Annotated in this window: 53 protein-coding genes, 1 tRNA gene, 3 pseudogenes and 2 other annotated features (1 of these 59 running past the window's edge); of the genes and pseudogenes, 7 read left to right on the forward strand and 50 right to left on the reverse strand. The window is 37.3% G+C overall.

Annotation, left to right across the window (positions count from 1 at the left end; all coding sequences use genetic code 11):
- From safA to nadB, 4 genes are all read right to left on the reverse strand, one after another.
- Window positions 1–374, reverse strand: a 374-nt coding sequence (safA, locus tag J4P91_RS06445; protein WP_207993296.1) for a SafA/ExsA family spore coat assembly protein, incomplete at its 3' end; no start/stop codon positions are given.
- Between the two features lie 204 nt (window positions 375–578).
- Complete coding sequence (nadA, locus tag J4P91_RS06450) at window positions 579–1,685, reverse strand: quinolinate synthase NadA (protein WP_207993297.1); 1,107 nt, start codon at window positions 1,683–1,685, stop codon at window positions 579–581.
- 29 nt (window positions 1,686–1,714) lie between these two features.
- Entirely contained in the window at window positions 1,715–2,548 is an 834-nt protein-coding gene (gene nadC, locus J4P91_RS06455; protein ID WP_207993298.1) for a carboxylating nicotinate-nucleotide diphosphorylase, read from the reverse strand.
- 19 nt (window positions 2,549–2,567) lie between these two features.
- The gene (gene nadB, locus J4P91_RS06460; RefSeq protein ID WP_207993299.1) at window positions 2,568–4,094 is read right to left on the reverse strand and encodes an L-aspartate oxidase; all 1,527 of its coding nucleotides are present in this window, start codon (window positions 4,092–4,094) and stop codon (window positions 2,568–2,570) included.
- 162 nt (window positions 4,095–4,256) lie between these two features.
- Between nadB and J4P91_RS06465 the strand changes: the two genes are divergently transcribed.
- The 3 genes from J4P91_RS06465 to J4P91_RS06475 all read left to right on the forward strand — a co-directional run bounded on the left by J4P91_RS06465 (window position 4,257) and on the right by J4P91_RS06475 (window position 6,675).
- Window positions 4,257–5,399, forward strand: a complete 1,143-nt coding sequence (locus tag J4P91_RS06465; protein WP_207993300.1) for an IscS subfamily cysteine desulfurase — start codon at window positions 4,257–4,259, stop codon at window positions 5,397–5,399.
- Complete coding sequence (locus tag J4P91_RS06470; protein WP_207993301.1) at window positions 5,399–5,941, forward strand: transcription repressor NadR; 543 nt, start codon at window positions 5,399–5,401, stop codon at window positions 5,939–5,941. Before J4P91_RS06465 ends, J4P91_RS06470 begins: the two co-directional genes overlap by 1 nt.
- An 86-nt stretch (window positions 5,942–6,027) precedes the next feature.
- A complete protein-coding gene (locus tag J4P91_RS06475; RefSeq protein WP_207993302.1) occupies window positions 6,028–6,675 on the forward strand; it encodes an MOSC domain-containing protein in 648 nt (215 codons plus the stop codon).
- A 41-nt stretch (window positions 6,676–6,716) separates the two neighbouring features.
- On the opposite strand, the gene pheA is transcribed toward J4P91_RS06475, so the two are convergent.
- From pheA to J4P91_RS06605, 26 genes and pseudogenes are all read right to left on the reverse strand, one after another.
- Window positions 6,717–7,568, reverse strand: a complete 852-nt coding sequence (gene pheA / locus J4P91_RS06480; protein ID WP_207993303.1) for a prephenate dehydratase — start codon at window positions 7,566–7,568, stop codon at window positions 6,717–6,719.
- Between the two features lie 99 nt (window positions 7,569–7,667).
- Window positions 7,668–9,581 (reverse strand): ABC transporter permease, encoded by a 1,914-nt coding sequence (locus J4P91_RS06485; protein WP_207993304.1) that lies wholly within the window; start codon window positions 9,579–9,581, stop codon window positions 7,668–7,670.
- Window positions 9,582–9,630: 49 nt separating this feature from the next.
- Window positions 9,631–11,544 (reverse strand): ABC transporter permease, encoded by a 1,914-nt coding sequence (locus J4P91_RS06490; RefSeq protein WP_207993305.1) that lies wholly within the window; start codon window positions 11,542–11,544, stop codon window positions 9,631–9,633.
- Window positions 11,519–12,295, reverse strand: coding sequence for an ABC transporter ATP-binding protein (locus tag J4P91_RS06495; RefSeq protein WP_207993306.1), 777 nt, complete (start codon window positions 12,293–12,295; stop codon window positions 11,519–11,521). The genes J4P91_RS06490 and J4P91_RS06495 overlap by 26 nt, the downstream gene beginning before the upstream one ends.
- 93 nt (window positions 12,296–12,388) lie before the next feature.
- Window positions 12,389–13,471, reverse strand: coding sequence for a HAMP domain-containing histidine kinase (locus tag J4P91_RS06500; RefSeq protein WP_207993307.1), 1,083 nt, complete (start codon window positions 13,469–13,471; stop codon window positions 12,389–12,391).
- The gene (locus J4P91_RS06505) at window positions 13,461–14,168 is read right to left on the reverse strand and encodes a response regulator transcription factor (RefSeq protein ID WP_207993308.1); all 708 of its coding nucleotides are present in this window, start codon (window positions 14,166–14,168) and stop codon (window positions 13,461–13,463) included. The genes J4P91_RS06500 and J4P91_RS06505 overlap by 11 nt, the downstream gene beginning before the upstream one ends.
- A 74-nt stretch (window positions 14,169–14,242) precedes the next feature.
- Entirely contained in the window at window positions 14,243–15,529 is a 1,287-nt protein-coding gene (gene obgE / locus J4P91_RS06510; RefSeq protein ID WP_017150652.1) for a GTPase ObgE, read from the reverse strand.
- Window positions 15,529–16,077 carry a sporulation initiation phosphotransferase B gene (locus J4P91_RS06515; protein ID WP_017150651.1) on the reverse strand — a complete coding sequence of 183 codons (549 nt, stop codon included), beginning with the start codon at window positions 16,075–16,077 and terminating at the stop codon, window positions 15,529–15,531. The genes obgE and J4P91_RS06515 overlap by 1 nt, the downstream gene beginning before the upstream one ends.
- 64 nt (window positions 16,078–16,141) lie before the next feature.
- Window positions 16,142–16,432 carry a 50S ribosomal protein L27 gene (rpmA, locus tag J4P91_RS06520; protein ID WP_017150650.1) on the reverse strand — a complete coding sequence of 97 codons (291 nt, stop codon included), beginning with the start codon at window positions 16,430–16,432 and terminating at the stop codon, window positions 16,142–16,144.
- A 3-nt stretch (window positions 16,433–16,435) separates the two neighbouring features.
- A complete protein-coding gene (locus tag J4P91_RS06525) occupies window positions 16,436–16,780 on the reverse strand; it encodes a ribosomal-processing cysteine protease Prp (RefSeq protein WP_207993309.1) in 345 nt (114 codons plus the stop codon).
- 11 nt (window positions 16,781–16,791) lie between these two features.
- Window positions 16,792–17,100 carry a 50S ribosomal protein L21 gene (rplU, locus tag J4P91_RS06530; RefSeq protein WP_003200848.1) on the reverse strand — a complete coding sequence of 103 codons (309 nt, stop codon included), beginning with the start codon at window positions 17,098–17,100 and terminating at the stop codon, window positions 16,792–16,794.
- A 14-nt stretch (window positions 17,101–17,114) separates the two neighbouring features.
- Window positions 17,115–17,192 (reverse strand) — a sequence feature (ribosomal protein L21 leader region).
- Between the two features lie 73 nt (window positions 17,193–17,265).
- Window positions 17,266–18,657: an Rne/Rng family ribonuclease gene (locus J4P91_RS06535; protein ID WP_207993310.1), complete on the reverse strand. Its 1,392-nt coding sequence runs from the start codon at window positions 18,655–18,657 to the stop codon at window positions 17,266–17,268.
- Between the two features lie 67 nt (window positions 18,658–18,724).
- Window positions 18,725–19,585, reverse strand: a complete 861-nt coding sequence (locus J4P91_RS06540) for a M50 family metallopeptidase (protein WP_207993311.1) — start codon at window positions 19,583–19,585, stop codon at window positions 18,725–18,727.
- Window positions 19,578–20,321, reverse strand: a complete 744-nt coding sequence (locus J4P91_RS06545) for a M23 family metallopeptidase (protein WP_207993312.1) — start codon at window positions 20,319–20,321, stop codon at window positions 19,578–19,580. Before J4P91_RS06545 ends, J4P91_RS06540 begins: the two co-directional genes overlap by 8 nt.
- 177 nt (window positions 20,322–20,498) lie before the next feature.
- A complete protein-coding gene (gene minD, locus J4P91_RS06550) occupies window positions 20,499–21,296 on the reverse strand; it encodes a septum site-determining protein MinD (protein ID WP_017150645.1) in 798 nt (265 codons plus the stop codon).
- Window positions 21,297–21,298: 2 nt separating this feature from the next.
- Window positions 21,299–21,985: a septum site-determining protein MinC gene (minC, locus tag J4P91_RS06555; protein WP_017150644.1), complete on the reverse strand. Its 687-nt coding sequence runs from the start codon at window positions 21,983–21,985 to the stop codon at window positions 21,299–21,301.
- Window positions 21,986–22,020: 35 nt separating this feature from the next.
- Window positions 22,021–22,563 carry a rod shape-determining protein MreD gene (gene mreD / locus J4P91_RS06560; RefSeq protein ID WP_017150643.1) on the reverse strand — a complete coding sequence of 181 codons (543 nt, stop codon included), beginning with the start codon at window positions 22,561–22,563 and terminating at the stop codon, window positions 22,021–22,023.
- A 12-nt stretch (window positions 22,564–22,575) separates the two neighbouring features.
- Window positions 22,576–23,430, reverse strand: coding sequence for a rod shape-determining protein MreC (gene mreC / locus J4P91_RS06565; protein WP_017150642.1), 855 nt, complete (start codon window positions 23,428–23,430; stop codon window positions 22,576–22,578).
- Window positions 23,431–23,471: 41 nt separating this feature from the next.
- Window positions 23,472–24,488 (reverse strand): cell shape-determining protein MreB, encoded by a 1,017-nt coding sequence (mreB, locus tag J4P91_RS06570; protein WP_017150641.1) that lies wholly within the window; start codon window positions 24,486–24,488, stop codon window positions 23,472–23,474.
- 159 nt (window positions 24,489–24,647) lie between these two features.
- Window positions 24,648–24,851 (reverse strand): annotated as a pseudogene (gene radC, locus J4P91_RS06575) (DNA repair protein RadC); the annotation flags it as partial.
- A gap of 103 nt (window positions 24,852–24,954) precedes the next feature.
- Window positions 24,955–26,765 (reverse strand): annotated as a pseudogene (locus tag J4P91_RS06580) (reverse transcriptase/maturase family protein).
- A 564-nt stretch (window positions 26,766–27,329) separates the two neighbouring features.
- A pseudogene (radC, locus tag J4P91_RS06585) lies at window positions 27,330–27,809 on the reverse strand (RadC family protein); the annotation flags it as partial.
- A 47-nt stretch (window positions 27,810–27,856) separates the two neighbouring features.
- Window positions 27,857–28,432, reverse strand: a complete 576-nt coding sequence (locus tag J4P91_RS06590) for a Maf family protein (protein ID WP_017150639.1) — start codon at window positions 28,430–28,432, stop codon at window positions 27,857–27,859.
- Between the two features lie 215 nt (window positions 28,433–28,647).
- Entirely contained in the window at window positions 28,648–29,607 is a 960-nt protein-coding gene (locus J4P91_RS06595) for a stage II sporulation protein B (RefSeq protein ID WP_207993313.1), read from the reverse strand.
- A 166-nt stretch (window positions 29,608–29,773) separates the two neighbouring features.
- The gene (locus J4P91_RS06600; protein WP_207993314.1) at window positions 29,774–31,075 is read right to left on the reverse strand and encodes a bifunctional folylpolyglutamate synthase/dihydrofolate synthase; all 1,302 of its coding nucleotides are present in this window, start codon (window positions 31,073–31,075) and stop codon (window positions 29,774–29,776) included.
- Between the two features lie 95 nt (window positions 31,076–31,170).
- Window positions 31,171–33,816: a valine--tRNA ligase gene (locus J4P91_RS06605; protein ID WP_207993315.1), complete on the reverse strand. Its 2,646-nt coding sequence runs from the start codon at window positions 33,814–33,816 to the stop codon at window positions 31,171–31,173.
- A gap of 37 nt (window positions 33,817–33,853) precedes the next feature.
- Window positions 33,854–34,085: a binding site (T-box leader), on the reverse strand.
- A 290-nt stretch (window positions 34,086–34,375) separates the two neighbouring features.
- Between J4P91_RS06605 and J4P91_RS06610 the strand changes: the two genes are divergently transcribed.
- Window positions 34,376–34,570 (forward strand): hypothetical protein, encoded by a 195-nt coding sequence (locus J4P91_RS06610; protein WP_079999563.1) that lies wholly within the window; start codon window positions 34,376–34,378, stop codon window positions 34,568–34,570.
- Between the two features lie 27 nt (window positions 34,571–34,597).
- On the opposite strand, the gene ysxE is transcribed toward J4P91_RS06610, so the two are convergent.
- From ysxE to hemA, 8 genes are all read right to left on the reverse strand, one after another.
- Window positions 34,598–35,623 carry a spore coat protein YsxE gene (gene ysxE / locus J4P91_RS06615; RefSeq protein WP_207993316.1) on the reverse strand — a complete coding sequence of 342 codons (1,026 nt, stop codon included), beginning with the start codon at window positions 35,621–35,623 and terminating at the stop codon, window positions 34,598–34,600.
- A 221-nt stretch (window positions 35,624–35,844) separates the two neighbouring features.
- Window positions 35,845–36,942, reverse strand: coding sequence for a stage VI sporulation protein D (gene spoVID, locus J4P91_RS06620; protein ID WP_207993317.1), 1,098 nt, complete (start codon window positions 36,940–36,942; stop codon window positions 35,845–35,847).
- 164 nt (window positions 36,943–37,106) lie between these two features.
- Window positions 37,107–38,396 carry a glutamate-1-semialdehyde 2,1-aminomutase gene (gene hemL, locus J4P91_RS06625; protein WP_207993318.1) on the reverse strand — a complete coding sequence of 430 codons (1,290 nt, stop codon included), beginning with the start codon at window positions 38,394–38,396 and terminating at the stop codon, window positions 37,107–37,109.
- On the reverse strand, window positions 38,396–39,385 hold the full coding sequence (hemB, locus tag J4P91_RS06630; RefSeq protein WP_207993319.1) for a porphobilinogen synthase: 990 nt from the start codon (window positions 39,383–39,385) through the stop codon (window positions 38,396–38,398). The genes hemL and hemB overlap by 1 nt, the downstream gene beginning before the upstream one ends.
- A gap of 32 nt (window positions 39,386–39,417) precedes the next feature.
- Entirely contained in the window at window positions 39,418–40,176 is a 759-nt protein-coding gene (gene hemD / locus J4P91_RS06635) for a uroporphyrinogen-III synthase (RefSeq protein ID WP_207993320.1), read from the reverse strand.
- A 2-nt stretch (window positions 40,177–40,178) separates the two neighbouring features.
- On the reverse strand, window positions 40,179–41,108 hold the full coding sequence (gene hemC / locus J4P91_RS06640) for a hydroxymethylbilane synthase (RefSeq protein WP_207993321.1): 930 nt from the start codon (window positions 41,106–41,108) through the stop codon (window positions 40,179–40,181).
- A gap of 15 nt (window positions 41,109–41,123) precedes the next feature.
- Window positions 41,124–41,957, reverse strand: coding sequence for a cytochrome c biogenesis protein (locus tag J4P91_RS06645; RefSeq protein WP_017150628.1), 834 nt, complete (start codon window positions 41,955–41,957; stop codon window positions 41,124–41,126).
- A gap of 17 nt (window positions 41,958–41,974) precedes the next feature.
- The gene (hemA, locus tag J4P91_RS06650; RefSeq protein ID WP_207993322.1) at window positions 41,975–43,312 is read right to left on the reverse strand and encodes a glutamyl-tRNA reductase; all 1,338 of its coding nucleotides are present in this window, start codon (window positions 43,310–43,312) and stop codon (window positions 41,975–41,977) included.
- A 441-nt stretch (window positions 43,313–43,753) separates the two neighbouring features.
- Here hemA and J4P91_RS06655 point away from each other — a divergent pair, with 441 nt between their 5' ends.
- Complete coding sequence (locus J4P91_RS06655; protein WP_017150626.1) at window positions 43,754–44,206, forward strand: MarR family winged helix-turn-helix transcriptional regulator; 453 nt, start codon at window positions 43,754–43,756, stop codon at window positions 44,204–44,206.
- A 2-nt stretch (window positions 44,207–44,208) separates the two neighbouring features.
- Window positions 44,209–44,625 carry an organic hydroperoxide resistance protein gene (locus J4P91_RS06660; protein WP_207993323.1) on the forward strand — a complete coding sequence of 139 codons (417 nt, stop codon included), beginning with the start codon at window positions 44,209–44,211 and terminating at the stop codon, window positions 44,623–44,625.
- A gap of 97 nt (window positions 44,626–44,722) precedes the next feature.
- Here J4P91_RS06660 and ysxC read toward each other — a convergent pair whose 3' ends face one another.
- The 8 genes from ysxC to J4P91_RS06700 form a co-directional block, all read right to left on the reverse strand.
- Complete coding sequence (ysxC, locus tag J4P91_RS06665) at window positions 44,723–45,319, reverse strand: ribosome biogenesis GTP-binding protein YsxC (protein ID WP_017150624.1); 597 nt, start codon at window positions 45,317–45,319, stop codon at window positions 44,723–44,725.
- On the reverse strand, window positions 45,316–47,646 hold the full coding sequence (lon, locus tag J4P91_RS06670) for an endopeptidase La (protein ID WP_207993324.1): 2,331 nt from the start codon (window positions 47,644–47,646) through the stop codon (window positions 45,316–45,318). Before lon ends, ysxC begins: the two co-directional genes overlap by 4 nt.
- Window positions 47,647–48,023: 377 nt before the next feature.
- Window positions 48,024–49,688, reverse strand: coding sequence for an ATP-dependent protease LonB (gene lonB / locus J4P91_RS06675; protein WP_207993331.1), 1,665 nt, complete (start codon window positions 49,686–49,688; stop codon window positions 48,024–48,026).
- Between the two features lie 106 nt (window positions 49,689–49,794).
- Window positions 49,795–51,054: an ATP-dependent protease ATP-binding subunit ClpX gene (clpX, locus tag J4P91_RS06680; RefSeq protein WP_016116501.1), complete on the reverse strand. Its 1,260-nt coding sequence runs from the start codon at window positions 51,052–51,054 to the stop codon at window positions 49,795–49,797.
- Window positions 51,055–51,319: 265 nt separating this feature from the next.
- Window positions 51,320–52,603 (reverse strand): trigger factor, encoded by a 1,284-nt coding sequence (gene tig, locus J4P91_RS06685; protein WP_207993325.1) that lies wholly within the window; start codon window positions 52,601–52,603, stop codon window positions 51,320–51,322.
- 334 nt (window positions 52,604–52,937) lie between these two features.
- On the reverse strand, window positions 52,938–53,936 hold the full coding sequence (locus tag J4P91_RS06690; RefSeq protein ID WP_207993326.1) for a hypothetical protein: 999 nt from the start codon (window positions 53,934–53,936) through the stop codon (window positions 52,938–52,940).
- A 267-nt stretch (window positions 53,937–54,203) separates the two neighbouring features.
- A complete protein-coding gene (locus J4P91_RS06695) occupies window positions 54,204–54,452 on the reverse strand; it encodes a hypothetical protein (protein ID WP_017150619.1) in 249 nt (82 codons plus the stop codon).
- 285 nt (window positions 54,453–54,737) lie between these two features.
- Window positions 54,738–55,151 (reverse strand): group I intron-associated PD-(D/E)XK endonuclease, encoded by a 414-nt coding sequence (locus tag J4P91_RS06700; RefSeq protein WP_017150617.1) that lies wholly within the window; start codon window positions 55,149–55,151, stop codon window positions 54,738–54,740.
- A 158-nt stretch (window positions 55,152–55,309) separates the two neighbouring features.
- Here J4P91_RS06700 and J4P91_RS06705 point away from each other — a divergent pair, with 158 nt between their 5' ends.
- Window positions 55,310–55,924, forward strand: coding sequence for a PH domain-containing protein (locus tag J4P91_RS06705; protein WP_207993327.1), 615 nt, complete (start codon window positions 55,310–55,312; stop codon window positions 55,922–55,924).
- Window positions 55,925–56,338: 414 nt separating this feature from the next.
- Here the strand turns inward: J4P91_RS06705 and J4P91_RS06710 are convergent.
- The 4 genes from J4P91_RS06710 to rph form a co-directional block, all read right to left on the reverse strand.
- Window positions 56,339–56,412: transfer RNA gene (locus J4P91_RS06710), tRNA-Gly, on the reverse strand.
- Between the two features lie 101 nt (window positions 56,413–56,513).
- The gene (locus J4P91_RS06715) at window positions 56,514–57,020 is read right to left on the reverse strand and encodes a metallophosphoesterase (protein ID WP_207993328.1); all 507 of its coding nucleotides are present in this window, start codon (window positions 57,018–57,020) and stop codon (window positions 56,514–56,516) included.
- A 13-nt stretch (window positions 57,021–57,033) separates the two neighbouring features.
- Window positions 57,034–57,645, reverse strand: a complete 612-nt coding sequence (locus J4P91_RS06720; protein WP_017150614.1) for an XTP/dITP diphosphatase — start codon at window positions 57,643–57,645, stop codon at window positions 57,034–57,036.
- 11 nt (window positions 57,646–57,656) lie between these two features.
- A protein-coding gene (gene rph, locus J4P91_RS06725) for a ribonuclease PH (RefSeq protein ID WP_207993329.1) crosses the window boundary here: on the reverse strand, window positions 57,657–57,671 show its 3' portion. Its footprint extends 723 nt past the window's final position; only the last 15 of its 738 coding nucleotides appear in the window; its start codon lies off the right edge, out of view; the stop codon is at window positions 57,657–57,659.

A 57,671-nucleotide genomic window follows, 5' to 3' on the forward strand; every position in this document is an offset into this window, starting at 1 on the left:
TCTTTTTGGACAGGCATTTCTTTTTGCGGCTTTATTTGCACTTCTTTTTGTGTTTGCTGCATAGCCGGTTGCTGCGTAATTGGTGCAGATGGATATAGAGTTTCTTCTTCCTCTTCTATTCCAAGCGGCGTAGGCGTCGCTGCAAATTCTTTTTGTTGTACCTCTTTTACATATTCTTTTGGAGGAGCTGAGCCAGCATCCATATTTTTTTTCACATGCACACTGCTAGATGGCACTTTTATTTTCATACCTGGCATAATCAAATCGGGATTACTGAGCTGCGTATTCGCCTTTTTTAACGCTTCAAAATCTGCCCCGTACTTTTTCGCAATTTTCCAAAGGGTATCCCCTTTTTGCACGATATGAATTTTCAAATTTTCCCCCTCCTGTATTACTTATCTATAAACAAAAATAACGTAAAGTGAAACTCTCCTCTATGGTTAACCACTCTAACTCTTACCGTTTAGTCATGCACAATGTTGTACGAATATGAAAAAATACAATGATTCCCTCAACACAATGTATGACTATAATTAGCTAATTATGTTTAATAAAAAAGCGACGGAAACCCGTCGCTTTTACACACGCTCTAACATACGATTTAAGGCAAGGACTGCTTCTTTTGTCACCTGCTTATCTACTTGAATGACATTGATTTCCTCTCCACGCTCTATCGTTTCTAACGCCCATAACAAATGTGGTAAATCAATGCGATTCATCGTTAAACAAGGACACATAAAAGGATTTAATGAAATAATTTCTTTATCAGGATGCCTATGAATAATCCGATTGACTAAGTTCATCTCTGTACCAATTGCCCACTTGCTCCCAGATGGTGCTTGTTCAATCATATCGATAATATATTTTGTTGATCCTGCATAGTCAGAAGCTGCTACCACTTCATAACAACATTCTGGATGAACAATAATATTCATATCAGGATGATTTTTCCGCACACTTTCAATATTTTTGACAGTGAAATTTTGATGAACAGAACAATGTCCTTTCCATAAAATCACCTTTACCTCTTCTATATCCCCATCATACTCTAATGAATCTGTATGCGGATCCCAAACCGCCATTTTATCTAATGGAATACCTAAGTCATACGCTGTATTTCTTCCTAAGTGCTGATCTGGTAAAAAGACAAGTCGCTCTTTTTGAGTAAATGCCCAAGACACCATTTTTTTAGCATTGGAAGACGTTACTGTTGCACCGCCATTACGACCGCAAAATGCCTTAATAGCTGCCGTAGAATTAACATATGTCAATGGAATCATCGTATCTCCAAATAACTGCGTAAGTTCTTTCCAAGCTCGTTCTGTTTGTTCAATATCTGCCATATCCGCCATGGAACAGCCAGCACGCATATCTGGTAAAATAACAACCTGTTCATCTGTCGTTAGCATATCTGCTGTTTCAGCCATAAAATGCACACCACAAAATACGATATATTTTGCCGCTTTATTGCTAGCTGCTACTTGGGCAAGTTGCAATGAATCGCCTGCAGCATCTGAAAATTGAACGACCTCATCCTTTTGATAATGATGCCCAGGAATAAATAGCGCTTCCCCCAGTTTTTCTTTAATTTCACGAACACGCTCTTCCATTTCTCGCACAGACATCATTTGATAGCGCTCTGGTAACATTGTTTCGATTGGCTGAACCTTCTCTAAAATACTCATCGATAATCTCCCCCTCTAACCCTCTCGCCTTAAACTTCAATATTAAAGCTAATATCTAACGCCTTTACAGAATGTGTTAATAACCCAAGTGAAATGTAATCTACCCCTGTTTTGCCGTATTTTGATAATTTTTCAATTGTAATGCCCCCCGATGCTTCTGTCACAATTGCACTTGGAACAATTTTAGAAAACTCTCGAACTTCTTCCGGTGTACGATTGTCGAACATAATAATGTCTGCCCCTGCAGCAACCGCTTCGCGCACTTGTTCTTCGGTCTCCGTTTCCACTTCAACTTTCACCATATGTCCAAGCTTTTCTTTTACAGATGTGACTGCCTTTGTAATAGACCCTGCAAAAGCAATATGGTTATCTTTAATCATGACACCATCGTATAATCCGAAGCGATGATTAAATCCACCTCCGCATACAACCGCATATTTATCAAACATGCGTAGTCCTGGTATTGTTTTTCTCGTATCACAAATGCGGGTATGGTCACTTTCTAACGCACGAACCGCTCTTTGTGTCATCGTTGCCACGCCACTCATACGCTGAATCACATTTAATATAACGCGCTCTGCTGTTAATAACGAGACAATCGGGCCTTGTATAGTCGCTAAAGTGTCGCCCTTTTCTACGAAATCCCCATCTTTTTTATGAAGCGCGATTTGGATTCTGTCATCTATTAATCGAAACCCTTGTTCAATTACCGCTGTCCCGGCAAATACTCCTGTATCTTTCGCAAGGAATGTCCCTTTTGCCTTTAAGTTATCAGGAAAGATAAGCTGCGATGTTACATCCCTTTCTCCAATGTCTTCTAGAAAAAAACTTTCTAATGCTTTTCTTACCTTTAACGTGTTCATAAAACCCCTCTTCCTCTCGTTACACAAATTGTAATTTTTTATTTGCAAGAATAATTTCTTGCGTTATTTTATTTCGGCTTGGGTAATCTTCACGATAGTGACCACCTATGCTCTCTTTTCTTTGCAGTGCAGCCTCTACAATGAGCCCACAAACTGTTAACATGTTTATAATTGTTATCTCTTCATTTGTAAGAGCATCGTATTGTAATTGCATACTTTGAACACGATACTGATCAAACCATGTCTGCGCATACAATAAATTCTTTTCTGTTCGCACAATTCCGACATACTTTATCATGTACTCTTGTATTTCTCTTTTTGTTGGTAACTGAGGAATTACGGGATTTTCATGTATCCCTTCGTTACTATTTATCTTTCCTTGTACTAGATGATCTAAAATATGTGTTCCAATTCGTCTCCCGAACACAAGCCCTTCTAACAACGAATTGCTCGCTAATCGGTTTGCACCATGAACACCGTTACAGGCTACTTCACCGACAGCATATAATTGTGCAATAGATGTTTCTCCGTCACAATTCGTTTTCACACCGCCCATATGAAAATGAGCACCAGGTACAACCGGTATTCTATTTTGGTTTACATCTATACCATTCTTTTTGCATAATGCTGATACAGTAGGAAAACGCTCTTCAAAGTTTTGAATAGAAGAAATATCCAAGTATACACTTTCACCCGCAAGAAGTTGTTCGTGAATCGCCCGCGCCACTATGTCACGTGGTGCAAGATCGTGCTGCGGATGTACATCCAGCATAAAATGCTGTCCTTTTTCATTTAACAGGACAGCCCCTTCACCTCGCACCGCTTCTGAAACAAGTCCACAGCACTTTCCGCCTACATATAACATCGTTGGGTGAAATTGGACAAATTCTAAATCAACAAGCTCTCCACCAGCTCGGTACACGATTGCTAGTCCGTCACCTGTAATCGTCTCATCGTTAGACGTAAATGCATACACACCTCCAATACCACCTGTAGCTAATACAGTATGTTCAGCATAGTAACGTTGTATATTACCTTCACTATCACGGGTCACAACACCGTAACATGTTTCATTTTCTATAATTAAATCGAGCACCATTTCCTGCTCCACTACCGTAACGTAAGGAGTTACTTCCTTAATCAAATGCTCTAATAAGTTTTTTCCTGTTGCATCTCCCCCAGCGTGTAAAATACGTCGTTTTCGATGCGCACCTTCTTTTCCAAGATGAGGTCCTTTTTCACTCCCATCAAATTTCATCCCATTTGTAATGAGCTTACGAATCTCTTTCGGCCCTTCTTCAACTAAATATTGAACTGCTTCTTCGTTGTTATAGCCACAACCAGCCGCTATCGTATCTTCGTAATGATTATTCGCATTGTCATAGGTAGCTACAGCTGCTGCAATTCCACCCTGCGCTAAATGCGTGTTGTTATTTCGCTTTGATTTTTTTGTGATAATCATCACATTCTTTTCGTGACAAATCTCTTTCGCAACACTAAGTGCTGCAACACCACTTCCGATAATTAAGACATCTGCACTTGGCATGATCATTGCCCCCTAGTTTACACTTTTCAACTGTCTTGACACCTATATTTACATAGTTTTAAAATAATGACAAGAGTTTTTTTACAATTCATATTTTCATTGCATTATTAACAAATGTAAAAAAAGAAAATGAATGTAACTCTACTATGGAGAGGAATATACATGATGATATATCTTGATTATGCAGCGACAACACCTATGAGTGAAGAAGCGATAAAAACCTATACAGAGGCAGCAAAACAATATTTCGGTAACGAACAAAGTTTACATGATATTGGCGGGTCAGCCTCTTCTTTATTACAAATTTGTAGAGAGACGTTTGCAGAGATGATTGGTGGAAAGGAACAAGGTGTCTTCTTTACAAGCGGCGGATCAGAATCTAACTATCTGGCGATTCAATCACTTTTACACGCTAGAAATGGTAAACATATTATTACAACACCTATAGAGCACGCATCCATTCGAAGTTATTTTCAATATTTAAAAAAGCACGGATATATAATTACTGAAATTCCTGTTGATACAAGCGGGCTTATTCATTTAGCTGATTTAGAAGTAGCCATTACAGAGGATACTGTTCTAGCAAGTATACAGCATGGCAATTCCGAGATCGGGACAGTTCAACAAATCGCAGAAATTGGAGCACTCTTAAACAAATATAATATTTTATTTCATACAGATTGCGTTCAAACATTTGGTAAACTTCCAATCGATGTGACAGAAATGCAAATTGATAGTCTCTCTGTTTCTGCACATAAAATTTACGGGCCGAAAGGTGTCGGAGCTTGCTATATAAATCCACAAGTTCGTTGGGGACAGATTTTCCCTGGAACTTCTCATGAAAGAGGATTTCGCCCCGGTACAGTAAATGTTCCTGGCATTGCAGCTTTTTTAACAGCGGCAGAGCATATATTAAAAAAACAAAAAGAAGACAACTTTCGTTTTAAGCAATTACGATCTTATTTTTTAGAACAATTCCAAGCTCTTCCTCTTGAAATTATAGTAGAGGGACATTCTACTGCTTGTTTACCACATATTATTGGGGTTACAATAAAAGGAATAGAAGGTCAGTATACAATGTTAGAATGCAACCGTCGTGGAATTGCTATTTCAACTGGGAGCGCTTGTCAAGTTGGCAAGCAAGAACCTTCAAAAACAATGCTTGCAATTGGAAAAACGTATGAAGAGGCAAAACAATATGTCCGTTTTTCTTTTGGACAGCAAACAACGAAAGAACAAATCGATACAACTATTCGTGCACTACACACAATTGGAAATCAATTTTATAGAGGTGTTAAGTTATAATGAAGCAAAATGAACAAAAAAAGATTTTAGGCGAAGAAAGAAGACAACTCATCCTACAATGGCTTCTTGCAGCAAATGAACCGTTATCAGGAAGCGAACTATCTAAAAAGACAAACGTTAGTAGACAAGTTATCGTACAAGATATTTCCTTATTAAAAGCGCGAAATGAACCAATTATTGCAACTGCACAAGGGTATTTATATTTAAAACCACAAGCAAAGCAGCAAGCTTTTGAACGCGTCATCGTCTGCCAACATAAACCAGCAGAAGTGCGCCAAGAGCTAACAATGCTCGTTGATCATGGCGTTACGATTAAAGATGTGAAAGTGGAACATCCTGTATACGGTGACTTAACAGCCTCAATTATGGTAAGTAACCGCTTCGATGTAGAACAATATTTACAAAAGATCGAAAATACAAATGCTTCCTACCTATCTCAACTAACAGATGGTATTCACCTACATACAATCGAAGCAGATTCAAAAGAGAAATTAGATGCAGCTTGCGATGCGCTAGACCGCGCTGGATTTCTCGTTTATTAATGTAAAGCACAGAGTCTTTCACTATTCTCTGTGCTTTTATTTTTAAAATGATATAATATTGAAATCAATTGTAAAGGAGATCAAATATGGGAATTGAACTCGTTCACTTTAGCATCGGCAAACCGAAACAAATGAAATATAACGAAGATAAAGAAATGATAACTGGCATCTGTAAAGAGCCTACAGAAGAAGCTTTTCTTTCAAAAGATGGATTTCGTGGTGATGATGTAGCAGACTTACGATATCACGGCGGACCTGACCGTGCTGTTTGTGTTTATCCATATGAACATTACGCCCTGTGGGAACAAGAATTCCACCGGACGCTTCCATCTTCTACATTTGGTGAAAACATTACTGTAACAAATATGTTAGAACGCGATGTTTGTATCGGGGATACATATCAATTAGGTGAGGCAATCATTCAAGTTACACAAGCGCGAATACCTTGTAGTACAATTTCCAAACGACTTGGTATTCCTGGCATATTACCACGTATTGTAGCAACTGGATATACTGGGTATTTATGTCGTGTTCTGCAAGAAGGTATCGTACGAAGAGACTCACAAATCACATTGCTAGAGCGTCATCCAAGCAATGTTTCCGTTCTGCTCTCTAACGAAATATATTTTCATAGTCGAAAAGATAAAGAAGGTATTGAAAAGATCCTTGCTGTTCCAGAACTAGCAGATGTTTGGCGTGAACAGTTATCAGATCGTCTGAAAAAGTTAAAATAATGTAAAAGATCCCACCGTATGAAGTGGGATTTTATTTATCATTACAACCAATAAGAAGAATAACTACCAAGCACCGTTACAGAAAACCCTAGTGCTTCAAGCTCCATCGTCACGCCTGGCAATAATACGTCATCATATGCTTTGTCTACATCAATTAAGAAAAAGTAATTACCAAGACCCGTTTTCATCGGACGGGATTCGATTTTCGATAAATTTAATTTTCGCCATGCGAAAGCCGATAATACTTGATAAAGTGCCCCTGCATAATCAGCAGGTAACGTTACCATCAAAGTCGTTTTCTCACCGCGGTTCTCACCATTTTTCGGCAATAATGCACGCTGTTTTTTATGTAACACGAGGAAACGCGTATGATTATTTTTATGCGTGTGAATATTGCGCTGCACAATTGTTAAATCATACTTCTCTGCTGCTGCTTCGTTTGCAATTGCTGCAATCCTCTCTTCCGGGTGTTCTTTCACATACTGCGCTGCTGCACTTGTCGATGTCATATCACGGACTGTTACACCCTTTAATTCCTCATTTAAAAACTTATGGCACTGCGCAATCGCATGTGGATGAGAATGCACTGCATATACTTCATTCCATATTTTTTCATAATTTGGGTGGACGAGCAAATGCTGCTGAATGGGCACTGTAATTTCCCCTACAATAAAAAGCGGTTGTTCATGCACAAGATAATCAATCGTAATATTGACCGATCCTTCAATTGCATTTTCAAGTGGTACAACAGCGAAATCAACATTTCCATTTGCCGCAGCATCTATACAATCAGGAATCGTTCGATACGGTACATGCTCTGCTTCCGGAAAAAAACGACTCACCGCCATATTTGTAAATGTTGCTTCTGGTCCTAAATAGCCAACTCGAATCATCGTCTTTTCCCCTCTTTTTCGTTTTCTTACTGTTATACCATAAATATTTATATTCTTCTATGCAAATTTCGAATATTTTAAAAAGACTAGCACTTTCTGCTAGTCTATATGTTTCATATATTCTTTTTGGGCGAAGAAGAAATAAATGACTGTTGCTATGCAATAAATACCTATAACTTTTATACTTGTATTTAACACATTCATCCCCATTAAATTACCTAATGCAATAAAAGCAAATATACTATGTATGATTCCAACCACAATAGGAATAAAAAATAAACTTCCCATTTGCCATCTGACAATTCGCTTTATTTCCCCTTTCTCCATTCCTATTTTCATTAAAGAGCGATACTCTTTACGATCCTGTCCAATATCAGAAAACCATTTAAAATATGTCATGCTGCAAGTTGCTAAAAAGAAGAGAATACTAATAAATGAACCAATAAATAATAATACTGCCCCTCCTTCTCTAAACACGGTGTATATACTAATCTTATTTCTCATCGAAGAAGAATAATCTGGAGACACCTTCTCTTGGAGTTCTAACGCGAACTCTTTTTGCTCCTGCCAATTTGGAAGATTATAACCATAATATACATACTTTTCTCGGTCAAGAATAACAGACTCCCATTGTTTAAACTGTTCATCTTGTACAACTAATAATTGGTTATGGTGCCCAGCGCCATCTCCATTAAAAACCATGTCTGATTTAGATTCCTGTAATTTAATTTCATATGGTACTCCTAACATTTGAAAATAAAATATTTCCTTATCATACACATTTTGACCATCAAAGGCCATTGGGTTTATAAATGTGCCATAGCCTTTCTGATTGTTCAACATACTTTTCCCTTGCTTCTTTGCTTCTTTGTTATAGTCTGTTTGTGACATAACAGTAACGGGAAATAAGCGCCCATCATGTGTTGTGATAAACTTCCCTGGTAACCCGATAAACTGTACTTTCTCTACATTTTCATAACCATGTTTTTTGAATAGTGTTGAAAGTTCATTAGGAGAAATTACCTCATGAGATTCGATTCCTTTTTCTGTATAGGAAATTTCATGAGGTAATGAAAACATAGCGCTCTTTGGAAGATCAGAAAAATATGCATATGCAGTTCCTGTTGCTGTAATAACTGTTGCTGTCAAAATAGAAATAGAAAATAAAAACTTTGCATGATCTTTCAATTTGTATTCAAGGCTGCGAAGCACAAATAAATTTGGATATTTATAATAGAGATTCTTTTGTTTTTGAAGCCCTTTCAAAACAATCAAACTTCCTTGCGTAAATAAAAAATAAGTTCCTATAATTACAGTACTAAGAATGGGATAGAAGTAGAGGAATAACTTCCCTAGCGTTACTTTTACCGCAAGGGTATATCCACATAAAAGAAAAATAATTCCTAAACCAAATCGCCATTTCCCTACTTTAAAAGCTCTACGTCCTTTTCTCTTATCTAATAATAAATCAATAATTTCTAATTTCCGCACATTCCATAAACTAAATAATGCTAAAGAAAAAAAGATACATGAATATACAACAGCTGTCATCAAAATCGGTTTTATTTGAAAGATAAAATGAATTGCATTCTGTAAATCTAAGAGTATACTCAATGTCATTAAAAACAAGTTTGAAAATAACATTCCAACTCCAATCCCAATACAAGTTGATACAAAACCAACTACCACCTGTTCTAGAAATAATAAAATTGAAATTCTAGAATTTGTAGATCCCATTAATTTAAGTAATCCTAATTCTTTTTTTCTCGCATCAAGGAAAGTAGTATTAGAGCTTAACATAAAAAGTGCCGAGAACATGAGAATAAGATAACTACACCCTTGTAAACCCGACCTGATTCCAATGTGTACATTACTATTCGCAACTTCCGGATGATACACAAACACTGTATACATATAAAAAACTGCTACAGAAAAAGAGCTACTTAATAGAAACGCTTTATAACTCCGCCAATTCCCCCTTACATTTTGTATCGCTAGCTGCCTGATATTCATCTGCATCCTCCCTGTAACTTGTTACATAGGTAAAAAGCTAGAGGTTTCCCTAGCCCTTTACGTGTTTTAAATATCCTCTTTGTGCAATCATAAAGTAAATTGCCGAAGCCACAATATATGCTCCAATTACAATCACACCTGATTTCCATAAATCTAAATAAAGCATTTTCCCTAATGTATGAAGAGCAAATCCGCTATGAATAGCACCAATGAGAATTGGGATAAAGAATATAACTCCCATTTGACGAATTGCAATTTTACGAATTTCTTTATCTGTCATACCAATTCGCTTTAATGATTTAAATTGAATACGATCTTGTTCTTTATCGTTAAACCATTTAAAGTATGTCATGCTACAGGCAAAGAAGAAGAAGAGTACTGCTACAAAGAAACCGATGAACATTGTAATTGCCCCTTGTTCCTTTATCGCTTTATACGTAAGAACGGAATTATGGAAATTCTGTTGTTGTTCTTGAGCAATTTCTTTTTTCAATTCTACTACAAGATTCTCTGTTCCTTTCCAGTCTTCAATATAATATCCGTAATATTTTGTCTTTTCTTCATCTGATATAGCCTCTGCATATTTCACAAAGTCTTGATCATTTGCAATGAGATAGCCTTCATCATTAAAAACAGATTGCGAAATTGGATCATTTAACTTAATAGACTGTTTTTGTCCGTTCAGCGTAAACTCAAATGGCTTTGTACGATCTATCTTCACAAAGTCATTCATCATATCAAGTAAAACCATCGTTGCGCTTCCTGGTGCATTATGAACTTCCTCTTTCTTTTGCTTACGCGCTTCTGCATTATATTCCTTTTCTGAAATAATAGCTAACGGCATCTCATGCTCACCATTTAACAACGCTAGTTTTTGTTTTGCAGGAAGTTTTACATATGTTACTTTTCGTGCATCTTCAAACCCGTGGTTTTTCAATAGCTCTTGCATTTTCTCGTCACTAATAACATTATGTGTATTTACTCCCTTTTCCTCATATGAAATTGCATGAGGAGTACTAACTACTGTTTTATAACTCATATCTTCAAAGAATACGTAAAGCGTACCAATCGCTGAAGAGACAACAGCTGTAATAATGGAAATAACGAATAGAAAACGAGCATTATCTTTCATTTTATAAATAAGATTGCTAAGTACAAACATATTTGGATATGTATAAAAAGATTTTTTTCGTTTTTGTAACGCCTTTAATACGACGGTGCTACCTTGTGTGAATAGTAAGTACGTTCCTCCAATTGTCAATCCTACAATCGGTAAAAAGTATATCAAAAAATTCATAAGCGTTACTTGGAAACAAAGTACATATGCGGCAATAATACATAATATCCCGACTACACATAACCATGTAAATGCAAAAGGCTCTACTTTTTGTTTTCTTGCTTCTCTTAATAAATCAATAATTTGCAAGCGTCCCACTGTCCAAACACCAAACAATGATAAGAAGAAGAAAAGAATGAAGTATACACTAGCAGTAATGAAAACTGCTTTTCCATTCCATACAAGTGGAAGCGTTTTATCTATTCCAAGCAATACACTTAACGCTTGAAAGAAAAGTTTTGAACCAAGCATGCCAAGAGCAATCCCTATTACAATTGCGATTCCACCTAAAATCGTTTGCTCTAGTATGATCATACGGCCGAGTTGTGCTTTTGTTCCGCCTATTAATGTTAATAAACCGAACTCCTTTTTTCTTGCTCGTAAAAACGTTGAATTCGCATATAAAATAAAGAGTGCCGAAAAGATGACAACGATATAGTTCATGGATTCTAACCCTTTTGTAATCATCGTCTTCATGCTAATATTTCCGCTCACTACATCTGGATGATAAATGAAGGAAGCATACATAAAAAATACTAAAATCGATAAACAACTACTAATAAGAAAGGCTTTATAATTACGCCAATTTCCTTTTACATTATTAAGCGCGAGCTGGCGAAAGTTCATGATATTCTCCTCCTAGCATCGCAAGTACGTCTAAAATTTCTTGGAAAAAGGCTTGTTTTGTTTTTCCTTTATGAATTTCCGAGAAGATTTCTCCATCGCGGATAAAGAGAATACGCTCGCAATAGCTAGCGGCTACTGGATCATGCGTTACCATCGCAATCGTTACTTTCTTTTTCTCATGTAAATCTTGCAGTGCGCCCATTAATGATTTTGCTGATTTAGAGTCTAAGTTTCCTGTTGGTTCATCTGCTAAGATTAATGTCGGTTCATGAATAATGGCACGCGCAGCTGCGGCACGTTGTTGCTGTCCACCTGAAACTTCATATACTTTTTTATTTAAAATTCCTTCGATATTTAAAAACTTCGCAATTTCAAGTACTTTCGTATCAATTTCCTTCACAGGACGTTTCGCCATAACAAGTGGCAAAATAATATTTTCTTTAATCGATAACGTATCAAGCAAATTAAAATCTTGGAAGATAAAGCCTAAGTGCGTACGACGAAATTCTGCTAGTTTTGCTGCACGCATTTGGCTAATTTCTTCACCATTCACATAAACATGACCTGATGTTTGTTTATCAATTGTTGCTAATAAATTAAGAAGCGTTGTTTTCCCGCTTCCTGAAGGCCCCATAATCCCTACAAATTCGCCGTCTTCAATTTTAAAATTTATATCATGTAAAGCGGTCGTTGCCACTGAACCTTTTGATTGGTACACCTTCGTTAACCCTTTTACTTCAAGAACACTCATTTCTAATCCCCCTATGTGTTTTCTTCTTACATTTACTATAAGAAAAATGAGAAAAAGAAACGAGTGATTTCCCTTACAAAACCATTTGTTATCTTACAATTTTGTCATTTTTCTCATCAATGCATGATATTCTTCGTCTTTTGCAAATTTGAATGTAAATGTTGTACCTTCGCCTTCTGTTGATTGCACGTAAATTCCGTGATGAAGATTATCACAAATTTCTTTCGTAATATATAAGCCCATCCCCGTTGCTTCCCTCGTTTTTCGACCATTTATCCCAGTAAAGAACGGATCAAATATTCGCTTTACATCTTGCTTCGGAATACCAATTCCATTATCACGAATATGTAATAAAATCTTCTGATCCTTCTCCTCTATTCGAAACTGAATTTCTTTTTTATCCGCTTGTGAGATTTTTGTGTACTTAATTGCATTCACTACAATTTGACTAATTGCGATACTAATCCACTTTCTATCAGATGCAACCATACAAGTATCTTCTTCAAACATTAATTTTGGATATACAGAAGATTGAATGAAAGACTTTCGATTTTGATTAATAATATCTCGAACGACATCTATGACATTTACTACTTCTACTTTATAATCTTTCGCAAACTGCTCTAGCCTTGCCATATGTAATGCTAAATCTAAACCATTTAAAATACGGTTATTTTCTTCCCGAATACTTTCAACTGTTTCCCTTGCTTCACGGTGCGCTTTGCCAAATTTCTGCAACAATAATTCAATAACTGATACCGGTGTTTTCATTTGATGAATCCATTGGTTCATGAAAATCATTTGCTGCTGTTCTTTCGTATGCTGCTTATGAATCTCATTCATATATTGCTGTCTCAGCAAAGTGAATGCTTCTACAATCATTTCTTGTTCCGATGTATAAGAAGCGTCAACGAGTAAAGAGTCATGTAACGTATGCCCACCAGCAATATATTGTTCTATTCTTTTTAAAAACACGCTACGTTTTCGATAATCATACATGAGGTATACGAGAAACAAGACTACCCCTAATAAAAGTCCATATAACCACGTACTCCAGTCAAGTGACTTCTTTTCTAAAAGACTTTGTAACTGTAATACGAGCCCAAATAAGCAAAGACTTACAATATAAGAAAGGATTAAAGGAAAACGATCCATGAGGTAACTTCTAAGCTTCATATCCATCTCCCCAGTCTGTAATAAGCGCATAACCATACCCACGTTTTGTCACAATTGCATTTTTGATTCCAAGCTCCTCTAATTTCTTCCTCACGCGTTTTACGTTCACAGTTAATGTATTATCATCAACAAAAGCTACTTCATCCCATAGCGCCTCTAATAACTCTTCACGCGTTACATATTGATTGGCCTGTTTCATTAAACATTCGAGTAAATAAAACTCATTTTTTGTAAGTTCAGTTTGTTGTCCTTTCCACTCTACTATATGTTGCGACGGAAAAAGTAATAGCCCATTAACACCTAAACAATCGCTTTCTGTTGATGAAGCATACTCACCGTATCCGCGGCGCAGTGCACTCTTTACCTTTGCCATTACGACGTCTAAATGGAACGGTTTTGTAATATAATCATCCCCACCATTTTCAATGGCCATCACTTGATCCATTTCTCCTGTTCTTGCAGAAACGAAAATAATCGGCGCATTTGATACTGTACGAATTTGGCGGCACCAATAGAAGCCATCAAAGTACGGTAAATTAATATCAAGTAACACTAAATGAGGATTTACTTTTACGAACTCGTCTTTTATTTGACGTAAATCGGTCGCCCTGAATGATTGATATCCATATCTTTCTAAATGTTCCTCTAATATTTCTGCAATCTTTTCGTCATCTTCTACAATAAATACTTTATACATTTTTCCCCATCCTTTTATTTCAATAAATTCACTCCTTTTTCCATTATAAAAAAGACTGCCGTATTTTGGCAGTCTTAATCGATAAATTCAAATTCATATTCAAGAATTTTTACAATGTCGCCGTCTTTTGCACCGCGTGCACGAAGAGCTTCATCGATACCCATACCACGCATTTGACGAGCGAAACGACGTACAGATTCATCACGCGAGAAGTCTGTCATCTTGAATGTTTTCTCAATGTCATAACCAGAAATAACAAACGTACCGTCGCTTTCACGTGTAATTTCAAATTTAACACCTTCAGTTTCAAACTTGTACATTACACTTGCTTCAGATTCGTCTACAACCTCGTGTACTGGGAATTCTGGTGTCGTTTCTAATAAGTTTGCTACTTCAAATAATAGATCACGAACACCTTGCTTTGTTACTGCAGAGATTGGGAAGATTTTCACTTCGTCTCCCACTTTTTCTTTAAATGCTTGTAAGTTCTCTTCTGCATCTGGCATATCCATTTTGTTTGCAACAACAACTTGTGGACGCTCTGTTAAACGCAGATTATATTCTTTTAATTCATTATTAATTGTTACATAATCCTCATATGGCTCACGGCCTTCTAAACCAGACATATCAATCACATGCACGATAACACGTGTACGCTCAATATGACGTAAGAATTGGTGTCCAAGTCCAACGCCGGCATGTGCTCCTTCAATTAATCCAGGAAGGTCAGCCATAACGAAGCTACGGTTATCGCCTGTCTCAACAACACCTAGGTTTGGAACGATTGTTGTAAAGTGATATTCTGCAATTTTCGGACGCGCTGATGATACAACGGATAATAATGTTGATTTACCTACGCTTGGGAATCCAACAAGTCCAACATCCGCTAATACTTTTAATTCTAAGATTACATCACGTTCTTGACCTGGTTCCCCGTTCTCAGCGATTTCTGGTGCTGGGTTCGTCGGTGTTGCAAAACGTGAGTTACCACGGCCACCACGACCACCTCTTGCGATAACTGCTGATTGCTCATGCGTTACTAAATCCGCAAGAATTTGACCAGTTGCCTCATCTTTTACAACTGTTCCTGGTGGAACTTTTACGATTAAATCGTCAGCTTTACGACCATGTTGCCCTTTGCTCATCCCGTGTTGACCACGATCAGCTTTGAAATGACGTTGGTAGCGGAAGTCCATTAATGTACGTAAGCCTTCGTCCACAACGAAAACAACATCTGCACCTTTACCACCATCGCCACCTGCTGGGCCACCTTTTGGAACATACTTCTCACGACGATACGCAACCATTCCGTTACCACCGTCGCCGCCTTTTACATATATCTTGACCTGATCTACAAACATTATTTCACCACACTTTTTTCAATTGGTTGTAATATAACCGAGACTTCATCGTCTCGCACTGTATAAGAAATGGAATACCATTCATTGTTTTGGTTTGTAAGCCACGTTTGTAGTTCTTCTACATCCGTTAGCTTGCCACGAAAATCAAAAAAGAAACGAGCATTCTCCGCGTCACATTCAATTGTGATACAAACATAATTTTCAACATAAACGTCTAAACTATGCTGAAGCATTGAGAAAAACTGATTCGTCCATGTACAAACCGCCTCATCGAAATGAGATAAGTTATGTAATTCCCCTAATACTTCGTACTCCAATAAGCACGGTTGCTGTTTCCAATTATATGTTAAAATCCATTCTGAAAATAAAGGCATCGATAGCCCCATCAGATTGGATTCTTGTCTCGCTTCTTGGACAAAACGATCGATGAGCCCATGAATCTCTTCCACTCTTCCAAGGGAAAGGTTTCCTTTAATCATCTGCATACGATTGAGCCAATCATGTCTCGAATGGCGCAGCGCATCTATAATTGTCCATTTTTCTTTCATTCAGATACCCCTTAATATAGAAAAACTCTAACCTGCACCCAGGTTAGAGTTTTCCGTGAGTTTCTTATGCTTCTTGAGCAACAGGATATACGCTCACTTGTTTGCGGTCACGGCCAAGACGCTCGAAGCGTACTACGCCGTCAACTTTCGCGTATAAAGTGTCATCGCCACCACGACCAACGTTAACACCTGGATAAATTTTTGTACCGCGTTGACGGTAAAGAATTGAACCACCTGAAACCATTTGACCATCTGCGCGTTTAGCACCAAGACGTTTTGACTGAGAGTCACGACCGTTCTTTGTACTACCTACACCTTTCTTAGATGCGAAAAACTGAAGATCTAATCTTAACATACGTTACACCTCCTGCACTTTTTCTATTAAACGGATATACTTTCCGTAATCAAGTTCAATCGTCTTAAGCGAAACAACTAATCCTTCTAAAAGTGTTTGTGCTTTTTCCATCGCATGAACGTCTAAATCATTAGGCAATTCATACGTTAAGAATCCGCCATCACTTCCGAGTTCAATAGTTGCCTGCACATTACAAAGTACTTCCACTGCATTTATAGATCCAAACACAACCGCAGTTGTTGCAGCACAGACAAGATCTTGTCCATGCGGCGCATAATCGGCATGTCCGGTCATTTTAAATGATTGGATACTTCCTAATTTCGTGCGACATATCGTAACTTTAATCATCTTAACCAGAATTAAGCGTTGATTGCTTCAATCACTAGCTTAGTGTAAGGTTGACGATGACCTTGTTTTTTACGATTGTTCTTTTTCGCTTTGTATTTGAAAACGATGATTTTCTTAGCGCGACCTTGTTTTTCAACTTTCGCAGTAACTGTTGCACCTTCTACAACTGGGCTACCAACTTTCACGTTTTCGCCACCAACGAAAAGAACTTTGTCAAAAGTAACAGTTTCACCAGCTTCAGCATCTAATTTCTCAATGTAGATTTCTTGACCAGCTTCAACTTTGATTTGTTTTCCACCTGTTTCGATAATTGCGTACATACTTGCACCTCCTCATAATTACTAAGACTCGCCAAAACGAGGTAGACATAGAATGTCTTTTGAGAACCTGTCTTGTGCGGTTGTAGTATATAGCAGTTTAGGTGCTATAAACTATAACATAGAGATGTTATCATGAAACATGGACTATTGTCAATAAATGTTCTGCTAACTATTTTTCCGATTCATGATTTCTTTCTTCGTTCCAAATCGAACAATCCTATACTTCTCAGTTTCTTCATCTGTGAAATAAATTTGAAATGGTATATTTTTTTGCAATTCTTTTTGTAAAAATATTTTTTGTACTTCTTTTGACGCTGCAATTAACACCGCTTCGTCTTCTACATGGTTATATGTAATAAGCTCTCTTTCTAGCTCATATGCAATTGTTTCATTTGAAATGACGTACCCTGTCGTTTTGCACCGCGAACAGTCTTCTAGTAATACGTCACGCAGCGAGTGTTTCTTACGCTTACGTGTCATTTCTAAAATACCTAGCTCTGTAAACCCAAGAACACGTGTATATGTACGATCCCTTTGTAAAGAAGAAATGAGTCTTTCTCTTACCTTCTCTTTATCTTCTTGTTTTTTCATATTAATGAAGTCAATTAAAATCATACCACCAATATCACGAAGCCTTAATTGACGAGCAATTTCTTCCGCAGCTATTTCATTCGTCCGTAATACCGTATCTTGCAAATTCTGCTTTCCAGTAAATTTACCAGTGTTCACATCAATAACTGTCATTGTTTCCATTTGCTCTATGATTAAATAAGAACCATTTGGTAACCACACTATTTTTTGCAGTGCTTTTTCAATTTCGCGATCTACACCATAGTGACTAAACATAGAAGTTTTTTCATTGTAAAACGAAACTTTTTCTTTTCCTACTTTTTCTTGCAATTCTGGTACTATACTGTGTGTATCTACAATTACTTTTTCAATTGTTTCAATCGGATTTTCTTTAAATACGCGATCTAAAAAAGTAGCTGGACGATGGAGTAATAATGGTGCCTTGCCCCAGTCTTCTTTTCTTTTTAATTCTTTAAACAAATCTTGAAAATGTTGCATTTCAAGTTGCACTTCATCGATTGCACCTTTGTCACAAGCTGAACGGAAAATATATCCTCCCGTTCCCCCTACTTGAATTTCAAGCAATTGTTGTCGTTTCTTATAATTTTTTATTTTCCGGGAAACAGCACGCATCTCGTCATAAGGCATATACACGACATATTTCCCGGTAAATTCTACATTCGCTGTTAATTTTGGACCTTTTGTATCAATTGCTTCTTTTACCACTTGCACGAGCAATGCCTGTCCTTCATGCACTCGATATACTGATGGAACATCATCATATGAAAGATAGGCATGTTTTTCTAAACCGATATTGACAAATGCTGCATTCATCCCCGCAATCGTCCGTACGACGCGTCCCACATAAATATGCCCAACAATCTCTTGCTCTTGATTTCGTTGCCATAAAAGTTCGACAATCTCTTGTTTTTCCTCTACAGCAACCCGTTTTTCCGAACCAGTATAGTTGATGTATAACGTCTTCAAAATACTTTCCTCACTTTTTTATTTTCTTTTCCTCTTACAATATAAAAGGTTAGTGTCATCGTCAACACTAACCGATTAATTCTGCTACAGATGAAGTTGTTCGTTTTTCAGTAAAATACGCATAAAGCAATTCATTTTCATCCAATGTATAATGTTCTTTATATTTACCATGAACGATAATCGAGTGCTTATATCCTCTCCGAAACTTTGTAAAAATCGTATATAATCGATCTTCTGTTTTCACCTCAATGGGAGCAATTTTTTCAATATCTCGCTTGTTCCCATAATAACGTTCTAGTAAAAAACGTATAAACGCATAGCGCCGTTGCTTCCATTCTTGATATAAAGAAATAGCTAAAAACAGAAGAAGCACCCACATCATAATATTATTACTATTCCAAAGGAGTTGCCATCCTAATATTACACTAAAAAAAACACATGATATTTTCATCATCTTCTCATGCGCCTGTAAATAAGGAAATTGATGCGATAAAATATTAAACAATACTTTCCCACCATCTAGTGGCCAAATTGGTAATAAATTAAACCCTAGAATAATTAAATTGTTCCATACAAAAAAATGATACAGGTCCCCACTAACCCATCCTGTCCTAGCCAAGACATAAGCTAGCCCAATCATCCACACATGTTGAATAGGTCCCGCTATTACAACGACTAATTCTTCCTTTAACGACTTATTCCCATGTTCCTCAAGCTCCGCCACGCCACCAAACGGCAAAAGTTTTATTTGCTTAATTCTCCATTTATAATGCGCGGCTGCGAAGGCGTGCCCAAGTTCGTGAATCAGAACGATACAAAATAAAAGTAGTAATTCTTTAAAACGCGCTGTAAAAATTCCAATAGCTATAATTCCCCAAAACAGTGGATGCACTGTAATTTTTGACAATACTTCACTATATTTATTCAAATGAAATCACCTGAATCGGATCGATAAATTTTTCATTCTTTTTGATTGCAAAATAGAACTTACCATTCTTGTTATCTACACTGCTCCCAACTGTTCCAATCCTTTGTTTCTTTTCAACATAATCATATAATTTTACAGATGTCTCACCTAAATTTCCATACCAGGATTCCGTACCATCTGCATGTTGGATCTCAACTATATTCCCAAATCCCTCTTTCTTACCAGCGAAGATGACAACCCCTTCATTTACAGATTCAACAGCTGTATTCGTAGCTGTTTGTACAAATACACCTTGGCCATCTTTTTGAAAACTTTGCATGACTTTCCCTGAAGCTGGAACTGCATAATCTTTTTGCTGCACCGATTGCTTCTTTTCATTTGCAGATAGAAAGGCGAGTGGTTTTCCAAATTGATCTTCGTACCATTTAGATACAGTAGCAAACTGAAATTCTTCTTGCATAACTTGTTTTACAACCGTTTTTGCTCCATCAAAAGAAGCCGGTGCATTTTTAAATAAAATAGCCACCGAGAGAACGAGAATTGCCGCTAATAAAAATTTAAATAAAAATACTTCCTTTCGAAAAAGAGGATGCACCTCTTTTTCCCCTTCTTCAATGAACATCGTTTCTCCATCAAAGTTTCCTTCTGAAAAATACTGTTCTTCCTCGAGCCTCTCTTGTTCTTCTTTTCTCTTTGCAATCCGTTTTTTAATCTCTTCTACACGTCTATTCTTCATCCTGTCCCCTTCCTTTTGCCACCTCTTCTTGCGAGAAGCAAGTAAAGTGAAACTTCTAGTAAATAAAAGTTCTCTATTTTCTAAACTTTATACAGTTTGTACATGTGTATGAACCCTGAAGGGAAGATATTCATGAGAAGAAAAAAAGAAAGCACCTCGCATACATGCGAAGTGCTTTTAACGAATTCCAAAGAAATTCTTTACTTTTGTAAATACGGATACTTTTTCTTGCTCAAACGCTTGTAAAGGTACAGATTCACCTAACAAACGTCTTGCAATATTCCGATAAGCTAATGCTGCTTTTCCACTCGGCTGCAATGCTACAGGCTCTCCTGTATTTGTAGCACGAATAACTTCATCATCATCTTCGACTACTCCAAGTAGTTCAATTGAAAGTGTACGTACAATTTCATCTACATCTAACATATCCTGCTCATGCAACATATGGCTACGCACACGGTTGATGACAAGTTTTGGTGGTTCGATATCTTCTTTTTCTAAAAGCCCGATAATACGATCCGCATCGCGCATAGAAGATACTTCAGGTGTCGTTACAACAATTGCTTTATCTGCACCTGCCACTGCATTTTTGAATCCCTGCTCAATACCAGCAGGACAATCAATTAATATGTAATCATAATCTTGACGTAATACCTGTATTAATTCATCCATTTGTTCAGGTGTTACCGCTGATTTATCACTCGTTTGTGCTGCAGGTAATAAATAAAGCTCATCAAAGCGCTTATCTTTAATAAGAGCCTGAGGTAAACGACAACGACCTTCGACGACATCAACAAGATCAAATACAATACGGTTTTCTAGCCCCATTACTACGTCTAAATTTCTTAGACCAATATCCGTGTCAATTAAGCAAACCTTTTTCCCGGATAGTGCTAGGGCTGTACCAATGTTTGCAGACGTTGTAGTTTTTCCTACTCCGCCTTTTCCAGATGTAATTACTATTGCCTCTCCCACAGCTATACAATTCCCCTTTCTAACTTTGTTAAATTAGGTCTAAGATGAGTGAGAAGTTGCAGGCGATCGACAACAATGTGATTGTTCTCATTAATATACGCACATTCTGCCGTCTCTGCTCCGTCTTCTTTCTCTTCCGGAGCCCGCATTGTCACATCACTAATTCGAAGTTGCATCGGATTCATAACAGATGCCGCAATTACAGCATCTGTATCCCCATAATATCCTGCATGTGCAATACCTCGTAATGATCCAATGACAAAAATATTTCCCCCAGCGATAACCGTTCCGCCTGGATTAACATCTCCAATTAATAATAAATTTCCTTTTACATGCAATACTTGACCTGAGCGAACAATTTTGGAAACAGGGACAATTTCTGTTTCTTCTTTCCACGCTATTGCTTCAGCTTTCGTGATAACATCGCTCTCAATTGAATCCACAACAAGATTTTTTTTATTCCGAATCAAAGTGCGAATTTCTTCTTGCTGCACATCTGTCAAATAGCGATTGCCAACTTTAACATGTACTTCGATTAATGAACGTCCATCACCATCGTAATAGTGAGTGGAAAGTTTTTCGTCCAGTTCTTGCAGTAATTCAGAAAATGAACAGCAATCATCTAAATGTAATGTCAGTCCATCTTTTGTCCCTTTTATTGTTACATTTTGTTGCTTTTTTTCTTCCACTAAAGTTCACCCCAACGATTCAATTCGACATAAAATCAGAAAATCCTTTTTTCTTTTTCTTCCATCGCTTTTGAAAGACGCACAAGATATCGTCTCAGTGGGAAACAAACTAGCAATAAGAAAATGCCATTTAACAATAAAGTAGAAAGGAGACGATCTGAGAAAAAGATATGCGCTGGTACGTGAATGCGACCTAGCAACGTTAAAAATCCATATACATAATATTCTAATGCCACAATACCCGTTAATATAATGAAAGAAAGAATGAATAAATTCAATTGCAATACTCTCATCGTACTATACACAAGATACGCTAAAATTGGATAAGCAAATATATATACACCAACAAGTTCTGTATATACAGTATCAAATAAAAATCCAAATAATAGCCCATAGTAAATACCTTGTAAAGGACTAAAATAAACAGTAATAAAACATAGTACAATCATAAAGAAATGCGGAGCTGCAATACTGTCTTTCCAAAATAATTCCGTTGGAACTACGGTAGAAAACATATTTTCGAATAAAAACACAAAAAGAAGCAGCAGAGGAAGAATTGCTCTTTTTAAAATAGCCATATCTTCTCCCCCTTACTGTTCTAACGCTGCTGAGGGCATAACTCTTTTTGTAACCATAACATGGTCTACATCATTTAAATCCGCAGCAGGTTTTACGTAAGCTGTTTGTGTTAATCCATATTCATCTGGTGCAACATCTACAATTTTCCCAATTACTAATCCTTTCGGGAAGATATCACTTAATCCTGATGTTACAACCGTTTGATCTTTTTCTACTTTTACATCAGATGGAATCTTTGTGAAAACAAGAGTTTGTTTTTCTTTGTCATATCCTTCAATCAATCCAAAAATACGCTCTTGTCCTTCTACTACAGCAGAAATACGATTTGTTCGATTCAGTGAGCTCAGCAATTCTACTGTTGACGTAAATTGAGACACGCTTTTCACACGCCCAACTAAACCTTTCGCAGTCATAACTGCCATATCTTTTTGGATACCTTGCTGTGCTCCTTTATCAATTGCAATCAAGTCATACCATTTATCCGGATTACGCTGAATAACAGTAGATTGAATCGGTTTGTAATCTCTAAGTGAATCTTTTTTGTCAATTACCTCACGTAACTTTTCATTATCTTTTTTTAAATCTTTTACTTCAACGGATAACTTAGCATACTTATCTAATTTTTCTTTTAATGTTTTATTTTCTTCATACGTGCGCTTTACATCTTCTACGTTCTCAAAGAACCCGGCAACATAATTCGCTGGCTTTTGGAATACACGTTCTACAACACCGACAGTATCTTTTACAAACTGCTCTGGCCATGTTAGACTTTTTCGTTCTTTCAATGAGATTCCAATCAATGCCACGAGAAGAATAATACTAACTAGCAAAACAATTAATCTTTTGTTTAAGAAAAACTGTGGCACGTTCACACCCTCTTAATTTCATTGATTTTTATTTTGGAATATTATCGAGCAGTTTTAAAAAGATCGATATTATCTAAAGCTTTACCTGTTCCAATCGCTACACAGTCAAGCGGATTTTCTGCAACAAGAACTGGCATTTTCGTTTCTTCACTAATTACTTTATCCAAGTTACGAAGTAATGCACCACCGCCTGTTAACACAATTCCACGGTCCATAATATCCGCCGCTAATTCAGGTGGTGTTTTTTCTAATGTATTTTTCACTGATTCAACGATTGCCTCTACTGTGTCTTTTAATGCATCAGCAATCTCTTCAGGTTTAATTAATACTGTTTTTGGTAAACCACTTACTAAATCACGACCACGGATTTCCATTGGCTCAACACCTTCTGGCTCGCCAGCAGACCCGATTTCCATTTTTAATGCCTCTGCTGTTCTTTCCCCAATCATTAAGTTGTAGCTCTTCTTAATGTATTGAATGATAGAATCATCCATGTCATCACCAGCAACACGAACAGATTGACTTGTTACAATCCCACCTAAAGAAATAATTGCAACTTCTGTAGTACCGCCACCGATATCAACAACCATACTACCAGTTGGTTCCCAAACAGGTAAATTTGCGCCGATTGCTGCTGCAAATGGCTCTTCAATTGGATATGCATCGCGCGCGCCTGCTTGACGAGTTGCATCGATTACTGCACGTCTTTCTACAGCAGTAATACCAGATGGTACACATACCATTACATAAGGCTTACGAGAGAAAAATCCATTTGATTTTTGCGCTTGTTGAATATAGTATTTCATCATTGTCGCTGTTGTTTCGTAGTCAGCGATTACACCATCTTTCATAGGGCGAAGAGCCACTACGTTTCCTGGTGTACGACCAATCATTTGTTTCGCATCGCTACCAACTGCAACGATTTGTTTTGAATCTGTTTGCAAAGCTACAACTGAAGGTTCACGTAAAACTACACCTTTTCCCTTCACATATACAAGCGTATTCGCTGTTCCTAAATCAATTCCAAGATCACGAGTAAAACCACCAAATCCAAACATGTCATCTATCTTCCTTTCTCATTTTCACGGACTCATTTTCTTACTTTATATTTATAATAAAACAGTACGTTTTTATATTTTCTATCCTTTATTGTAAGCGAATGCCTACAAAAAACTCATAAATCACATTATAAAACAAAATAAGTAAAAAGAATAGTCTTAAATATGACCTTTTTCTTTTAAACTCACGAATTTATGGTCACCTATAATAATGTGATCAAGGACTTCAATTCCAATAATCCTCCCGCACTCTACCAATCGTTTTGTCACTTCAATGTCTTCACGACTCGGCGTAGGGTCACCTGAGGGGTGGTTATGCAGACATATAATAGAGGCTGCTGCGCGGCGAAAAGCTTCTTTAAAGTAGGGTAAGAACCCAGCGCCTTTCCTTATTTCTAAGGTAGATTTCCAAGAACTCCCCTCCGAACCGTACGTACTCGTCTCCGAGTATACGGCTCTCCATTTATCAATCTAGCTTACCATTGTGTAAATCATGGTGGCATTTTACACACATCGCAAGAGTCTTTCGTTTCCTTGCAATCATCTTTTGTTCCCATCGCTTCTTACCTTTTAAATCTTTTAGCTTCTGAACATGATGGATTTCAAGTGGTATTCCTGTTGCTCCGCACCATTCACATATATTTGCTAAAAGCCTATCGATGAGACTTGTTCTGCCACTATATTTGAGCGTTATTGGTTCGTTATCTATTTCTTTGTTATCGATGTTCATATTTTTTCCATGCGTTGGTCAATGAAATATAAGATTCGTGAGCCACTAGAGGTACTATAGCGAATGCCTATCTTACCGTTAATTGACATTTTATCAATCATCTTACCCATTGTCGTCTTATACTTGTTAGCATATGTTTTCATCATGCTATATTTCATATTTTGACGGAATGATTGTAAGACATGGACATTCGTTGCTAAACGGTAATAGTTGTATAACCCACGTATTTCTGCATTGTATGTAAGCATAATTTCTACATCATCGTTCGATAACAAATAAGGCCGGTGTAATACTTTCCACTGATTGTTCCTTCCAAGTGTAATAGCTCCTAGTTGAATGAGCTTATTGATGTACTTCTCGTGCGGTACATATAGCCTTACTTGAAAATTGAATTTCCGTTTTTTTGTACCATTTGGCATTTTCATCGTTTGCCAATCACGAGCGACTTTTATGTCGTATCCGAGAAACCTAGCCTTCTTCGTTGTATGTGTTATCAACGTTTTTTCTTCACTGAGTTCTAATTGTAGTTTTTCTGCTAGAAACAAAGCAATATCTCGCTTTATTTGCTGGGCTTCTTCCTTACTCGCTATCACACCTATTAAGAAATCATCTGCATATCTCACATATTTCATTCGACGATAGTGTGGATCAAACAGATCCTTGCTATCATGTTTAATAAGCTCTTTATACAATTGCTTCATTTCGCTGGCTCTTTGTAAACGAGTTTCTTTGTCTAAAGAGTCCCATTCCTTTCGATTCTTTGCTTTTCTATACGCAATTTCACTTGCAATATTATGATAGGTCAGGTTATGTGTTCGTTTATCTCCTTTATTAAACAAGTTCATATATTCTTCCATATACTTGTCTAATTCGTTTAGGTAGGTATTTGATAATATTGGACTAATAATACCGCCCTGTGGTGTCCCACTATACGTTTTATGAAAAGTCCAATCTTCTATATAACCAGCCCGAAGAAACTTCCAAATCAAATCAAGAAATTTCTCATCATCTATTCTTTTCTGCAAAATATGAATCAAAGTATGGTGATTGATATGATCAAAAAAGCCTTTTATATCGCCTTCTATAAACCAACGACAGCCAGTGAATGTATTTTTGATTTCTTTGAGAGCTGTATGACAACTTAGATTCGGTCGAAATGCATGTGAGTGGGGTGAAAAACTTTCTTCATAGATGCTTTCAAGTAAACGTCTCACTACTTCTTGAACTAGTTTATCTTCAAAAGACGGTATCCCAAGCGGACGTAATTTCCCGTTACTCTTTGGAATGTATACTCGCCTTACTGGGTTCGGTTGATAACTACAATCCTTTATTTTCGAGATTAAACGGTTTATACGATTTATACTCATTCCATCAATGGTTTCTTCTGTTGAGCCTTTCGTATTACTGCCTTTGTTTTTATAAATTTTTCCGTATGCTTCTAGGAAAAATTCAATATTATACAGATTCCGATATAATCGCTCAAATTTATAATTTACATCACTTGCTTTAGAAGCTAGATTATTTAATACTACTTTTGGACTTCTCATAGAGCCTCGCGCTCCTTCCCAATTTTGTATTAAATGCTGATAAACTGCTCCCCTTCGCCATGTAATGGGCTTTCCCCATCTCGGACTACTACGAGAGCTCCGTTGCCATATTAGATATTCAAGCGCATTTGCTATAGCCATCTGTAGGCGTTCCAACTTAGGCAATCCCCATTTAGATACATAGGAACATCGCTTATTACGGTAGCGGATGTGACTTTCGCTCGTTACATTCCATATAGAATTTGGTTGAAATGGTATCACATCATGTTTCTTGAAGTTTTTAAAAAACATGCACATTTCACACAGCGTTTATCGTTACCTCCCGCTGAGGGTCCCCGTCGTCCCCCTTGAGCTATCATTCAAGCAGTTTAGCCTTCATCCTTGTCCGTAATGTTTCATCTTGCCGTTCAGTTGTGGTTCGGTAACTAACCAACTTACGGTTTTGCCAACATGCTACACTCCCTGTCCGGTTTCCCTTTCAGATAAGTTGGCTGATGATAGAGTATTGCTTTGTGATATTACTCCACTGCTTTGCGAAAGCAGATTTCCTACATACCCTTATGGGCGCACAACCTCGCGAGGATGCACAATTGAGGCATTTAGACTCCCAATAAACACAGTCTGCCGATGCATAACTTGATTTTTCGTATTTAAGTATAAACAAACAAAGTGCTCTTGTTGTAAAAAACGCATCTCTTCCATCATATAACTAGCGCAATCTTCTGGACTCCGAATACTATATCGATTTTGGTACTCTAAACGCACCATTCTTCTTCCTAGTTCAAAAGCAGCGATTAACTGGGAGGCCTTTGCTACTCCTACACCATGAATGCTTGTCATCTCTTCTATTGTAGCATCTTTCAACATTCGTAATCCGTCAAAATGATATAAAATTTGATCCGCTAATGTTAGAACAGACTCTTCTTTAGAACCCGTTCTAAGTAACACTGCAAGAAGTTCACGATTCGATAAATTGCTTGCCCCTTCTACTAATAAACGCTCCCGTGGTTGTTCTTCTTTCAAAACATCACGAATACCGTTCATATTTTCACTCCTTTTTCAATCTTTCGCAAATAAAACCCCATGCAATTTTACGCATGGGATGCATCACTATCGAACTGTTTTAATTCACGAACAAGACGTGCAATTGGTAATCCGACTACACTGTAGTAATCTCCTTGAATATGTTGAACAAAGATGGAACCTTTTCCTTGAATACCGTAACTTCCAGCCTTGTCCAGCGGTTCTTTCGATGCAATATACGCATCAATTTCTTCTTCTGTTAACTCCCAAAATGTAACTTCTGTACGCTCATAAAAAGTTACTGTTTTTTCTTTTGCAATAAGCGCAACACCTGTATATACTTCATGTGTTTTTCCTGATAATAGTTGCAGCATTTCTTTTGCCTCCGCTTCATCAGAAGGCTTACCAAGAATACGTGATTCATATGTAACAATTGTATCTGCACCTAATACCACACAATCACCATGATTTTCGGCTACAGCAGATGCTTTTTGCAAAGCAAGTGACATCACAATATCAGCAGGTGATGAATACGCACCGATGGTTTCTTCTATTTCACTTACAACAATTTCAAATGGTACATCTGCTAGTTCAAGTAATTCCTTTCGGCGTGGTGAGCCAGATGCTAAAATAAGTTTTTTCATGTGTTCTCCTTTCTTACATAAAGCAGAAAAATATAGCTTGATCGTATCAAACAAGTACCTTTCCGACAAATTGTAAAAATATCATTTTCTTTTTAGGAAATGATATTTTCTTACTATACAGTTATATCTGCTATAGAGAGAAAACATTTCTATAGATATATAATCCAAAAGAAGAGAAAGAAGTATACACACTTCTTCCTCCTTACTCCATTATCCTACTCTTTTGCTTTTTGCGAAACCACTTTTTCATAAGAAAGCAAACCATCAATAATAACTTGATTCAATTTAGCTACTGCTTCTTTATCAGTCTTTCCTTCTTTTATTGTTTGTACAGCTACTGATGCATACGTATATATTTTTTTTACATCCTCACGCTTAATTGATTTCCCCTCTTTTTCAATTGCCTTCCATTCCTTTTCAATCGCTGCTATTTCTGTTGGATTACTTTTACTTCCAGGTTGTATACTAGTCGAGTATTTTACAAAATGAATGTATAATGGCTGCAACTTACTTAACAATGGACCAGATTCTTTGTCACTTTTCAGCAATGCCCGATCTGTAATTTCCCATTTCTTTTTCAAAACTGATACGCCATCTTTCTTATATTGTCCAATTAATTTATCTACGGATTGCTCGTCACTAGAAATTCCAACTACAAGTGAATACTTGTCATCATTTTGTTTAATAGCTGCTACGCCCCCATTATCTTTCCACTCCTGAGTAGCTGCCTGTCCCTTTTCTTCCGAAGAATAGAGACCTCCTTGCACGAAATATAAAGTGATTGGTTCTAAAGCAGATGCACTCCCCACCTTTGGTTTTTCTTCTTTTTGCTCTTCAGCCGTTACTTCTTTTTGCTCTGCTTCATTATTCTTTTCTCCACTTGTTACTGTAGCTTCCCGAGCTGTACCTTGTCCCGTTAACAAGTGGAGCATTCCCATCCCTAACATCGTGCCAATGATAATCGCAGTAGTAACTGTAAAAATAAGTATATTACTCCATTTCTTTCGATGCTGCCGGATAGATGGTAACTTGTTTTTTTGAAATGGCACTACATTTTGTGACGTTTCACTATCAACTACCATCCAATCAAATTCTTCTTTTTCTTTCTTCTTTTCTTCATACTTTGCTTCCGTTCCATTTACCTTAACCGAGATTGTTCGTGATTGCTTGTCCATACCCTCACACCTCACCTCTTATCATTGTCCGCATCATATCATATTCATTTCACAAAAAAACGAGATATTTGTCAGAGGGATTCGTCAAATTGCCCTATATAGTTATATTATATGTATGCATTTGACTTCATTTGTAGAACAAAAAACTAGGACAGCAGTTGCTGTCCTAGTTTCTTTCACGAATGTATTTTCGAACTTCTGAAATAAAGTAAAGTGATCCCGTTATGATAAAAACGTCATTTTCTTGAAGATCATTTATCTTTGCATCAACAGCTTCTTTCCAATTCTCAAAAACTTGTTTTGTTTCCTTATGCGAGTAGGCTGCAAGCTCCTCAGCAGAAATCGCACGATCAAATGTGAATGTTGTAAAAATCATTTCATCTGCAATTGTTTCTAATTGTCCTACCATATTATCTAGCTGTTTATCACCAAGGGCAGTAAATAAAACAATGACGTTTTTATCGTTATAATGAGCTTCTACTGTTTTCACAAGGCTTGCAATTCCTTCAGGGTTATGGGCACCATCTATAATGACGTCAGGATTACTTTGTAACCGTTCAAATCGGCCAATCCAATATGCTTCACTTAATCCTGTGCAAATATGCTCTTCCTCCATTAAGAATGATAGGTATGTTTTAAGATACATAACCCCCATCAGTGCTAATGCTGCATTTCCGACTTGATGGCTTCCTTTCATCGAAATCTGAACTTCCTCAAATGAAGCAAACGGACAAGAAAAATCAAAATGCTCTCCATCTTCATCTGAACGCTGATGAACAGCTATAAATTGCTTTCCAAGTTCATAAAGGTTTGCATTTTTTCCTTTGGCAACCTTTTGAATAACCTCAAGTGCTTCTTCATCCTGCACGCCTGTAATAACAGGAACACCCGATTTAATAATTCCCGCCTTTTCATACGCAATTTCCGCTAACGTATTCCCTAAAATATGCATATGATCATGGCCGATATTTGTAATAATCGTCAGAACTGGATAAACCACATTTGTAGAATCAAAACGACCACCAAGCCCTGTTTCAAACAAGACGATGTCACAGAAATTCATTTTACCGAAATAGCAGATTGCCATTACTGTAATAATTTCAAACTCCGTTGCTTCTCCTAAATTTGTTTCATCTAGTTTTTCTACAACTGGTTTGACCATATTTATAAGTTCAATAATCTCTGTATCTGCAATTGGTTTTCCATTCACACCAATTCGTTCATTAAATGTTTCAATATATGGAGACGTAAATGTCCCAACCTTATATTTTCCCGCCTCTAACATATAACGCATATATGTTAAAGTTGAACCTTTGCCATTTGTTCCTGCAAGATGAACACATTTTATATGACGCTCAGGATTTCCAAGTTCCTCTAGCATCCACTGCATTCTTTCTAATCCTGGCTTAATGCCAAACTTTAGTCGGCTATGAATCCAGCTTATTGCTTCTTCGTATGTATGTACCACGCTTGCCTTTCCCCTTTCAAAAAACAACCTTCTTAATCCTATTATACGCAAATAAAAGAGACTCACCAATATGGTGAATCTCTTTAAAACGATTTTTATTTTTGAAGATCAGCTAGACGTTGACGAACTGCTTCGCGTTTTTCTAAGTAATCTTGTTCTTTCGCACGCTCTCCTTCAATAACTGCTGCTGGAGCTTTTGCTACGAAACCTTGGTTTGCAAGTTTCTTCTGTACGCGTTCTACCTCTTTATCAAACTTCTCAAGTTCTTTTTCAAGGCGTGCTTTCTCTTCATCAAGATTGATAAGATCAGCTAACGGTAAGAATAACTCTGCACCTGATACGATTGCCGTCATCGCTTTTTCTGGCGCTTGTAAATCCGTCTTAATTGTTAATTCGCTTGGATTACAGAAACGCTCGATGTAAGAGCTGTTTTTCGTAAGCTGTGCTAATACTGCTTCGTCTTTTGCTTTAATTTGCAATTGAACTTTTTTGCTCATTGGCGTATTTACTTCAGCACGAATGTTACGAACAGAGCGAATGATATCAACAAGAAGGTGCATTTCTGCCGCTGCTTCTTTGTCTTGTAAATCTTCGCGAACTGTTGGCCACGCTGCTACTGTAATAGATTCACCTTCATGAGGTAAGTGCTGCCAAATTTTCTCTGTTACGAATGGCATGAATGGGTGTAATAAACGCATCGTTTGATCTAATACATATGCTAAAACAGAACGAGTTGTTTTCTTCGCCGCTTCATCTTCGCCATATAACGGAAGTTTCGCCATTTCAATGTACCAGTCACAGAAATCGTCCCAAATGAAGTTGTATAACGCACGGCCAGCTTCACCAAATTCATACTTATCCATGTTACGTGTTACACTTTCAATTGTTTCATTTAAGCGAGTTAAAATCCACTTATCTGCAACTGATTTTTCACCAGTTAAATCGATATCTTCATATTTCATATCATCCATGTTCATTAATACGAAACGAGACGCGTTCCAAATTTTATTGATGAAGTTCCAAGTAGATTCTACTTTCTCCATGCTGAAGCGTAAATCTTGACCTGGCGCACTTCCTGTTGATAAGAAGAAGCGCATCGCATCTGCACCGTACTTCTCGATAACTTCCATTGGATCAATACCGTTACCAAGAGATTTACTCATTTTACGTCCTTGCTCATCGCGAACAAGACCATGAATTAATACGTCTTTAAATGGACGCTCTCCTGTAAACTCTAAACCTTGGAAAATCATACGAGATACCCAGAAGAAGATGATGTCATAACCAGTTACAAGCGCATCTGTTGAATAGTAACGTTTGAAGTCTGCTGCATCTTCATTTGGCCAACCAAGTGTTGAGAATGGCCATAATGCTGAGCTAAACCATGTATCAAGTACATCATTATCTTGATTCCAGTTTTCAATATCTGCTGGTGCTTCTGTACCTACGTATACTTCACCAGTTTCTTTATGATACCAAGCTGGAATGCGATGTCCCCACCATAATTGACGAGAAATACACCAGTCGTGAATGTTTTCCATCCAGCGTAAGTATGTGTTCTCGAAACGATCTGGTACGAACGTTACTTTCTCTTCTTCTTTTTGTTGTAATGCAACTGCCTTTTCTGCAAGTGGTGCCATTTTTACGAACCATTGTGTTGATAAGTAAGGCTCAACAACCGCTCCGCTACGCTCACTATGACCAACCGCATGCATATGAGGCTCAATTTCTACTAATACGCCTGCTTCTTGCAAGTCTTTTACTAATTGCTTACGGCATTCGAAACGATCCATGCCGTTATATTTACCCGCTTTTTCATTCATTGTGCCATCTTCGTTCATTACAAGAATGCGTGGTAAGTCATGGCGGTTACCTACTTCAAAGTCATTCGGATCATGAGCTGGTGTAATTTTCACAACACCTGTTCCAAAATCTTTTTCTACATACTCATCAGCAATAATCGGAATTTCACGATCTACGATTGGAAGTGTAACTGTTTTTCCGATTAAATGTTTGTAGCGATCGTCTTCTGGATGAACCGCTACTGCTGTATCACCAAGCATTGTTTCTGGACGAGTTGTCGCAAGGCGAATGTGACCAGAACCGTCTGTTAATGGGTAGTTCATATGGTAGAATGCACCTTGAACGTCTTTATGAATTACTTCAATATCAGAAAGGGCCGTACGTGTTGCTGGGTCCCAGTTAATAATATATTCTCCGCGGTAAATTAAGCCTTTTTCGTATAATTGAACGAATACTTTATTAACTGCATCAGATAAACCTTCGTCTAATGTAAAGCGCTCACGAGAATAATCTAATCCTAAACCAACTTTCCCCCATTGCTGACGAATGTGAGAAGCATATTCTTCTTTCCATTCCCATGCTTTTTCAAGGAATTTCTCGCGGCCAAGATCGTAACGTGAAATACCTTCTTCACGAAGTTTTCCTTCTACTTTTGCCTGTGTTGCGATACCTGCATGGTCCATTCCTGGAAGCCATAATACATCGTATCCTTGCATGCGCTTTGTACGCGTTAAAATATCTTGAAGTGTCGTATCCCAAGCGTGCCCTAAATGCAATTTACCTGTTACGTTTGGAGGTGGAATTACAATTGTATATGGCTGTTTTTCTGCATCTCCTTTTGCTTCGAAATATTTGCCATCAAGCCACCATTTATAACGGCCTTCTTCAACGGACATATGATCATATTTAGTCGGTAAATTCTTTTCCGTGTTTGACATTATTTTCCCTCCTTAAAATAAAAAATGCCCCTCATCCAAAAAGGACGAGGGACATCGTGGTACCACCTTTATTTACAAACAAATTCAAAATTTGCTTATACTCTTAATTGGATAACGGACAGATCCGTCTTTTCCTAATGAGAATGACTCCGTTCAGAAAAGATACTCCAGGGCTACCTTCTAACATGACTATCTAGAGAATCTCACAGCTAATAATTCTCCTCTCTGCAGACGTTTAATGTTATACTCTTCCCCTTCAACGTATTTATATAATTGTTATTTATTATATACAATAGTGTAAAAAACGAAACCATATTCGTCAAGATAAAAATATATTTCATCAAATTTCTACAGTTGATAGACTCCATTCTTTCCTAATTATTAAAAAACAGTGTACAATCGTCAATTAGCGTAAGCACTTTTTTGCAACCTATGTACGAAAAATGAAAAATAGCAGCACAAGCACCTTAGGTACTTACCCTGCATACTGTAATATTGCACCTTCACCTTTCAAGCTCAATGTGTAGTAAATGCTTTCTGTACGGAGGAATGATTGATTATGCGACGATACCGACGCACCTACAATTTTTCAGCCCCTTCATGGGTTAGGAATTTACAAACGATTTTTTCTGATTTTGCTATTCCACTTACTATTTTCCAAGGAATTCGAACATTACTGCTTCCAACCTTCTTAGATTTCATCATCCTTATCATCTTTGTTGTAGCCACAATCCGCTTACATTTTCAGCCGTAGCCTCACAGCTCCTTGAGACTACGGCTATTATTCATTTCCTTGCTGCGCAGCTTGTAATTGTGAAATGAAATATTCTATATTACTTACAAGCCAATGCGCTTGCTGTAACATTTTCACACCTTGAAGTTCTTTCTTTTCACCACGGCTCTGCTGCTTGCTTGTATAAGATTGGATTTGCCGAATAAATGGGGATGGATATGTTAGATAAGCAAACATAAGGAGTTGTTCTTCTTTCGTAAACGGAAAATTCTTTTGATACACCTGATACCATTCAAAGCGATCACTTCTCGCAATTGGATATGTGTTCAATGAGCGGGAATAAAAGCGAACAACATCTTGAACTGGTGTTGCAATTTGAGACCTCTCTAAACTAATAAAATAACCGTTTCGTTCATAATCAAATAAAAAATGATTCATCGATACATTGCCATGAATAAAAGAAACGCGTGTTTTTTCTTTCTCTTTCATCGCTTCATGCCACTCCGAAAGCTGTTTCGTTGCAAATTCACGCGCCCTCATCACATGATGAAAATACGTACAATACTGTAGTTCAAACGGAGACATATACCATTTTGCCTCAGACTCTACAAGGAATTCCTCTAAGAGCTCCCCATCTTTCTCCCAACGATCAGAGACATTTGTATAATGCTCCTCTAACGCTTCTTCAGTATATGTTTCTTCCTTTACCGTCCTTTGATGAAGCAGTGCTAGCGTCTGAAACATTTTATGATATTGATCATTGTCCTCTCCGTTCCCTTCTGCTCGCTCCAGCCAAGGCATTAAATAATAATTATATGTTCCATCGCTCAAAATATGATTTCCATCTTTCGCATGGTAAATGGGGGCATAATGTGTAAATCCTTTTTCACGTAAAAATTGAACATGATACATTAAATTATTGCGTTTCAATCTATGAGATGGTAATTTTTTCAATGCATATGGACCTTGATTCGTATAAATTTTTATGACACTTCCGTGCTCTTCCATATGATGGGCATCCAATTGATATCGCTGTACTATCGGGGCATAACGATCTCGCAATTCTATATCCATACGAATGATCCTTTCTCATTCAAAAACGTAAGATAAAGTGAAACTTTAATCAGTGGGGGTTTTCTCCATCCCCACTGATTATGAGCCCTCACCAATCGGGCTTTTACAGCAGTCTATCCTCACACCTAACTTCCTCGTCCCTCTCTGAATCTTGAGGTTGTGGGATTACTGGCCGCTAATAGCGGGATAAAAAGAAGAGAGGTGAAGAGAAGCTTCTTCACTCACTTTGTCTTCACTCTTGGCACAGGTATATATATAATTTGCCCTGCAGTTAAATATACTTCATCTGTTTGATTCAAGCGGTGTAGATGCTGGACAGATGTTTCATATCGCTCCGCAACCGATTCAATTGTATCTCCTTCTTGCACAAAATACATACGTAATTTCGTAAACTCTTCTTCCGGCTCTTTCGTAAACAATTTTGTTAAGTATAATGCATTTTCATCCCGTTGTGAGTATGCAGCTTCTACTTCTTCCTGTAATTCCTTTTCCTTCTCTTTCTTAAAGTTCTTCCGGCCAAACAATTCAAACTGTGGTGTAGTTTCTTTCGCTTCTTCTCGTTCTTCCTCTTCATGTTCTTTTAAATCCTCTACCTCTTCTTCTAACTCTTGTTCTTTACGTGCCTCTAATTGGAAGGGCTCAAATGCATAATCCTCCCATCCATCTGATTCTGTATGAACTGTTACTTCTTCCACTTCTACTTGTGTTTTATCCTCATTTACTACCGTGATCTCTGGCTCTCTTTCAACTTCTTCCTCATTCACTACCGCGATTTCCGGCGCTCGCTCAACTTCTTCCTCATTCATTACCGTGATTTCCGGCTCTCTTTCAACTTCTTCCTCTTGCACTTCATTGTGTATTCTCTCACCCTCACATAATCCAGATATCGATACATCCGCTAATAGTTGTAAACAACCGTTTTCCTTTAATTCATAATCAAATTCCTCAATGGAAACATACAATTCTTCAACTTGTTTCACTCGGTTTCGCGGAATCGAGATTTCTAACGGAAAAGAGTGTACAAGTTCGTTTACACCATCTTCTCGCGTTTCTACATAATCAATGGATTTCGCAGGGGATAAATCTCGTAATGAAAACGCAGAATCATCTTGTCTTGCAATATATTCCCCCGTTAAATCCAATTGCCCTCTCACAATTACCTCGTATTCAAGCTCTTCTATCTCAACGTCTGGATCTAACGAAATTGACAAAAGTTCTTCGACTTCCTGTCCTTTTTGGAACCAAACCGATTCTTTTAATGAAAATCGTAATGAATGATCTGTTGCCACTTCTTTTCCCCCTCCCAAACTGTATGTCATTACAGATTTATGTGCACGGGAGTCATTTTATGAGTAAAAAATCGAACTGCACATGTGGGCTTCCTATTGATTTTTCATATATCGGCGCTCCGACAATATACAACATGATTTTCAGAGATAAATAAAAAAGGTTACCAGGACTCTCCCTGACAACCTTTTTTACTTTACGCTTTTAATTTCGACATCGCAATTTCTGCCGCTGCAATCGTTGCTTCAATATCTGCATCACTATGTGCTGTTGATAAGAATAATCCTTCAAATTGAGAAGGTGGTAAGAATACACCTTGTTCTACCATTTCACGATAGTAAGCTGCAAAGAATTCTAAGTTTGAAGTTTTTGCTGCATCATAGTTAATAACCAGTTCATTCGTGAAGAATATACCAATCATTGAACCTGCGCGGTTTATATGATGCGGAATACCGTGTTTTTCAGCTGCTTTACGTAGGCCGTTTTCTAACATTTCGGCTTTACGCTCAAACTCTTCATAACATTCTGGTGTTAATTGTACTAATGTTTCATAACCTGCAGTCATTGCTAGAGGGTTACCAGATAATGTACCCGCTTGATAAATTGGTCCGCTCGGTGCAACTTGGCGCATAATTTCTGCTTTACCGCCATATGCTCCTACTGGTAAACCACCACCGATTACTTTTCCTAAACAAGTTAAGTCAGGCGTTACACCGTAATAACCTTGTCCACAATTGTAAGCAACGCGGAATCCTGTCATTACTTCATCAAAAATAAGCAGTGCACCATTTTGCTCTGTCACTTCACGAAGACCTTCTAAAAATCCTGGCTGCGGCGGTACTACTCCCATATTTCCTGCTACTGGTTCTACGATAACACAAGCGATATCATCACCGAATTGTTCGAACGCATATTTTACACTCTCTAAATCGTTATACGCTACTGTAATTGTGTTTTTCGCTACACCTTCTGGTACACCAGGGCTATCTGGTAAACCAAGCGTTGCAACACCAGAACCAGCTTTAATTAATAATGAGTCACCATGCCCGTGGTAACAACCGATGAATTTCAAAATTTTATTACGACCTGTATACCCACGAGCTAAACGAAGTGCACTCATTGTTGCTTCCGTTCCTGAGTTTACCATACGTACAATCTCAATCGATGGCACACGCTCGATTACAAGCTGCGCTAATTTATTTTCAATTTCTGTTGGCGCACCAAAGCTTGTTCCTTTTTCCGCAACAGCTTTTAATGATTCGACAACACGTTCATTCGCATGTCCGTGAATAAGCGGTCCCCATGATAATACGTAATCGATGTATTCATTCCCATCAATATCGTACACTTTAGAACCTTTCCCGCGCTCCATAAAGAGTGGATTCATACCAACTGATTTAAATGCACGAACTGGACTATTTACGCCGCCAGGCATTAAATCTTGCGCCTCCGTAAATGCTTCAATCGATTTATCAAACTTTTTCATTATTGTGCGCCTCCTTCTTGTAACCATCGTGCTGCGTCTTTCGCATGATACGTAATGATTAAATCTGCTCCCGCACGTTTCATGCTTAATAATTTCTCAAGTACAATCTCTTTTTCATTAATCCAACCATTTTGCGCTGCTGCTTTAATCATCGAATATTCTCCGCTCACGTTATAAGCAACAATCGGTAAATTGAAATTATTTTTCACATCACGAATAATATCTAAGTAAGAAAGAGCTGGTTTTACAATTAAGAAATCTGCTCCTTCCATTACATCTGATTTAGCTTCACGGAATGCTTCCATGCGGTTTGCTGGATCCATTTGATATGTCTTACGATCACCAAATTGCGGTGCACCGTGCGCTGCATCGCGGAATGGACCGTAAAATGCAGATGAGTATTTCACCGCATATGACATAACTGGCACGTGTGCAAAACCATTTTCATCTAAAGCATGGCGAATTGCAGTTACAAATCCGTCCATCATGTTAGATGGTGCGATAATATCTGCTCCTGCTTTCGCTTGGCTCACTGCTGTTTTTGCAAGAACTTCTAACGATTCATCATTTAAAATGATTCCATTTTCAATAACGCCGCAATGCCCATGGCTTGTATATTGACATAAACATGTATCCGCAACTACTACTAACTCTGGAAACTGCTCTTTAATTTGTTTGATTGCACGTTGTACAATGCCGTGCTCACAAAATGCAGAAGATCCAACTTCATCTTTTTCAGCAGGCAAGCCAAATACGATAACAGAACGAATACCTAAATCTACAACTTCTTGCATTTCAGCTTGCAGAAGATCTAAAGAAATTTGATATACATCTGGCATAGAAGGAACTTCGTTACGAACATTCTCTCCTTCTAGTACAAAAATAGGATAAATAAAATCTTCTGTATGTAAAAATGTTTCACGTACAAGCGCACGCATATTTCCGCTTTGTCTTAAACGACGATGACGATTAAATTGTAAAGAATTCATAGATTTCTATCTCCCATTCTTTTTTATTTAGATTATGCATCTTGATTATATTTTGAAATGCATTGTATTAACGCTTCTACCGTATATTCTTTCGGAACGATTACATCGGCAAAATAACGCCTTGCCTCTTGCTCTGTTATCGGTCCTATACAAGCAATTGTACATTTTTTTATCCATTCTCTCCAGTTTGTGCCCTCAAGTAATTTCACAAAGCTTGTAACGGTAGAAGGGCTCGTAAATGTAACAACATCTACCTTACCTGATTCTAGAGCTGCGATGAGATCTTGCTGCTTATCATGATTTGTTTTCGTTTCATACACAACAAACTCTTCTAAATATATACCAAGCTCGCGAAGTTTATTTGGAATAATATCTCTAGCTAAGTTCCCTTTTGGAAATAAAATACGCTCTGTCCCATTCAATTCTCTTACAAATTCTTCTGCAAAAGTTTCAGCGACAAACGCCGTTGGAACAAACTGAACCTCATAACCCCGCTTTTCTAATTCTTGCCCTGTTTTCCTACCTACTACAGCGATGCGAACAGTAGGTGGGATTTTCTTACCTAAGCCATCTAGAAAGAAGCTTACCCCATTTTTACTCGTAAAAATAACCCAATCATATAAGTGTAGCTGCTGCGATACACCTTGAAATTCTTTCTGAGATGCACCTTCTATATGCAAAAGCGGAATTTCCAATGGAATTCCGCTCTCTTTTTTCACCGCTGCACTCATTTGTTTTGCTTGATGCTGGGCACGCGTAATCAGTACTGTTTTGCCAGCAAGAGCATCCATGATTACTGTTGCTCCTTATTTGCAGCGAGAATGAGCTCTTTTGCCCCTTGCTTAATTAAACGATCCGCTGCTTCTAAGCCAACTTGTTCTGGATTTTCGCCAACAACTATTTCTTTTAACAAGACTGAACCATCCATAGAACCGACAAGAGCTGTTAATTCAATTTCATTATTCTTCCCAAGCATTGCATATCCAGCAATCGGAACTTGGCATCCACCTTCAAGTTTATGAAGGAATACTCGTTCAGCTGCCACTGTTCGTTCTGTTACAGCATCATTAATATGTGATAATAATTGCAATAAATCTTTATCATCCTCACGACATTCAATCGCTAAGGCACCTTGTCCTACAGCTGGTACACATAATGTTTCATCTAAGTGTTCTGTAATTACATCATCATCCCAGCCCATTCTCTGTAATCCAGCTGTTGCTAAAATGATTGCATCATAGTCTTCTTCTTTTAATTTACGTAATCTCGTATCAATATTTCCACGAATCCACTTCACTTGTAAATCTGGTCTAGCAGCTAATAACTGTGCACTACGTCTTAAACTACTTGTACCAAGAATCGATCCTTCTGCTAAGTCCTTAAATGATTCCCCGTTTTTTGAGATGAACGCATCACGTGGATCGACACGCTTTGGTATACATCCAATTGTTAATCCGTCTGGAAGTACAGCTGGCATATCCTTCATACTATGTACAGCCATATCGATTTCTTTCGTAAGCAACGCATGCTCAATTTCTTTTACAAACAAGCCTTTCCCGCCTACTTTGGAAAGCGTCACATCTAAAATAACATCACCTTTTGTAACGATTTCTTTCACTTCAAATTCATATGGTAAACCAAGCGCTTTTAATTGATCAATAAACCAATTTGTTTGCGTTAATGCTAGCTTACTCTTTCTTGAACCTACAATAATTTTGCGCATAATTTTCTCTCCTCATTATAAATACCAAAAGTGGAAATTGGATAAACTGCTTAATAGAAAAATATTGATTAACATAACGAGAAAGGCTCCAATGTTCCAATTTATAATCTTCTTACCTTGCAATATATCTGATCCTCGTAAATATAAACCCATGCAATAGACAAATAAAACAACAAAAGACCCGATTACTTTCGTGTCATACCAATGGAAATTATCTAGTTTTGTATATCCCCATATACATCCAAGTAAAATAGCTAATAGGAAAAACGGAACAGAAAATAAATTTAATCCATATGACATCGACTCAAGCTTCGGTAAGTTTCCTAACCGTCTTAATCTCGCATTCCATTTTTTCTGTTTTAATAATCGATATTGCAACAAGTACATAATGGAAAAAATAAACGATACTGTAAACGCCGCATAGGAAATAATCGCCATTCCTACATGCACGTATACAAGTTCTGAAACTAATTGCTGCGCGAGTACCGGCGACATTTTTCCGAGCGGAGTGAAAATAGAAAAAGCGCTTACGCCAAAAGCAATGACATTTGTAAAAAAGACTAAAAAGTCAATGCGCATAAATCGATTGATTACGAGTGACATCGTAATTAATAACCACACATAAAAATAAATTCCTGATAATAATGTTAAAATCGGATTCGTCTCTGATTCCGTGGCCCGAAGTAACATAAAAACAGACTGTAATACCCATACAATCGCAAGTAACCAAAAAGCAATTCGATTCGCCTTTCGGTTACTTTGGAAATAATCTATAAAATATAAACTAATGCTACAAGCATATAAAACAATTGCGATATGATAAATTATACTATTATTTAAAAAGCCCATCCGATCATCCTTTCGGGTTATAAAGATGGAACGGATGCTGTCCACGCTCGTTTATGCTCTGGTTCTTCCGTATGTTCCACGGCCTCTTCTTGCACTTCTAAATCAAAAATTTTCGCGAATAACGCGAGCTTTTCCGTAGCTCCCTCTTCGGCCGCTAACTCTTTTGCTACTAAAATTGGATCTTTTAATAATTGGTTAATAATACTTTTCGTATGTTTACTAATCACTTTTCTCTCACGATCACTAAGCGTTGGAATTTTTCGTTCAAGACTTTGCATCGTTTCATTTTGAATTGCCAATGCTTTATCACGAAGAGCTGAAATTAATGGAACAACGCCAAGTGTATTTAACCACGCTTTAAATATAACGATTTCCTCTTCGATCATAAGCTGAATTTTTTCCGCCTCTTTTAAACGCTCAGCACGATTTGCTTCTACTACGCCTTGCAGATCATCAATATCGTACAAGAAAGAACCTTCTAGCTCATCAATTGCTGGATCAATATCACGCGGCACTGCAATATCGACCATAAATAGCGGACGGCCTGAGCGCATCCGTTCTACTCTTGTCATCATTTCTTTCGTAATTACATAATCTGAAGCACCAGTTGAACTAATTAAAATATCCGCTTCTAACAGCGCACACTGCAATTCACTTAACGGTTTTGCATGCCCCATATATTTCTCGGCCATTGTTTCCGCCTTCGTAAATGTACGGTTCATTACCGTCACTTTGCGAGCGCCACTTCCATATAAGTTTTGCAGTGCAAGTTCTCCCATTTTTCCAGCACCAAGAATTAAAACATGACAATCTGTTAAATCACCAAAAATTTTCTTTCCAAGTTCAACCGCTGCATAACTAACAGACATTGCACTCTCACCAATTGTTGTTTCTGAATGAGCACGCTTTGCTAACGTAATTACTTGTTTGAACAATTCATTAAAAATTGTTCCTGTTGCTTTTACTTCTTGCGCCTCTAAGAAGCTATTTCGAATTTGACCTAAAATTTGTGTTTCACCGACTACCATAGAATCTAATCCGCATGTTACACGAAATAAATGTTCAATCGCACCATCTTGTTCAAAAATAGACAAGTATGGTGACACTTCTTCTATCTCAAGCTGAAACCAATCAGCTAAAAATTTCTTAATATAATATCGTCCCGTGTGTAATTGATCGACGACAGCATAAATCTCAGTACGATTGCACGTTGATACAATGACATTTTCTAATACGCTCTTCTGATTTTGTAACGTTGTCATTGCCTGCTCTAGCTCTGCTGCCTGAAATGTGAGTTTCTCACGAAATTCTACAGGGGCTGTTCGATAATTTACACCAACAACAAGAATATGCACGCAGCATGTCCCCCTTCACCCGTTTTATCACCTTATCTACTATCATAATACAACTTTCCTGTTATGAATCTGACAATCGTGTGAACAACAGGTTTTTTTTGTTCGTTTTGTCTTCTACTTGCAGGAGACAAAGCAAATCTTCCAGAATAAACGTCTTACTTTATAATCATTATAAAATAATAACTCTATTTGTACGTTACCAAAAAAATCTGTCAGAATCAAGTGATGGAAACTATTCCATAAGAATAGAGCAACTATCTTTTTTTATCTTCTTTCATAATACAGAAAAATATGTATGATTGTTCCAAAATGTAACAACTTCTTTCATGTGACACATTACTCAAATTTTTTTCATTGCAATGTATTTGACATCTCATTTCTTTTTCGTTATATTGATTTTATAAAATTAAATTGTGCACAATTTAAAAAGGAGGGATGCTCATGAAAGAGAATCCTTTACATCTCGATAATCAACTTTGCTTTTCTATTTATGCCTGTTCTAGGGAAGTAACACGCTTTTATCGACCTTATTTAGAAGAAATGGGTATTACGTATCCACAGTACATTACATTATTAGTGCTTTGGGAGCAAGATGGATTAACTGTAAAAGAAATTGGCGAACGTCTATTTTTAGATTCTGGTACATTAACACCCATGTTAAAACGTATGGAGACATTAGGATTAGTTAAACGTGTTCGTTCTAAGGAAGATGAACGCAAAGTGTGCATTGAACTAACAGAACAAGGACACGCTTTAAAAGAAAAAGCATGTTCATTGCCAAAAACCATAGCTACCAATTTAGGAATTACAGAACAAGAATATCGATCATTATTAATTCAATTAAATAAATTAATTGAAACCATGAAAACAATTAATGATAGAAAAGGGGAATGAAAATGGAAAAATTATACACAGCAACTGTAACTGCAACAGGCGGAAGAAACGGGAAAGTTGTTTCAGAAGACGGCATTCTAAATCTTAATGTGAAGATGCCAAAAGCATTAGGTGGTATGGGTGGCGAAGCAACGAATCCAGAACAATTATTTGCAGCTGGTTATGCAGCATGCTTTGATAGTGCATTACAACTTGTTATTCGTACGAAACGAGTAAAAGTAGAAAGTACAGAAGTGACAGCTCATATTTCAATTGGGAAAGATACTGACGGTGGTTTTGGTTTATCTGCTGTACTTGATATACGTGTAGTTGGCGTTTCTCATGCTGAAGCACAAGAGCTTGTAGAAGCTGCACATGGCGTATGTCCATATTCTAAAGCGACTAGAGGAAATATTGAAGTTACATTAAACGTACTGTAGGAAGATGTTCAAAAAATCCGGTAAAGATAGCTGTCACATTTCTTTATCCTCCTTTTTGAACTTATACTGTAAGAAACAAAAAACGCGCGACGAATCGTCACGCGTTTTTTGTTTTTGTAAACTTATGAATGGCTTTCCACGCCTCTTCTTTTCCAAGGCCTGTTTCTGAAGAAAATAGAACAACTTCATCACCTTGTTCAATATCAAGCGTTTCTTTCACAACCTTCAAATGCTTTTGCCATTTCCCTTTTGGAATTTTATCGGCTTTCGTCGCAATGATAATGGTTGGAATTTCATAATGCTTTAAGAAATCATACATCATCACATCATCGTTTGTTGGGGCATGACGTAAATCAACTACTAATACAGCCGCATCTAATTGCTCACGCGTTGTAAAGTATGTTTCAATCATTTTACCCCATGCCGCCCGCTCTGATTTGGATACTTTCGCATATCCATAACCTGGAACATCGACAAAGTGCATCATTTCATTAATTAAGAAAAAGTTCAACGTTTGCGTTTTTCCTGGTTTAGAAGAAATACGCACTAACTTTTTGCGATTTAAAATTTTATTAATAAAGGAAGACTTTCCAACATTAGAACGACCTGCTAATGCAATTTCTGGTAAGTCGCCATCTGGATATTGTTCTGGTCTAACAGCACTAATGACAATATCTGCTTTTGTTACTTTCATTGTTTCACTCCTACTAATGCGTGCTCCAATACTTCGTCTAAATGAGACACAAGCACAAACGTAAGGTTTTCTTTTACGCTTTCTGGAATATCATCTAAATCTTTTTCATTTTCGGCTGGCAAAATAATTTTTGTTAAGCCTGCGCGGTGAGCACTTAATGTTTTTTCTTTTAAACCACCGATTGGTAATACACGACCACGCAAGGTAATTTCACCTGTCATCCCTACTTCTTTACTTACAGGTACACCTGTCAGTGCGGAAATAAGCGCCGTTGCCATCGTAATACCAGCTGATGGGCCATCCTTTGGAACTGCTCCTTCTGGAACATGAATATGGATGTCATTCTTTTCATGGAAATCTGGATCAATATGAAGTTCTTCTGCACGAGAGCGAATATAACTAAATGCAGCTTGTGCAGATTCTTTCATAACATCCCCAAGTTTCCCTGTTAAAATTAATTTTCCTTTTCCTGGTGATACAGATACTTCAATTGCGAGTGTATCACCGCCAGCAGCTGTATACGCTAAACCAGTGGCCATTCCAACTTGGTCTTTCGTTTCAGCTTGCCCATAACGGAATATATGTTTACCAAGTAGGTCTGTAATATTTTTTTCCGTTACAATAATACGTTTACGCTCTTCTGTAACGATGATTTTGGCTGCTTTACGACAAATCTTTGCAATTTGACGCTCTAACGTACGAACACCAGCCTCGCGCGTATAGTAGCGAATAATTTCAAGCAGCGCTTCATCACGAATTTGTAGATTCCCTTTTCGCAAGCCGTGTTCTTTTAATTGCTTCGGCAATAAATGTTCACGAGCAATATGTACCTTTTCAATCTCTGTATAACCAGCAATCGAAATAATTTCCATACGATCAAGAAGTGGACCTGGAATGCTCGCCAGCGTATTTGCAGTTGCAACAAACATTACCTTTGATAAGTCATAAGGCTCTTCAATATAATGATCGCTAAAATTATGGTTTTGCTCTGGGTCTAATACTTCAAGTAACGCCGCTGATGGATCACCACGGAAATCATTGGACATCTTATCGATCTCATCTAATAAAAAGACTGGATTGATTGTCTCGGCCTTTTTCATTCCTTGAATAATACGACCTGGCATTGCTCCAACATATGTACGACGATGACCACGAATTTCAGATTCATCACGAACACCACCAAGGGAAACACGGACAAAATTACGATTTAACGATGTTGCAATAGAACGTGCTAAAGATGTTTTTCCGACTCCAGGGGGTCCTACTAAACAAAGAATTGGTCCCTTTAAAGAATTGGTTAGCTTTTGAACAGCTAAATACTCTAGTACACGCTCTTTCACTTTCTCAAGGCCATAATGATCCTTATTTAAAATTGTTTCAGAATGCGCAAGATCAATCATATCCTCTGTTGCTTCTGTCCATGGAATCGCTAATAACCAATCAAGATAATTGCGAATCACACCGCTCTCCGCAGAACTTACCGGCAACTTTTCATAACGATCTAATTCTTTTAGGGCAGCCTTCTTCGTTTCTTCCGGCATTCCGGCTTCTTCAATTTTCGTGCGAAGCTCTTCCACTTCGCCACCTTTACCTTCTTTATCACCAAGTTCTGTTTGAATTGCCTTCATTTGTTCACGTAAGAAATACTCTTTTTGGGTACGTTCCATCGAACGCTTCACTTGTTGTCCAATTTTCTTTTCTAAACTAAGTAGTTCTTGCTCATCTTGAATAATGGAAATAAGTGTATGTAATCTTTCTTTTGCTGATCTAATCTCCAAAATTTCTTGCTTTTGTTTTGTCTTAATTGGTAAATGAGAAGAGATTAAATCAGCTAGGCGACCGGGTTCCTCAACATCTACTACTGTCGCAAATGTTTCATTCGATACCTTTTTCGAAACTTTAATATATTGCTCGAAATGTTCGAGTAACGTGCGCATTAAAGCCTTTTCTTCTAAATCGCCTTCTTCTTCCTCTGTTACTGTTTGAATAGAAACTTGTATTACATTTTCTTCTTCAATAAATTCGACAATTTCTGCTCTATGTAAACCTTCTACAAGGACACGAAGCGTACCGTTTGGCAGTTTTAACATCTGCTTCACTTTCGCTACTGTACCCACACTATATATGTCATCTTCTTTTGGATCATCGATATTCATTTCTTTTTGCATTGCTAAAAAGATGATATTTTCATCCATTGCTGCCTGCTCTAGTGCTTGTATCGATTTATCACGTCCTACATCAAGATGCAGAACCATCGTTGGATATACGAGAACGCCTCTTAATGGTAGGAGGGGCACAATTCTTTCGTTCGTATTCATACTAGACATAGCACCTCCATAATAAATTAAACTCCTGTTCAACTATTTTATATTACAATACACCTTGATGCAATTGCAGAGATTCCTTGCAATTGCAAATCCCCTGCTTTTTCTGTTCCAAAAAAGAAAAAGGGACCCCGCTTAAGCATACAAACTTAAACGAAGTCTGGCAAATATTATTATGCTCTAGTAGACGCTCACATAAAGTGAAACTTTAATCAGCGGTGGGTTTTTTCATCCCTCACTGATTATTAGCCCTCACCAATCTGGATTTTACGGGCAGCCCGCCCCCCACCTAACTTCTTTGCTTTTGCTGAATTTTGAGGTAGGGGTCTTACTGCCTGTTAATGCGGGATAAAACGAAATCACCTATTAGATCTTCAAATTCATATTACATCGCCTTCATCTACCTTATGGCGCACATCGATTTCACGATGCAAATTTTCTTGTACGAATGTTAATTCAAAAACTTCCTTTAATTTTCGAACGGGAATAATCTCAATGTCTTTTATCGTATATAAAAATGGTTGCATATTTTCAGCAGGAATGATAACTTTTTTCGCTCCTGCTTTTTTCGCTGCTTTCACTTTTGCATATACGCCGCCAACTGGTTTCACTTCTCCATGAATACTTATTTCTCCTGTCATCGCGATTTCGTTATTCACATAAACACGATGCAGAGCGGAGTATACTCCTGTTGCCATTGCAATTCCTGCTGAAGGCCCGTCAATTGGAATCCCACCTGGAAAATTAATATGTATATCATATCCTTCTGGCAACAAATCGAGAGAACGAAGGACTGTCAAAACATTGTCAACTGAACCTTTCGCCATGCTTTTACGACGGATTGATTTCGTTTGACTACCAATGCTCTCTTCTTCCACAATTCCTGTAACATTTATCGAACCCTTGTCCGTAGCTGGAATTGCTGTTGCTTCAATTTCTAATAACGCCCCTGTATTCGGTCCATATACTGCAAGACCGTTTACAAGACCGATCTTCGGAATTGGATAAATACGCTTTTCATATTTTGGAGTAAGCTGACTAGAATGAACGACCCATTCAATATCCTCATCCTTAATAAATGAGCGTCCCTCATTAATCGCCATCCCTGCAGAAATTTGCACAAGATTAATGGCTTCTCTTCCATTCCTTGCATACATTCCAATTATTTCAATACCTTGTTCCCCAATTTCCATCTTTACTTTTTCTGCTGCATTCTTCGCTACTTTTTGAATTTCTTCTGTATCGAGTTCACGGAAGAAAACTTCTAAACAACGAGAACGAATAGCCGGAGGAATTTCATCTGGAGAACGAGTTGTCGCTCCAACTAAGCGAAAATCTGCTGGTAAGCCTTTTTGAAAAATATCATGTATGTATGTTGGAATCATTGAATTTTCTTCGCTATAGTATGCACTTTCCAAAAACACTTTACGATCTTCTAATACTTTTAACATTTTATTCATCTGGATTGGATGCAATTCACCAATTTCATCAATAAATAAAATGCCGCCATGCGCATCTGTTACAGCACCTTTTTTCGGCTGAGGAATTCCCGCTTGTCCCATTGCGCCTGCCCCTTGATAAATCGGATCATGCACCGATCCAATTAACGGATCAGCGATACCACGCTCATCAAAACGCGCTGTTGTTGCATCCAGTTCAATAAATGTTGCATTCATACGAAATGGTGATTTTTGATTTTTCTTCGCTTCTTCTAACACAAGACGTGCCGCTGCCGTTTTCCCTACTCCAGGGGGGCCGTATATAATGACATGCTGCGGGTTCGGTCCACAAAGCGCCGCCTTTAATGATCTAATTCCATCCTCTTGCCCTACAATATCTAAAAAAGATGTAGGACGTACCTTTTCAGCAAGCGGTTCTGTCAAAGAGACTTCGCGCATTTTGCGAAGTTGTTCTAATTCTTTTTTCGATTCTCGATCAATTGAAACTTTTTGTGTTCGCTGGTTTCGGAGCAAATGCCAGAAATATAATCCGACAATTACACCAAAAACAAGTTGAACAAGTAAGAATATATTTGTCCAGCTCATCATTTATTTCCTCCCGCTATGTTTTACCATTTAGTATTTCCTGGGAGGAATAGTGCTAAACATAATAAGAAACAGCAATTATAAAAATTGCTGTTTCATTCTTACACTATGCAGATGTTTTTGTATCAAGTACAGTACCGTCTTGTAACACCAATTTTGGCGGTGCATTGTCCGCTACTGTTTCTTTTGAAAGAATACACTTCTCGATATCTTTACGAGATGGAAGTTCGAACATTACATCTAGCATTAAGCCTTCAATAATAGAACGAAGTCCACGAGCACCTGTTTTACGTTCAATTGCTTTTTTCGCAATTTCAATCAGTGCTCCTTCTTCAAATTCAAGCTCAACATCGTCAAGCTCCAATAATTTTTGGAACTGTTTCACAAGCGCATTTTTCGGTTTTGTTAAAATATCAACAAGAGCATCTTCATCAAGCGGCTCTAGGTTTGCAATAACTGGAAGACGACCAATAAACTCTGGAATTAAACCAAATCGTAAAAGGTCTTCTGGCAATACGTGAGATAAAACATGCTTTTCATTTACATCAGCATTTTTCTTCTCTGAACCAAATCCAATTACTTTTTCACCAAGGCGACGTTTAATAATTGGCTCGATGCCATCAAACGCACCACCACAAATGAATAAAATGTTCGTTGTATCAATTTGAATAAACTCTTGATGCGGATGTTTGCGACCACCTTGAGGTGGAACGCTTGCTACAGTACCTTCTAAAATTTTCAGAAGGGCCTGCTGTACACCCTCACCAGACACATCGCGTGTAATTGATGGATTTTCTGACTTACGCGCCACTTTATCAATCTCATCAATATAAATAATTCCTTTTTCAGCTTTCTCTACATCGTAATCAGCAGCTTGAATAAGTTTTAGTAAAATGTTTTCTACATCTTCACCTACATATCCAGCTTCTGTTAAAGATGTTGCGTCCGCGATTGCAAATGGAACATTTAAAATACGCGCTAATGTTTGTGCCAATAGTGTTTTACCACTACCAGTTGGCCCGATAAGTGCGATATTACTTTTCGCCAATTCTACATCATCAATTTTGCTGTTAGAATTAATGCGTTTGTAATGATTATATACCGCTACCGCTAGTGCTTTTTTCGCATTGTCTTGTCCGATGACATACTCATCTAAGATTTCACGAATTTCTACCGGTTTCGGTACATCTTTGAATTCTACTTCTTCGTCTTTCGCAAGCTCCTCTTGCACAATCTCTGTACAAAGCTCAATACACTCATCACAAATGTAAACACCTGGACCAGCAACAAGTTTTCGAACTTGCGTTTGTGTTTTACCACAGAAAGAACATTTTAATTGCCCTTTTTCATCATTAAATTTAAACATATTTTCACACCCCTTACAAAGTGCTAATCTCTTGCCTTCGTATGTACACGATAAATGTATCGTATGTAAATACATATTATGTCACTACGTGGCGAGAAATACAAATAATATGACTAGTTATGTACAAATAAAAAATTTTTAAAACTTTTGAAATATGTATATTCGACTTTAGAAGGATCATTTCCTTCTTCATCGAAAAGTTTTATAAATATATTTCTATATTTATAAAACAAGACACGATCAAAAATCGTGCCTTGTTATTTTATTATGCAGCTTTGCTGTTGTCTACTAAGAAGTCTACAGCTTTACGAACTTTAAGATCTTCAGATAAAGCATCTAAGCTTCCAAGAGCTTGTGTGATAGCGTCAACTGGCATGTTGTACATTGCAGCCATTTTTTCAACTTCTGCAGTTACTTCTTCTTCAGTAACTTCAATGTTTTCAGCTTCAATGATAGCTTCAAGAACAAGGTTGATTCTTACACGTTTTTGTGCATCTTCTTTCATTTGTTCTTTTAACTTGTCAGCATCAGTACCTGTGAATTGGTAGTAAAGCTCAAGGTTCATACCTTGTTGGCTTAAGCGTTGTTCGAATTCGCGAACCATACGATCTAACTCAGTTTCGATCATAGCTTCTGGAATTTCGATTTCAGCGTTAGCAGCAGCTTTTTCTACTACTTCGTCACGAACTTTGTGCTCAGCTTCGTGCTTTTTGCCTTCTTCTAAGTTTGCACGAAGTTTTGCTTTTAACTCATCAAGAGTTGCAACTTCTTCGTCTGCATCTTTAGCGAACTCGTCATCTAAAGCAGGAAGTTCTTGTGCTTTAATTTCATGAACTGTTACTTTAAATGTTGCTGGTTTACCAGCAAGTTCTTCTGCATGGTACTCTTCTGGGAATGATACTTCAACGTCTTTTGACTCGCCAGCTTTTAGACCAATTAATTGCTCTTCAAAACCTGGGATGAATGTACCAGAACCGATTGCTAGAGAGTAGTTCTCGCCTTTTCCGCCTTCGAATGCTTCGCCATCAACGAAACCTTCAAAGTCGATTACAGCTGTATCGCCGTTTTCAGCAGTACCTTCTTCTTTAACAACAAGTTCAGCTTGACGTTCTTGTAAAGATTTTAATTCGTTCTCTACATCTTCGTCAGTTACAGTTGTTTCAACTTTTTCTACTGCTAGTCCTTTGTATTCACCTAATTTTACTTCAGGTTTTACAGTAACTTTTGCAGTGAAGATTAAGTTTTCGTTTTTCTCGAATTTCTCGATGTCGATTTCAGGATGAGCAACTGGGAAGATACCAGTTTCATCGATTGCTTCACCGTATGCTTTTGGTAAGATAATATCTAAAGCATCTTGGTATAAAGATTCAACACCAAAGCGTTGTTCGAATAACGGACGAGGCATTTTTCCTTTACGGAAACCAGGTACGTTAATTGTTTTTACTACTTTTTTGAACGCAGCGTCGATAGAGTTGTTTACTTCTTTAGCATCAACTTCGATTGTTAAAACGCCAACGTTACCTTCTAATTTTTCCCATTTTGCAGCCATTTATTCTTTCCCTCCAACTATAATAATGTATGCACATACCACTACAGATTGAGATTTCCATTCTTTCTTTTTTAGAAACAATGCAAGCACAGAAGCCAATTTTATTCAGGCTTTCTAATCTTCTAGCAATAAGCTTTAAGACATGCGATTCCCAATCTACTATTTGTCTATAAGACAAACACGGTATATTTTGTTCGAGAATAATATGAAACATATTAAGTAAGAGAATTATACTTCTCTCCTCTTACAAACAGGCATAATTCAGCCTTTTGCAACCCTTACATTATAACATAGAATATTCTCGTTTCAATAACTGAACGATTCTTTTTCATAATTATACCGGTAAATGCCCTTCTCTCTCCACACGTAAAAACCATTGATATGCAATATGAAACTCTTCAACGGTAATATTATACGCTACCATAAGTTCCTCTTCATCGATTATCAACCCGAAACGTTTTCTCCCGATTCTCTCTAAAACTGCTGCCCAAACTTCGTGCTTATCCATTAGTAATGGGAACGGGAAAATACTAGCTTGCATTTCTCTCCAATATGTAATAATTGCCTCAAACATATTTGGATTATCACTTTCTAAACGATTAGATAATATATGTATGACTTTTTTCGAATACTCATCATTATGACCCAAATGAGCTGGGATAATCACTATTCTTTCGCCAAATTTCTCTACTTCTATTTCTTCTTCCATACGCTTCTCCACCATTTTGTATATAATGGAAGTTTTTAAATACGGATGTCTCGTGCCATCAATAAGAAATTTCTGTAAAGCTGGCAAAGCTTTTTCGAGGTTTTTAAGTAATAGAGCATTAATTACCTGCAATTGCTGCCCAAAATTTTCTACAAATAGATTCTTCGAAAATTCTTCCAGATCAAAATCAGATTCTATCGGCGTTGTTTCCTCACCGTTTAGCATATTCTCCGCAAACTGAGCAAGCTGTGCTAATTTTTCTCTTTGCTCTACGGTCAATTCTTTCTTCTGCAAAACCTCTTCAACAGTTTCAATTACACCTACATAATCATTTGTTTGAACTAAAATTGTCACGTATGTTTCAAGAATATCCCCAAACAAGACTGTTCCTGTTTCAAGCAGCTGCTCGCATCGTTCTTTTGATTCTTCCATTCGCTTTAATTCTAATAAACAAATAACCGAAGCTAATTCTGTTTGTTCTGTTTCTCCATTATACTGACGCAATATTTCAAAACAGCGCAATGCATCTTCGAACTTCCGCTCCCGCAGCGCCATAAACCCTTGATCAATATAACGCTCTGACAACTGCGGAAACAATACGACCGTATTTTCTTTTTTATCCATACGTCCGCCTCTTTTTTTAGATTTTAAGTATCTTCAAAGTAAATATAACAAATGACTGTTAAGAAAACAACATTCCAAATACATTTATTTGAAATATGAAAATATTTAACTTTTATAATTAAAAATGAAAAATTTACATCAACAAAGCCTCTTTATGCATATAAAGTGAAACTTCCATCAGTGGGGTTTTCTTCATCCCTTACTGATGGTTAGCCCGCAAATAGCGGGATAAAAAACCCTCAGCAAATAACGTAGAGGATTTTCTCATTAATGGAAAGCTTTTATAATTGTAGGATATACGAAAAGAGTGATAATTTGGAGAACAATAATTGTAACAACAATCATGCTAAAAAAGAAGATTGGCTTACTTTGTTTCATTAGAAACATAATAATGAGCATAATGCAGGCAAGTAAACACATAAAAAATAAACTTGTAGTTGAACTTAGTATTCCACTTGGGACAAATAACAATAATATAACACTACAGACACCTATAATTCCGAATAACCATTCCATTCATTTACCCATTCCCTTTCCCTCTCATCACAATTCTCTCTATGCTACTAAATGTTTTACAACTTCAACTACATCTGTTAATTTCTCATACGCTACAAATCCAAAAGCTACTGTTAAAGCTGTTACGACTAACCCTTTCATATTTTTTCCTCCTCGTGTCATCTTCGTTACCTTAATTATAAAGAACTGACATTTTGTTACCATCGAACTTCCTTACATCTACCTTACAGAATTGTAAGATTTCAAAAGAAAAGAAAAACCACCTAACATAATCGAAAGTGGCTTTTACAGGATTTCTCTATAATCGTCAGCAAATTTAATGTTTTTTTGTTGATGATTCTTCGGAGGGTCTATACGTAAACTAATTGATTTACAAAATACTTTCGGATCAAAGTAATAACACAAATCAGTTTGAGGACAGTATACACAGTAAATATCTATTTCTTCTTTATCTGTATTTTTTATAGCTACCCCATTTTTAGTTGAATAACTAGAACGAAATCTGATTTCAAGCATTCCCTTCTCATTCAATTCACGATATTTAACTTGCACTCTCTTAAATAAGCCATCTTTATAAATTACAAGATCAAACGGAGAATGCTCTGTATGTGGAATTAAGATCATATACCCCTTTTCATACAAATCTACCTGAGCTTTTAAAACACCTAAATCACCTTTTGTTTTTGTATGATGATACATATATCTATTCAACACCTTTAAAATTATTCTATAACTAAATTCGGTAACTCATTTCCAATCCCTTCTTCAAAATTCTCATTAAAAACATATAAATTTTCCACAAAAAATGATAGTATATTTTCGTACAATTCAGAACAAAAAAAAAGGGGATGATACATATGTTCAAAAAAGTAGCTGCTGATGTACTTGGGTTAAGTGATGTAGGTTCTGTAATCACACCGAAAGATTATGATAAAGTTGATGCTGATGATTATGTCATGCATGAAGATGGGGAAAAAATTTATTTTTTAATCAAATCAAAGTCTGACGAATATTGCTTTACAAACAAAGGATTAATTCATCTAGACGGAACGAGTGCAGCAAGTAAAAAACGTACATTGCGTCGTTATAGTTACAGCAAATATCAAATTAGAAATGTAGCGTTAGAAACTGCTGGTACAATCGATTTAGATGTGGAAATTAAATTTCACATGGGGGATGAGTATTACTCAATTGATGTTCACAAAAAGCACATTGAAGAGCTCAAAGACCTATATAAAGCCCTTCTCAAAATTGAGGAAATCTCCTATGAGAATGATATTACATTACAGTATGCTCATAAAAGCTTAGACATGGCATCCAACACATTTAGCCGCATTACAAACGCACAACTCAATTTAGCAGAGCAATTTAAGGAAATGAATCAAATTGCCTTCAATTGGCTTGTTGATACAAAAAAACAATATAATGTGAAAGATTATGGATTTGTCTTTGAAAAATTTATTAACAACTAATTTAAAAACAAATAAAAAACCTTGTTATCAAAAGATAACAAGGTTTTTTTAGCGTCCCAGGAGAGATTCGAACTCCCGACCGACGGCTTAGCTTACCACCATAGCTTTCGCTACCAGTATTTACTGTTTGTAGTCTGGACTATATCTTCACCATTTCAGGTGCGACACGTGTAGTCTCTACGGAACCTCACGATGATTTTCATCATGCTTCAGAGTCTTTACCATTAAGATTTACTTAATCATTCAAAACTCCTTAATCTTCTCAAGGAAGATCGTAAGTTTCCTCGGTATTACCATCAGCCGTACTGTTAAGGCTTCACCGATATAGTGTCGTCCACTCTATAGGTTCTTGTTTCCCTATAAAGGCTCCTATTCTTGAAGGCCGTTGCTCTATCCTGCTGAGCTACTGGGACATGGAGCGGGTGAAGAGAATCGAACTCTCGACCAGAGCTTGGAAGGCTCTTGTTTTACCACTAAACTACACCCGCATATTTTGTTTTTATTTTCGCTTGATGTCTTATCGACAATGTTTATTATATTTGTACGTCTAGATAAAGTCAACACTTTTTTTCAAAGAGGATAATTTTTCTTATCCTCTTTGAAAAGTTTTATGTGCGACAACTTTTCCATCTAATGTTTCAAATCGAATTTCAATGTCTTCTTCAGTTACTTCTAACAAAGTAAATGTTTTTTCTTTACGGGAACGTGGCAATAAAATGCTTCCAGGATTGATGAATAAAATATCATCAATAAATTCCGCTCCCAACATATGAGAATGTCCAAAACACACAATATTCGCCTCCACTTCTTTTGCACGATATAGAAGTGTTTGCAAACTCATTTTAACATTGTACCGATGTCCGTGCGTAGCAAAAAAGCGTAATCCATCTACATCAGTAATAATTTCTTCTTCAAAGCCATTATAGAAATCGCAATTTCCTTTTACTACTTGGAACCCTTGTAAATCAGAATGATCTGGTGTTAGTTCTGAATCACCGCAATGAATCATAATATCTACATTTCTCTCATATGTATCTTTTAATTGCTGTAATTCTCTCGTAGAACCGTGACTATCGCTTACAATTAAAGCTCTCATCGGTCTCTCTCCCTTATTCTTCTTCTAAAAACCACTCTGGAATTTTCTCTTCCAACTTACGAAGAGCACGTCCGCGGTGACTGATTTCATTTTTCTCATCTGAAGTTAGCTCAGCCATCGCTCGTTTGTATTCTTCTACATAAAAGATTGGATCGTATCCGAAACCATTTTCACCACGACGTTGTTCTAAAATCTTCCCTTCACATGTACCATTTACAATAACCGGTTCTTTATCATCTTCTGGAAAAGCAACTGCTAACGCACAATAAAAACGCGCTGTACGCTTTTCCATCGAAACGCCATCTAATTCTGTTAAAACTTTGTCGATATTCGCCTGGTCATCTTTTTGTTCACCAGCATAGCGAGCAGAGCGCACACCAGGATTTCCATTTAAAGCATCAATAATTAGACCTGAATCGTCTGCAATGACAATTGAATTGAACTGCTTACATAAACTGTCCGCTTTCAAGATTGCATTTTCTTCAAATGTTTCGCCAGTTTCCTCAACTTCTTCAATATGAGGGAAATCATAAAGAGATTTTACTTCTAAATCAAATCTCTCGAATAGCTCAGCAAATTCACGTACTTTCCCCATGTTTTTCGTCGCTACAACAACTTGTTTCATATTTTTCACCTCTACTCTATGTGAGA

This window comes from Bacillus sp. XF8 (genome assembly GCF_017498755.1).
Classification (GTDB): Bacteria; Bacillota; Bacilli; order Bacillales; family Bacillaceae_G; genus Bacillus_A; species Bacillus_A bingmayongensis.

What these genes read in the sequence shown, in the direction of transcription:
- nadA (WP_207993297.1), bottom strand. Translation starts at nt 1,685, where the DNA reads ATGAGTATTTTAGAGAAGGTTCAGCCAATCGAAACAATGTTACCAGAG.
- nadC (WP_207993298.1), bottom strand. Translation starts at nt 2,548, where the DNA reads ATGAACACGTTAAAGGTAAGAAAAGCATTAGAAAGTTTTTTTCTAGAA.
- nadB (WP_207993299.1), bottom strand. Translation starts at nt 4,094, where the DNA reads ATGCCAAGTGCAGATGTCTTAATTATCGGAAGTGGTGTTGCAGCACTT.
- J4P91_RS06465 (WP_207993300.1), top strand. Translation starts at nt 4,257, where the DNA reads ATGATGATATATCTTGATTATGCAGCGACAACACCTATGAGTGAAGAA.
- J4P91_RS06470 (WP_207993301.1), top strand. Translation starts at nt 5,399, where the DNA reads ATGAAGCAAAATGAACAAAAAAAGATTTTAGGCGAAGAAAGAAGACAA.
- J4P91_RS06475 (WP_207993302.1), top strand. Translation starts at nt 6,028, where the DNA reads ATGGGAATTGAACTCGTTCACTTTAGCATCGGCAAACCGAAACAAATG.
- pheA (WP_207993303.1), bottom strand. Translation starts at nt 7,568, where the DNA reads ATGATTCGAGTTGGCTATTTAGGACCAGAAGCAACATTTACAAATATG.
- J4P91_RS06485 (WP_207993304.1), bottom strand. Translation starts at nt 9,581, where the DNA reads ATGAATATCAGGCAGCTAGCGATACAAAATGTAAGGGGGAATTGGCGG.
- J4P91_RS06490 (WP_207993305.1), bottom strand. Translation starts at nt 11,544, where the DNA reads ATGAACTTTCGCCAGCTCGCGCTTAATAATGTAAAAGGAAATTGGCGT.
- J4P91_RS06495 (WP_207993306.1), bottom strand. Translation starts at nt 12,295, where the DNA reads ATGAGTGTTCTTGAAGTAAAAGGGTTAACGAAGGTGTACCAATCAAAA.
- J4P91_RS06500 (WP_207993307.1), bottom strand. Translation starts at nt 13,471, where the DNA reads ATGAAGCTTAGAAGTTACCTCATGGATCGTTTTCCTTTAATCCTTTCT.
- J4P91_RS06505 (WP_207993308.1), bottom strand. Translation starts at nt 14,168, where the DNA reads ATGTATAAAGTATTTATTGTAGAAGATGACGAAAAGATTGCAGAAATA.
- obgE (WP_017150652.1), bottom strand. Translation starts at nt 15,529, where the DNA reads ATGTTTGTAGATCAGGTCAAGATATATGTAAAAGGCGGCGACGGTGGT.
- J4P91_RS06515 (WP_017150651.1), bottom strand. Translation starts at nt 16,077, where the DNA reads ATGAAAGAAAAATGGACAATTATAGATGCGCTGCGCCATTCGAGACAT.
- rpmA (WP_017150650.1), bottom strand. Translation starts at nt 16,432, where the DNA reads ATGTTAAGATTAGATCTTCAGTTTTTCGCATCTAAGAAAGGTGTAGGT.
- J4P91_RS06525 (WP_207993309.1), bottom strand. Translation starts at nt 16,780, where the DNA reads ATGATTAAAGTTACGATATGTCGCACGAAATTAGGAAGTATCCAATCA.
- rplU (WP_003200848.1), bottom strand. Translation starts at nt 17,100, where the DNA reads ATGTACGCAATTATCGAAACAGGTGGAAAACAAATCAAAGTTGAAGCT.
- J4P91_RS06545 (WP_207993312.1), bottom strand. Translation starts at nt 20,321, where the DNA reads ATGAAGAATAGACGTGTAGAAGAGATTAAAAAACGGATTGCAAAGAGA.
- mreD (WP_017150643.1), bottom strand. Translation starts at nt 22,563, where the DNA reads ATGGCTATTTTAAAAAGAGCAATTCTTCCTCTGCTGCTTCTTTTTGTG.
- mreB (WP_017150641.1), bottom strand. Translation starts at nt 24,488, where the DNA reads ATGTTTGGATTTGGTGGTTTTACTCGTGATCTTGGAATTGATTTAGGA.
- J4P91_RS06590 (WP_017150639.1), bottom strand. Translation starts at nt 28,432, where the DNA reads ATGAAAAAACTTATTTTAGCATCTGGCTCACCACGCCGAAAGGAATTA.
- J4P91_RS06595 (WP_207993313.1), bottom strand. Translation starts at nt 29,607, where the DNA reads ATGGACAAGCAATCACGAACAATCTCGGTTAAGGTAAATGGAACGGAA.
- J4P91_RS06605 (WP_207993315.1), bottom strand. Translation starts at nt 33,816, where the DNA reads ATGTCAAACACGGAAAAGAATTTACCGACTAAATATGATCATATGTCC.
- J4P91_RS06610 (WP_079999563.1), top strand. Translation starts at nt 34,376, where the DNA reads ATGCGACGATACCGACGCACCTACAATTTTTCAGCCCCTTCATGGGTT.
- ysxE (WP_207993316.1), bottom strand. Translation starts at nt 35,623, where the DNA reads ATGGATATAGAATTGCGAGATCGTTATGCCCCGATAGTACAGCGATAT.
- spoVID (WP_207993317.1), bottom strand. Translation starts at nt 36,942, where the DNA reads ATGACATACAGTTTGGGAGGGGGAAAAGAAGTGGCAACAGATCATTCA.
- hemL (WP_207993318.1), bottom strand. Translation starts at nt 38,396, where the DNA reads ATGAAAAAGTTTGATAAATCGATTGAAGCATTTACGGAGGCGCAAGAT.
- hemB (WP_207993319.1), bottom strand. Translation starts at nt 39,385, where the DNA reads ATGAATTCTTTACAATTTAATCGTCATCGTCGTTTAAGACAAAGCGGA.
- hemD (WP_207993320.1), bottom strand. Translation starts at nt 40,176, where the DNA reads ATGGATGCTCTTGCTGGCAAAACAGTACTGATTACGCGTGCCCAGCAT.
- hemC (WP_207993321.1), bottom strand. Translation starts at nt 41,108, where the DNA reads ATGCGCAAAATTATTGTAGGTTCAAGAAAGAGTAAGCTAGCATTAACG.
- J4P91_RS06645 (WP_017150628.1), bottom strand. Translation starts at nt 41,957, where the DNA reads ATGGGCTTTTTAAATAATAGTATAATTTATCATATCGCAATTGTTTTA.
- J4P91_RS06655 (WP_017150626.1), top strand. Translation starts at nt 43,754, where the DNA reads ATGAAAGAGAATCCTTTACATCTCGATAATCAACTTTGCTTTTCTATT.
- J4P91_RS06660 (WP_207993323.1), top strand. Translation starts at nt 44,209, where the DNA reads ATGGAAAAATTATACACAGCAACTGTAACTGCAACAGGCGGAAGAAAC.
- ysxC (WP_017150624.1), bottom strand. Translation starts at nt 45,319, where the DNA reads ATGAAAGTAACAAAAGCAGATATTGTCATTAGTGCTGTTAGACCAGAA.
- lon (WP_207993324.1), bottom strand. Translation starts at nt 47,646, where the DNA reads ATGTCTAGTATGAATACGAACGAAAGAATTGTGCCCCTCCTACCATTA.
- lonB (WP_207993331.1), bottom strand. Translation starts at nt 49,688, where the DNA reads ATGAGCTGGACAAATATATTCTTACTTGTTCAACTTGTTTTTGGTGTA.
- clpX (WP_016116501.1), bottom strand. Translation starts at nt 51,054, where the DNA reads ATGTTTAAATTTAATGATGAAAAAGGGCAATTAAAATGTTCTTTCTGT.
- tig (WP_207993325.1), bottom strand. Translation starts at nt 52,603, where the DNA reads ATGGCTGCAAAATGGGAAAAATTAGAAGGTAACGTTGGCGTTTTAACA.
- J4P91_RS06690 (WP_207993326.1), bottom strand. Translation starts at nt 53,936, where the DNA reads ATGGATAAAAAAGAAAATACGGTCGTATTGTTTCCGCAGTTGTCAGAG.
- J4P91_RS06695 (WP_017150619.1), bottom strand. Translation starts at nt 54,452, where the DNA reads ATGGAATGGTTATTCGGAATTATAGGTGTCTGTAGTGTTATATTATTG.
- J4P91_RS06700 (WP_017150617.1), bottom strand. Translation starts at nt 55,151, where the DNA reads ATGTATCATCATACAAAAACAAAAGGTGATTTAGGTGTTTTAAAAGCT.
- J4P91_RS06705 (WP_207993327.1), top strand. Translation starts at nt 55,310, where the DNA reads ATGTTCAAAAAAGTAGCTGCTGATGTACTTGGGTTAAGTGATGTAGGT.
- J4P91_RS06715 (WP_207993328.1), bottom strand. Translation starts at nt 57,020, where the DNA reads ATGAGAGCTTTAATTGTAAGCGATAGTCACGGTTCTACGAGAGAATTA.
- J4P91_RS06720 (WP_017150614.1), bottom strand. Translation starts at nt 57,645, where the DNA reads ATGAAACAAGTTGTTGTAGCGACGAAAAACATGGGGAAAGTACGTGAA.